Origin of the sequence: Luteibacter yeojuensis (assembly GCF_000964085.1) — a bacterium.
In the GTDB taxonomy this organism is placed as follows: Bacteria; Pseudomonadota; Gammaproteobacteria; order Xanthomonadales; family Rhodanobacteraceae; genus Luteibacter; species Luteibacter yeojuensis_A.
Map to the genome: position 1 here is coordinate 114,447 of NZ_JZRB01000025.1, position 57,671 is coordinate 172,117.

Genomic DNA, 57,671 nt, shown 5'->3' on the forward strand with positions numbered 1-57,671 from the left:
AGCACTACCAGTACAACCCGGATCGGGGGTATCTCGCGCGGATCTACCCCGTGCTGAAGGGCGCGTGCGAGTTCTGGGCGTCACGGCTGCTTACGGTGTCGGTGAAAGACCCTGCTTCGGGCGCCATGCGCGAAGTGCTGGTCGATGACGCGGACTGGTCGCCCGAGCATGGGCCGACCGATGCCAAGGGCAATACGTATTCGCAGGAGCTGGTGTGGGACCTGTTCGAGAATTACCGGCAGGCGTGTTCGCTGTTGGGCAAGGATGCGGCGTACGCGGCCGCCATCGGAAAGTTGCAGGCGAAACTCTACCTGCCCCAGGTGAGCCCCAAGACAGGCTGGCTCGAGGAATGGATGACGCCGGACGACCTGGGCGAACACGAGCACCGGCACCTTTCGCCGTTGATCGGGTTCTTCCCGGGCGACCGGATACGGGTGGACGGCAGCTCGCCCGCCCTGATCGAAGGCGTGAAACGGCTGCTTGAGGCGCGCGGGACGGGCGGGTACGGCTGGGCCTGCGCGTGGCGGGCGATTTGCTGGGCGCGGCTTGGAAATGCGGCGAAGGCGTATGAGCTTGTCATCACCAACCTGAAGCCGTCGGAACACCTCACCAACGGCACGGCGTTGAACCTGTTCGACATGTACCAGCTGGATGCCACGAGCGAGGCATTCCAGATTGATGCCAACTACGGAACGCCCACGGCGATGCTGGAGATGGTGATGTCGTCGCGGCCGGGGTTGATCGAGTTGTTGCCGGCGTTGCCGGACGCCTGGCGGGCGCGGGGGAGCGTTGTCGGCCTGGGCGCGCGGGGTGGGTTCCGCGTCGACCTGGCGTGGGTGGATGGGAAGGTGACGGTGGTGACGGTGCGCAGCGTGGGCGGGGGGAAGACGACGCTGAAAGCCGGGGCGTGGACGAAGGAGGTTTCGTTGGATCCCGGTGGCTCGGTGACGCTAAGCGTTTAGGCGCTGTGGTGACCAAGCCCACGGGACTCGCGTTGGGCGTGTGTTCCTCAGCGGGGTAATGCGGAGGGATGGGCGATGATGTTGATGTCTGCGTAGAAATCGGCGCGGAAACCCAGCTTGGCGTCCGGCGGATAAATAATCTCCAGATGGTGTTCGTCCCGCCATATCATGTCGATGCGCAGTGCATTGATATTGGCAGCGGACGGGTTTGCCACCGTTAGTACATCGACCGGCGTGCCTTCTCCATCGGCGAAGCCTATCTTGACCGCGGTACCGACGGATGCCGTGCCGGGGCCGCTATTCTGTATGGTCTCCGCGGTCGCCGCATATGTCCCCGACGGCGAAACAGCCTTCGATTGCCAAACGACCGCCCAGTCCTTGCCACATCCAGCGCATGCAAGCGCGATGCCCATGATGGCGAGGCGGGTAGTTGTTGGCAGCGGCCCACGTCGTAGTTCCATCATCGGCACGGTCCTTCGTTTCTTTGGGAGGCTACCGGGGTGTACATTGATACCGCGCCACACCAGATTGCAAACTACCCGCCACCGGGAAGCCGGTCTTTGGATCGCTCTGCGGCGCGCCGAAGCTTGACTCAAGCAGCAAGGCAGGACCATCACACGCTTCCCTCGCGCGCTCGTCGCAAGAAGCCATGTAATCGGTTCCGCCGCCGGTCATCATGCTGCAGCTGACGCGTACCGCGCCCGTGTCGTCCGGCTTTGGCGGTGTGAAGTCGAAGAGGCTGCATGCCGACGCCAGGCTCGTGATCGTCACGAGCGAACATACGCTTAAAAGCCTGCGGCATAGGTGCATACCATTCCTTAGTAGCCTGTGTTCGGCAAGCTTACAATGCGCGCCGGCCACGCCTAGCCGGCAAAAGAAGAAGGTCCCTTTCATGCATCCGTCCTGGTCGGGTTGAAGCGCCACCCAACGGGATGGCGGAGGGGGTGGGATTCGAACCCACGGTAGGCTTACACCTACGGCAGTTTTCAAGACTGCTGCCTTAAACCACTCGGCCATCCCTCCGTGTTTTACCGCGCCGTGAATGCGCCCCGGGATTGACCCGGCGCGGAGATTGTACCTGAATGGGTTGCTTGTGGCTTAGGAGACGCGACTGCGCACCTTGCTTCCTTAACCGCTCACCTTCGCCGCATCAAAACCTCGCTCTTCGATGTCTGACCGGATCAACGGCGACTGTTGCAGGAAATTGCCATGTTAAAAAGGAAATTTGCACGACCGGCGACGCAGGCCCTTTGAAGCACGTATCACTGATGTCAATCAATTTCGTGGACGATTACCGTACCGGTCGCCTTTCAGTTCGCTAAGATGCCCCCTGCCGCCGCCCAATGCGGTGTCCCCCAAGGAGCCACGGATGATGCCCCGATGATGCGTGCTGCCTTTGCCGTGACCGGTCTGGTGATGGCGTGCGCCGCGCCAGCTTCTGACATAAGCGTGCCCACCGCCGCTAGCGACGCCACCACGTCTCACCCTTCGACTACCCTGGAACGCCCAATGACCTCCTCCCTTGAAGGCCATGCGCTGCCCGGCGCGCGTGCGGCCGTGGATCACCTGCTTGCTTTCCTGTCGACCCTGCATAGCACTGCCACGCTCAAACCCGAACCTCTTGGGCAGGCCTTCGGAGTCCAACTTGGCCCCGATAGCACCAATGGGGCTGGCTGGACGGTCTATCACAGTCCGGACCTTGGCCGAGGCTGGACGTACTGGCTTCAGCAGTCTGATGCCCGGCCATCGATAAAGAACGGTTTCCGTTTTTGGTTCGACCATGCGGACCGGGCCGCCGATGCCACCCCAGTCTGTGCACTGCCCTTGGACCGGCTGCGCAGCACGCTGACCACGCATGGCTGGGTCGAGCGGCCAGTACCCTCGGAAATCGGCAGCATCCTGGCTGTCGAGTTCAGCAAGAACGACGTGGTGCTGACACTTACCCCGCGCGACGGAACCGACATTGGCGGCACCGCGTGCGTGCTGGCCATCCAGACCACCGACGGTCACTGAAGAACGAAGGACTGCCCATGGCGACGCCTCACCCGGCCCTCGACGCGGCCGTGCATCAGTTTGCCCAACAGCCGGGCGTAACCCCCGCGGACGTCGCAGCGTTGCAAGTGGCCCTCGCATCCGACCCCGATGTGACCCGACGTTTGGACGGCGCAGCTGCGTCCGGAGCCCTGCATGGGTTCTCTCCCACGGCCCCCGGCACTAAGGACGCGCCCATTGGCTTCTACGACCGCGCGGCCGGCACGCTGACACTTCCAGCGGCAGCCTTCCCCACGAGTGGCTCTGCTCCAATGGCTGACTTGCACGCCGTGCTACGCGTACAAGCGATGGTCGTGGAGTTCGGCGCCAAGAGCTACAGGGACGCCGCCGGTGCGACACACCCCGTCTCGCAGGACATGCTTAATAATCTTCAAGGCACGCTCAACGGCTCGCCGGTCCTTGCCGACGACATCAAGCGCGCAGCGACCATGGCGGACCCACTACAACCCTCGCACCGCATCCTGGAGTCGTTTGCGTTCACCGCACCAGGCGCTGGCGTGGGTGGCAGCTTCAACGCGCCAGGCCACGCCATGAATCTGGTGAGCGAGTCGCTCATCACGCGTGGATCGCAAGGCGCCGGCTCCTACAATCCCCACGACTTGACCTTCGTCATCGGCCACGAAGTCCAACACGGGTTCAACGCGCACGTCGCCGCGCAGGCGCGTACAGCGTTCGTGACCGATGTGCGCGCGCTGGCGGCCACCCGGGGGCCCGTGCACGATTACACTGCTTTAGTGGAGCGGTACATTCAGTCCGGTCGCGACGATGAAGCAGGTGCAGAAATAGCGGGATGGAATGCGCTGCGCAGCCGGGTCCAACACGATCAGGGACACGTCTCGCTGACGGACATGGCCAATGTGCTGCCCGCGCGCACTGCAGACTTTATTGAGCCGCATGGAGCAGGCTTCGTGGCTCACGCCAACCTCAAGCTCAACCCCGATTTGAGCTTGGCGCAGACGCCGGCCAATGTGGCGGCTATGGGACATAACTATTTTGACCGTCCCACAGCCACGCACCGTCAACCAGGGGACACGCGCAACACCATGGCCTTAGGCCACGGCGGGGTGCAGGATTATCCAAACTACTACGCCGGCTGGGCCGTGGCGACCATCGGTGCGGAAGAGCGTGTGGCTGCACACGGCCGGGGTCCGGCTCCGCAGATCCAGCTCAACATGACGCACGCGGGGCTATATGAGGACATGATGGAGAAGGCCGGCCTGAATCTGGCGCCCTCCAAGCGGTCCATCCCCTACCTTGACAGCAGCGCTCAGCCGGCGGTGCCACACACGTTCGACCATACCGCCGACGGACCGCACCAGTACCAGCATGTACCGGTGGCGCCGCAACGTCTGGACGATCCTGCGCACCCGGACCACGCTCTGTATCAACAAGTCCGCGGGCACGTCGTGGCGCTGGATAAGAGTCTCGGTCGCACTCCCGATGTGCACACTGACCAGTTGGCGTCGGCCACCGTTATTCAAGCCCGGGCTGATGGACTACAGCGCATCGATCAGATTGCGCTGTCCACCGATGGTCAGCGACTGTGGGCGGTACAAACACCGCCTGGGCGCACGGACCACCTGTTTGACTTACGGACCAGTGTTCCCACGGCTGAGGCCATGACACCGATGGACCAGAGTGGCGCCCAGTGGCCGCAGGCCATGCAGCAGTTTGAGCAGCATCAGGCGCAACAACAGCAACAAACGCAGAGCCAGCAACTCAACGCACAGCAGGCGCAAGGGCCGGTCATAACGCATGGCGGGCATGGCATGTAGCTGGAGACGGTGGCGGAGAGAGTGGGATTCGAACCCACGGTAGGCTTACACCTACGGCAGTTTTCAAGACTGCTGCCTTAAACCACTCGGCCATCTCTCCGTGTTCTTCTGCGCCCTAGAAGCGCCCCGGGGTTGCCCCGGCGCGGCGATTGTACCTGAATGCATTGCTGATCGCGCCCTCCAGTATCGCTCGCTCGGCCATATCAAATCTGATCGACCACTAGGGAAAAATACGGCACCTCACCATCGGGCCCTTCAAAACAAGTGACATATTGCCGACTTTCAGCGATTGATCTGCGGGCGAGTGAATCCATGCTCTCACCAGGCAGGGCCTCCGTATACCAGTTCGCCAACGCGAGCCGTAGTTTTCCGCTGGACATCAAGTAAACATCCCCGCCGAGGATCGTTGCTCCATCCTCCGCCAGAATATCAATCGCATGAAGCGTGGATCGTCTATCGAGCGCGATATCGGCAATGCAGAAGGCTTCCTGAAGGTCTAGCCCGTTGCTCGCGAGCAAATCCGCATATCGTTGAGGAAGGCTCATGATCTCAATTCCCGGGGCGCGGCACACCAATCTGCGAAAGCTTAGCTTGGCGAAGATGAGGGGATGCAGATCTCCGGTCCTCCGCTACGCCTAGACACACTAAGCGCGAACTGAACTTGACCCGGCATCCCGTGACGGAGTCAGGGACACTTCCAGGAACGAGTCATTTTCACCAAGCCGAGGGCATGACTGCGATAAAGAAGCCCCTCGCCCCCCTTTCTCTTGTGTGGACATCGAATGAGATTTGGCTTCACTTCATCCCAAAACTAAGCCAGTCCGGCTTCCCGATTGGACCAACGGCATGCTTGACCAATTCGAACTCCAGCAAGCGATTGTTCTTGTCTAAATAGATAGCCATATCCATGTCGGTACCATCTGAATCCTTGACGGTTCCTTCTAAAGGAAAGTGATCTTTGCCACGGAAGGCGTCTTGCCCACGGTACGGTGGACGCTGATAACCATCAATGTGGAAGACGACACGTGATCCATCGGGTGACGCCTCTTCGACGAAGCAATGCTCTAAGTCGGACATGAGCTGTTCGCGTTCATCATCCTTTCCAACCGCATTGGCCAAAGCAAAAAGCGCTTTCCTTTCCAGCTCTGTAAGTCGACGCATATCGATCATCACTTCACCTGGAATACCGTGCCAACGTTAACTTGACCGCCAGATAGAGGCAAAGCCCGGTATACGACGTGCATATCGTTAATCACGGGCCGCTCACAACGCGAGCACCCGGCCGGACCCAGCCATCCCGCCTTCCATCAGCCCGAGAGGCGTCCGCAACCCAATTCCGGGGACAACACTTCCGTGGGATACGAACACCACGTCGACTCCTCGTCTCTCACCCGGCTTGAGCTTTTCGGTGAGATTGGCGGTGAAGCGGTGTCGAAGCTGCCCGTCGAAGGAGATTTCTGCTTCAAACGGTCCCTCGGGTATCGGAGCCTCTCTTCCACCTGCCGATGTCGCCAAAAGCTCCAAAACAACCGTTGCGTCTCGCCTCATCTCATTCCCCGCGCGCGACGATCCCCGCCTCCCCTTGCAACGACTCAGTTGGCAAAAAGTGTTTCCTCGCCGTCGCTAAGGACGAAAGATGAAGGGCCCTCGGAATGAAGCGCATAGACGGCGCGCATACGGGGCGCACCCCATGAATTCATACCCGGTCACTTCTTCTTTCGCTTGGGAACAATAGCCTTGATTGCAGTACCCGGCGCCCCATGCAGGTCGATGCCTGTCTCCCCGCACACCATGAGACTGATACCGTAGGTAATGTTATCTGTTACGAAAGTTCCCGTGATTTCAACGAGTTTACCCGACAAGCCAGCTTCCTTGTCGATGTCACCGACGTTCACCAGGCTCAAGCAACCTGACGCCCTTTTCCAACCATCATCAGAATAAAAACGCCTGTCGACGATATACAGCTGCTCAGGGCCTATCCACAGGTAACCCTTGACCGTAACTTCCTGCCCTGAGAAAGATTCTCTATTCGCGTTGAGCGTGGACACATTTGGAACGGTTCGGGGTGGATCAGCGTCAGCCGAGGACAGAAGCGCAGACATGACCCAGACAATCATGGCGAATCTCCGTGCAGGACCGGGACGTCCGAGAAATAATTATTCTGACTTCGACCGAAGCGGTCATCGGTCGCGTTAAGATAACCTTCAATCTGCACTGCAAGCTGGTCGCAGCAGAAAAGGGGCACGGCCGTCTAGGACCATCCCTAGGTAACCACGCCGCTCGGTTGACCACCTCGTCGCCGCAACTCACCGATTCAATCTCAAAGAGCCGGCGATCCTAGCCCCGAGCATGCTTCACGGTGGCCCAACAGGCGTGTTTCTGGCGACACGCCAGAAGACGAACCCCGTGAACGCGCCGAGCAGTGAGTCAAGCACTCCGACAACGATAGAGGGCGCCCACGCCGACGCCCGTGGAGACGACATCGCTTGAGTCAGTGAGTTGGTCATGAAATAAAGCGTCGCAACCCAGCTGCACAGGACTCCAATGCACATGCAACCCCAGACGGTATCCCACCGTAGGGAGCGAAAGAGATAGAACGTTGGCACGCCTGGCACGATGGCGACGACGTAACACGCTGGAACCACAAGGAGGGTCGCCCACAACCCTTCAAGCGGGTTGCCGAAGAGGGACAACAACACAAGTATCGCCGCTGGCGTCAGGGGCGCCAACAGGAAGGCCAAGCCGATACGTCGTCCCGCTGTTCTCATCATGGGCATACATCGTCCGACACAAGGTCAGCCTACGTTTTTTCAAACCACGCGAAAGGAATCACAGTCAGATGCCTTGATGTGCTCTCCGTCGTGGCGCAGCGACTCGAGCTCAAAAAGCCGTTGCACCGAAAATGGCCTGATGCGGCAAAGCTACACGCGGAGGTCTCCGGCTTAGCTAACGAGCACCTCGAGAATCTCCGCCGTTCCAATAGTGTGACCGTAGATCAACTCGCAAGCTTCTTTTTCGATTAAGAACGGACGAGCATCGTCTGGTGCAAGAAAGGAAGGAGGTGTACCCGTAAACGCACGTCCGCATTCATCGTAAGTCCTAGTCCCATGGAAATTCCATGTGATAGCGCACCATCGGCTTGAACTGCTCCTGTTGCTGTTCGCGCAAGGCGGAGGCATCAATATTTCCGTCTACTGTAACGCTCTCAGCTGCCTTCAATACCGAAACTGGAATCGCCATACTTACCATGGTGTAAGGGCGCATCACCAATTCGCTGCATCGCCATGCGGGCATGGTAAGAGACATGGCTTGCGGACGACTAAACGCTTGCTCCCATCACCAGCACGCCGACTCAGACGCCGAGTGGGATTGTTCGCCGCTTCGCGACGATCCCTCCCGTTGGTCGGGACCGCCCTCCGGGCGTCCTGCGGCGGCTGCGCTTTAGCTAATCACTTCCAACCCAGCCATATACGGCCGAAGCACCTCAGGTACCTCGATGCTCCCGTCCTTCTGCTGGTAATTCTCCATCACGGCAACCAGCGTACGGCCAACCGCAAGGCCCGAGCCATTCAGCGTATGGGCCAGCTCCGGCTTACCGGTGGCCGGGTTCCGCCAACGCGCCTGCATGCGCCGCGCCTGGAAATCCGTGCAGTTCGAGCAGCTGCTGATTTCGCGGTAGGTCTGCTGGCTGGGCAGCCACACCTCGAGGTCGTACGTCTTGGCGGCGGCGAAGCCCATGTCTCCCGTGCACAGCATCAACTTGCGGTACGGCAGCTTCAGTGCCTTCAGCACCGCCTCGGCGTGGCCGACCATTTCCTCGAGGGCCTCGAAGCTGGTCTCTGGCGAGGTGACCTGCACCATTTCCACCTTCTCGAACTGGTGCTGGCGGATCATGCCGCGGGTATCGCGGCCGTAGCTGCCGGCCTCGGCGCGGAAGCACAGGGAGTGCGCGGTGAGGCGCATGGGCAGCTGGTCGGCCTCGACGATGGTGTCGGCGACGAGGTTGGTCAGCGCCACTTCCGAGGTGGGGATGAGGTAGCGCTTCTTGTCGTCGACCATGACGCCGAAGAGGTCTTCTTCGAACTTCGGCAGCTGGCTGGTGCCGTACATGGCATCCGCGTTCACGATGAGCGGGATGTTGTGTTCGAGATAGCCGTGCTGCGTGGTGTGCAGGTCGAGCATGAACTGGGCGAGCGCGCGATGCAGGTGGGCCAGCTGGCCGCGGAGCACCGTGAAGCGGGCGCCGCTGAGCTTCGCGCCGGCGTCGGCGTCGAGCCAGCCATGGCGGGCGCCCAGGTCGACGTGGTCGAGCACCGGGAAATCGAACGGGCGCGGGTGTTCCCAGCGCAGCACTTCGACGTTCTGGCTCTCGTCCTTGCCGATGGCCACCGAGGCGTCCGGCAGGTTCGGGATGCCCGAGGCGATGTCGGCCAGCTTGGCCTGCACATCCGCCAGGGCGTGCTCGTTGGCCTTCAGCTTGTCGCCGATGCCGGCCACTTCAGCCATGAGCGGGGCCACGTCTTCGCCCTTGGCCTTGGCCTGGCCGATGGCCTTGGAACGCGTGTTGCGCAGGTTCTGCAGCTCCTGGGTCTCGGTGGCGAGAGCCTTGCGCTCGGATTCCAGGCGCTCGATCGTGGCCACGTCGAGGTCGAAAGCGCGGGCGGCGCGCAGGCGCTCTGCCGTTTCGGCAAGGCGGCCGCGCAGGAGTGCGGGGTCCAGCATGGGTGCGTTCCTTCGGGGTCGAACGGGGATTATGGCAAAAAACCGCCCGCCACGGCCGGAACTCCGCCGGCCATGGCCACCACCGATCAGCCCGTGGCGCGCTTCCGGCTCAGCCACCAGCCCATGGCCGCCCCCGCGAGCAGCCAGCCGAACGCCTGTTCGATGAGGTACCCAAGGGTGAACGCCGTGGGGAACCGGTACCAGTTCCAGTACGGCACGCTGAGGGTGAGCCAGGTGAACACGCCGAAGCCGAGCCCGAACAGCAGGCCACGGCTGAACGAGGCCCCTGCCCTTATGAGCACCAGCGCGATGATGAGCGCCGCCAACGTATCGCCCACCCACTGGTGGAACAGGTTGTGCCCCATGGCCAGCGGGTTGCGGCCCTGGGGCTGGTAGACGATGAAGGCGTAGGGGTTGGCTTCGTTTTTCTGCGCGAAGGCCTGCTGGGCCTTGTCATCGCCGCGCATCGACGGGTCGAAGTGCGGAATGACGTAGACGCCCGGTTCCTGCGGCAAGGCGGTGCGCATCGTATCGAGCAGGCGGTTCTCGTCGATCGGCGCGCGCATCGACATCTCGCCCAGGGGCAGCACCATGTGCGCGAACGCACCCCACAGGAACATGACGAGGCCGCCGATCAGGGTGGCGATGGCGATGCGCATGGCGGCTCTCCCGGGTCCATTTGCCCGAGCGTACGACTGGGCGTGGGGCTGGGGAATCTGACTTATGGCACGGGTGCCGTCTACTCCTGTGGGAGCGCGCTCGCGCGCGATGCCTCCTGCCCCGAAACCATCCGCCCCAGCCCCAACGCCGCCGCCATCACCACCGGCATGCCAATGAACCACGGCAACACCGGCGACAACGCATACAACGCGGTACCCATCGCCGGCGCCAGTGAATCCTTCAGGTCCACCGCGACCGACGACGCCGCCATGTACGACGCGCGCCGGTGCGGCGGCGACAGCGCACTCACGGCCGTGGGCACGAGGGGCCCGACGAGCATGTGCGCGAGGCTGACGAGGCCCAGGGCGATGATCGCCGCCGGCAGGCTGGCCGAGGCCGAAAGCACGGCGAACGCGATGAGCGTGGCGACGCCTGCGACGAAGGTCAGCGACGAGGCCGGACGTTGCTCGGTGACGCGGGTGACAACGAGCTGCAGCACGGCCATCACCGCCGCGGAACCGGCGAACAACACGCCGACGCCCGACGCGCCCAAGGTGCCGGCATCGCGCATGTAGATCGGAAGCACGGCTTGCACCCAGTTGCCCACCACCTCGAAGGCGACGACCCACACCAGCAACATGGCGAGGCGGCGGTCGCGGAAGATCGGTGCGAGGGCCGACAGGCCTTCCTCCTCTTCGTCGTCATCGCCTTCGCCGTTGATGCCATGCGCAGTCTCGGCAAGGAACAACGCCACGACGAGGCCACCGACGAACAGCGGCGCACCTGCGACCAGGAACACCTGTTTCAACGAAGTCATGGCCACGAGGGCACCCAATAGCGGCCCCACCACATGGCCCACGCCCGACGCCACGACGGCCACGCTGAACCACCGGCGATGGCCCTCCTGCGGGATGACGTCGGCGATGACGGCCATGATGGTCGGGTGCAGCACGGACTCGAACAAGCCGGTCACCAGCAGGACGCCGGCGGCGGCGAGCCAGCCATGGACGAAGAACAAGGCGGCGATGCCGGCACCGACGCCCAGCGACGAGGCGATGAGGACGACACGCCGGCCCACGCGGTCGGCGATGCCGCCGACGAAGGGCGCGGCGAGCAGCTCGCCACCGGCATAGCAGCCGAACAACAGGCCCACCAGGGCGACCGGCACATGCGCCTCGCCGGTGGCCCACAAGGGCAGGAAGGGCACCAGCACGCCATCGGCGAGGCCGGCACAAAACATCAGCAGGCAGGCCAGCAAGGCCTGGGGAGGTATCTTGGTCATGTCAACCACTCGGCAAGCGACCTTCCACCCGGAAGGCCAGGACGCGCGTTGGTTGACGTGAACGCCTACGGCCGCCCGGACGGCACAGCGTGGAGCCCCGGGGAAGTTGTGGACCTATCTTGCCCGCGCTGCGGCCCGCTGGCTATTCGCGTTCCAAACCCCGCAAAACCCCAGCCACGCCCCTGTGGGAGCGCGCTTGCGCGCGATACCTATTCGCATTCCCCACCCCATGTAGGAGCGCACTCCGTGCGCGATGCCTTTTGCACAGCCGCCACAGGCCTTGCAGGCTTTCGCGAAAAGATGTCGCGCGCAAGCGCGCTCCTACACCTACAAGGGTATAGTCGGGCGGTCATGGTTTAGGGAGCGAGCTGTGAGCGGCATTGTCGATCTGCATGTATCGGAATACCGGCCCGGCGGCCGCATGGGGGAGCACCGCCACGACGAGGCCTGGTTCTGCCTCGTGGTCGATGGCACCTACGAGGAAAGCATCCTCGGCATGCGAAACGAGCACGGCCCAGGCGACCTGCTGTTCTGCCCGGCCGGCGCTACGCACGGCCAGCGCTTCGGCAGCGAGGGCGCGCGCAAGGTCATCTTCCATCCCGACGACACGCTGGCCGGCTTGCTGGCGGAACACCGCGCACGCCTCGACGGCCGGCCGCTGATGCACCGCTCGGCGAGCCTGCAGGCCATGGGCCGGCGCATCGTGCAGGCCCTCGCCATCGATGACGACCATGCCACGCTCAGCGCCGAGGCGCTTGCGCTCGACGTGCTCGCCGAAACCGGCCGTGGCCTTGCCGAACTCACGGTGATGGAACCCGGCTGGCTCCGCCGCGTTCGTGAATACCTGCACGAAGACCCGGCGCGCGATACGACGCTAGCCGACCTCGCCACCGTCGCCGGGCGCCACCCGGTGCACCTGGCCCGCAGCTTCCGCCTGTTCCACCACTGCACGCCGGGTGATTACCTGCGCCGCCTGCGCGTGGAGCGCGCCGCGCACTTGCTGCGCACCACGAAGAGGCCGCTGCTGGATATAGCCCTGGAATGCGGTTTTGCCGGCGCGGCGCAGTTCTCGCGCTCGTTCCGTGCCGTCCACGCCACCACGCCAACGGCGTGGCGCAAGGCATGCTAATCCGCGTAAAGCGTGGGGCCCGGGCCGCTGTTAGCGTGGCCCGATGAAGAAACGCTACCTCGCCTGCCTGATCGCCCTCGCCGCCTGCACGGCCCATGCCGCCGATAGCCATATCGACCCGTCGATCTGGTACCCCTCGGCGGACGCGGAAGCCGCCGATCGCACCGCGCTCACCGCCGACTGGAAGGCCGTGCCGGTGCTGCAGGACCCCGACCCGCAGGCCTTGCTCGACTACATGCACCGCGTCGAAGCGCTGCTCGCCCGGTCGCAGCGGCACGATGCGTGGTTGCACCTGCACACGGCGCTGGACGTCGACGACCATGCGTCCCGCGCGGCCCGTTCGGCGCTGGCGGAAGCGAAGCAGGCCGGCTACGACCGCATGCGAAAGACCCTGCGCAACGTGGGTGATGCAGGCTTCGCGAAGGCCACATCCGCCGTACCCGCCCTCGGCGAATACCACTGGCTGCTGGAACAGGCCACGCGCCATCAGCCCCATGAGCTACCCGAAGCCGAGCAGGCGATCATGGATGACATCGGCGACCAGGACAGCGAAGCGTTTTGGGCGATCTACCAGAAGACGCGCCGCGCCATGGACGGTGGCAAGGTACCCACGGCACACGGCGACCTCGATGCCATCAAGGACGCCGGCAAGCTCGCGAAAGACCCCGACCGCGCCGTACGCGAGCAGGCGTGGGAGCAGGAACAGAAGGCGCAGGCCGCGCAGGGTGAGACCTATGCCGCCACGCTCATGGGCATCGTGCGCCTCAACGACAAGGTGGCGAAGCTGCGCCACTTCGCGGACGCGCCGAACGACGTCTACTTCAGCCGCTTCCTGACGCGCGCGGATGTCGATGCCACGGCGAAAGCCGTGGAAGACAAGGCGCAGGTGCTCCAGGCCTATCAGGCCCTGCGCGCGAAGCACATTGCGAAGGTGCTTGGCATCGCCGACGTGCACAGCTGGGATCTGTCGGCGCCGCTTGACGACTTCACGCCACCGGCCTTCGACGAAGCCGCCATGCGCGACGTGATCCCGAAGGCCCTGGCGCCCATCGGTAGCGACTACAGCGCGCATTTCCGTGCCCTGCTCGACCCCGCGAACCACCGCACAGACTTGGCCACGACGCTGGGCACGCGTGAAAGCGACGCCTTCGCGATCGCCGCGCCCGGCGCACCGGCGACGCTCTTCATCTCCCAGTGGGTGCCGAAGATGGGCGCCGCCAGCGTGGTGGCGCACGAAGGTGGCCACGCCCTGAACCAGCAGCTGATGGACGAGCACGGCGTCTCGCCGTTCTACCGGGGCGGCCCGAACTGGATGATGGAAGGCATCGCGATCCTCAACGAGATGCTGTTTTACGAATACCTCTACCGCCACACCAACGACCCGGCGGCTAAGGCGTACTACTTGCAGTCTCAGCTCGACGAAATGACGTTCGAGATCTTCACCTCGGCTGAGGAAGCGCAGCTGGAAGCGGGCATCTACGACGGCGTGGTGGCGGGCAAGTTCAAGAACGCCGCCGATCTGGATGCCTTCACGCTGGACACCGCCAAGCGCTTCGAGATCTGGCCCGCGAAGGATCCGGAGCTCGCCCACGCGTGGATGGGCAAGCGCTTGATGTACCAAGACCCGCTTTACCTCGCGAACTATCTCTACGCCGGGCTGCTGGCCACGAAGATGTTCGCCATGGCCACGAAGGACCCGACGGATTTCCAGAAGCGTTATGCGGCGCTGATGGCCGAAGGGTTCGACGCACCGCCGAAGGAGCTGCTGAAGCACTTCTTCGGGAAGGATTTGAGTCCGGCAGAGCTGGTGGATGCGGATATGACGGTGATCCAGGCGAAGGTCGCCGCGCTGGGCAAGCTTTACAAATAACGCCGCTCCCCTGTAGGAGCGCGCTTGCGCGCGATTGCTTTTCGAACAGCCGCCACAGGGTGTGATTCGTGGTCGCGAGAAGATTTCGCGCGCAAGCGCGCTCCTACAAGGGAGCAGGCCAGGCGCTATTTCTTCCGCGCCGCCGCGCGCGCCTCACGCAACGCCCCAAGCTTCTCCCGTAGCTTTACTTCCAGCCCGCGGTCCACCGGCTCGTAGAACGTCGTCCCCACGAGCTCATCGGGCAGGCACACCTGGTCGAGCGCGATGCCGCCTTCAGCGTCGTGGTCGTACTGGTAGCCCTGGCCGTACCCAAGCCCCTTCATGAGCTTGGTGGGCGCGTTGCGCAGGTGCATGGGCACGTCGAGCGTGCCCATCTCGCGCACCACGGCCTTGGCCTTGTTGTAAGCCATGTATGCCGCGTTGCTCTTGGGCGCGATGGCGAGCCAGATGGCGAGCTGGGCCAGGCCGAGTTCGCCTTCGGGGCTGCCGAGGCGCTCGTAGGTATCCCAGGCGTCGAGCGCCATGCGCCACGCGCGCGGCTCGGCCAGGCCCACGTCTTCCACGGCCATGCGCGTCATGCGCCGGGCGAGGTAGAGCGGGTCGCAGCCGCCGTCGAGCATGCGGGTGAGCCAGTACACGGCCGCGTCGGGGTCGGAGGAACGCACCGACTTGTGCAGCGCCGAGATCTGGTCGTAGAACTGTTCGCCGCTTTTGTCGAAACGGCGCGTGCGGTCGGCCAGCACCTGCTCCAGGGTGGCGTCATCGATGCGCCCGCCTTCGGCGAGTTCCGCGGCGATTTCCAGCAGGGTGAGCGCGCGGCGCACGTCGCCATCCGCGGCGGAAGCGATGAGCTTCAGCGTGGCGTCGTCCACGGCGAGGCCCAGCTCGCCGATGCCGCGGTCGGCATCGCCCAGCGCGCGGCGCAGCGCGGCCACGATGTCATCGGCGCTGACGGCATCCAGCACGTGCACGCGGCAGCGCGACAGCAGCGCGGAGTTGAGTTCGAACGAGGGGTTTTCAGTGGTGGCGCCGACGAAGATGATGACGCCGCGCTCGATATACGGCAGGAACGCATCCTGCTGCGCCTTGTTGAAGCGGTGCACCTCGTCCACGAACAGCACGGTGCGGCGCCCCTGGGCGAAGTTGCCCTCGGCCTCGGCCAGCGCCTTGCGTACATCGGGCAGCCCGCTCATCACCGCGGAGATGGCGCGGAAATCGGCATCGGCGTAGCGGGCCACGAGCAGCGCCAGCGTGGTCTTGCCGCAGCCGGGCGGCCCCCACAGGATCATGGAATGCACACGGCCGGCCTCGAGCGCACGGCGCAGCGGCTTGCCCTCGCCCACCACGCGCTGCTGGCCAACGATCTCGTCGAGGCCGCGCGGGCGCATGCGCTCGGCGAGGGGTTTGAGGGCTTCGGGTTCGGCGAACAGGCCGGGGGCTTGGTAGGACGGCATACCCCCTATTATCGCGCGTCTTCGGGGTCCTCGCCCGTCGGCGGCGGCTTGCGCAGCAGCGTGGCCGCCATGCCGGCCACCAGGGCCGCGCCCAGCAGCAGCACGATCCACAGCAGCGGGCGGGTCCAGTCGATGCCCGTGGCACCGACAAGCGCCTTGCGCCCTGCCAGTTCATGGCCTTCGCCAAGGCTCGCCGCCTCGGGCCGCCAGGCGGCGCCGTTGCGGGTGCGCAGGGCGGCCATGGCATCGTCGATGGGCCACGCGGCGCGCCGGCCGCCGGCACTGCCCACCTGCAGGCGGTACGGCGGCTCGCCCTCGGGCAGGAACACGAAGCGGTCGGGGCGCCAGCCCACGGCCAGCCGGGGCGGGCTGCGCAGCGGGGTCGGCGAATGCAGCCGGATAAGGTCGCGGCGCGCCGGGTTGAAACCGAGCGGGCGGTTGTCGGCGCCGGGCGTCACGACGATGGTGCCCAGGCTGTCGCCGCTCACCGGCCCGGTGATGGCGGTGACGGACAACCGCGCCACGCTATCGCCCTGCCCCAGCGCCACGCGGACGGCGCTGACCGGCAGCGCGGCCGGCAACTTGTAATCGTAATCCGCACCGCCGCCGCTGGCCGTGGTCGCGGTGCTGGCCACGTCGGTCCACGCTCGCTTTGCTTCGTCGCGGGCCGCGGCGTCCACGACGCCACCGGAAAGGGTCACCCGGGCCCCGTCGCCCCATGGGGCATCGTCGCTGCCGGTACGCACGCGGTAGTACCGCGCCGCGGGGCCGGCGAGCGTCACCACGCGGGCATCGACGGCCCCGTCGCCGTGGCCCAACGTGACGATGGAGGCGCCCGCGATGCGCGGCTGCCAGTCCTGCAGGTTGGTGCTGGCGTCGATGTCGACGGTGAGCTTCACGTCGCGCTGCGTCGGCGGGAACTCGACGCGCTCGGCCGCGATGGGCGTACGCGCATCGAACAGCCACTCGTGCACGCTGCCGGTGGCCGCCGCCGCGCCGGGCTCGATCACGATGTCGCCGTTGGTGCTACGGCGGATGCTGGGGCCCGCGGCGCTGTCGGATCCGTTGGGCACGGGCAGCAACGCCGCGTCCATGGTCACGGGGTGCGTCGTGGCGGGGGCGGGCCAGTACGGGCCCATGGCCACCTCGCGCCCTTTCGCGTCGACCACCACCACGTCGGCCAGGTCGGCGTCGGGCAGCGCCCACGCGTAGGCCTGCTCCGGCAGCTCGACGAGATAGGCCGCGGCACCCTTGGGCGCCGTGATGGGCCAGGTATAGGCATAGGCCGTGTCGTCGCCCGCATGGGCGGGTGTCAGCACCGCGCCCAGCGCGGCCACGTAGATCACGAACAGGCCGACGCGGCCATCACGACGCATGGTGGGAATCCGGTGCATTGACGGTGGCCTGCCTTGGCGGTGCGGGTGCGAGGTAACCGATGACCGTGCACAGCAGGCCATAGGCGATGAACGAAGCGATGCCGAACAGATTGCCCAGGTGGCCGCGGTCGACGAGGAGAAGCTTGGCCAGCACCAGCGCCATGCAACCTGCGCCGGCCATCCACAGCAGGCGCTGGCCGCGTTTCGAGCCAAGCACCCAGGCCACGACGCCGATGGCGCTCCACACGACGGTAAGCCACAACTGGGCCAGGCTGGAGGCACCCATGTGGCTATCCCAGGGCACGCCGCCCAGGTGGTGCACCGCGCGCAGCGTCATGCTGGTGGCGACCGCAAAGAACGCCACCGCGAGGACGGCGGGCCGCGGGCCGCGCACGGCGGCGGGTACCTCGTTGTCCCACAGTGTGCGGGCGACAAGGCCGAACACCGATACAAGCGCGAGCTCCACCGGGTTGAGCACGGGGATGAAAGGCAACGGGGCCGGGTTGCCCGCGGTACCCAGCGCGACGACGCCGATGCACAGGCTGAGGAAGAGCCCCCCAACGCCGACAACGCGACGAATCGCATGCGCGTGTTCCGGCAGCGGTGGCGTGATCGCACGCGGCCACCACAAGGCGAGCTTGGTGAGCAGCAGCGTGGGCGCCACGTAGGCCAGGAACACCCAGCCATCCCCCACCGCCGGCTGGAAGCCAAAGGCCGCGTGCGTGCCGACGGCGATGAGCACCAGCCAGCGCGCCCACCACACCGCCTGGCCGGTGACGGCGGCGCCTGCATGCTTCACCACCGCGCGCAGCGAGAACCAGCCCGTGGCAGCCGCGACCGCCAAGGCGGCCAGCGGCCAGCCAGCGAAGACCTGGATACCGTCCGCATCCGCAAAGCCAGCCACGGCCAGCGTCACCAGCAAGGCGAGCGGCACCGACCAGGCAAGCACCAGGCCAAGGTCGAGCTTGCGCACGTGGCGGTCGGCGAGCGCCAGCAACGCGCCGGTGGCGGAAAGCACTGCCATGAAGGCGGCCCAGCGAGCGGCCTCGTCATGTACGAAGGTGTCGATCTCCACGCTGAAGCCACCCAGCCACCACGCCACCGCCCACGCGAGCAGGCCCATGCGTGCCAGGCCGCCGATGCCCTTGGACGTGCTGTGGCGGTCGTACTGCCACAGGCACACGACGGCGCCGAGCGTGATGAGCATCGAACCCACGAACGCCGCGTTGAGGAAGGGCGTGGCGCCGTAGTGGTTCGCGAAGATTTCCGAGAGCGCCCACGCACCACCGGACAGCAGCTGCAAACCCATGCCACCCCAGCGCGGCAGGCGGCGCTGCTGGCGGAACCCCAGCCACACCAGCCCGGCGCCTTCCAGCGCAAAGACGCACGCGGTGATGCTTGCGCTCAACGCCAGCGGCACGGCCAGCGTGGCAAAGGCCACGGCGAGCACGGCCCACGTTTCGCGCAGCAGTGCCATGTCCTCGCGGTGGCGCACCGCGAACGCGATGGCCACGTACAACGCCGCCGCCACCAGCGCGGACATCGCCAGCGGCATCGGCGCCCAGTCGAGCAACGCACCCTGCAGCAGCAGGCTGACAATGGGGGTACCGAACATCAGGCCGCCATCGAGGATGGCGCGGTCGCGGCGCGGCGAGCGCAGCACGTGCAGCCACGGCACCGCCACGTAAAGCAGGAAGAACAGGATGAGGAAGGGCTCGGTGCTGTTGAACAGCGCGGGCTTGTACGCCAGCACGCCCCACGCGGTGCCGACGCCGAACGTGCCGACGAAGCCGAGCACGTTGAGGATGCGCCACGCCTTCTTCCACGCGATGCCAAGGATGCCCAGGTTAAGCACCGCGTAGTACGAGAACAGCGCCACGTGGTTGCCCTGCCCCGACGACGCGATGATCGGCGCGGCAAACCCCGCGACGAGGCCAAGCACGGCCAGCGCCAGCGCATCCTGCAACACGGCGAGGATGCCCAGCGAGCCGACGAAGACCACCAGCAGCACGAAGGCCGGCAGCGAATCGATGAGCCCGTAGAGCCGGTACGCGGCGAACACCGTCATCACCAGTACGCCCAGCGCACCGCCCTGCAGCGAGAGCGCAAACGAGCGCCGCTTATCGCGCTGCAGCCAGCCAAACGCGACGCCGGCGACAGCAGCGAGCGCGACGATCGCAAGACGGACGGAAATGGGAACGTGTAGCAGCCCCTGGTCGGTGGCGTACTTCAGGAAGGCGGCGATGCCGGCGAACAGCACCAGCATGCCCACTTTCACCGGCACGTTGCCTTCGGTGAACCAGCGCTTCGCCGTGTCGAAGAAACGCTCGACGGGCGACGGGCCCGTGGGTTCCGCGGGTGCGGCGGGCGCCGGGGCCTGCCAGGCGGGCGGGATCGGTGGGGCTGGCGGCGTATAGGTACGCGCGGCAGCGGGAACCGGCGGCGCGGAAGCCGCTGTCGGCATCGGGGGTGGTTCCGCTTCGGTTGATCGCGGCCAAGGCCGCTCCCACCCCTCTGCCGAATCCGCGGGTACCGTCGGCAGCGTGTGGGAGCCCGCTTCGCGGGCGATAGGCGCCGGGGGCGCCGCAGGTGACCGGCTAGCCAGCACCTCGGCCCGCAACTGCGCCAGCTCCTGCCGCGTCTGCGACAGCCGCGCCCAGAGCAGCCCAATGGCAAAGCCGGCAACGGCGCCCTCGACGCCCTGCCCGACAAAGCCACCCACGATGGCACCGACGATCGCCCACACCACGTACATGCCCTTGCCTACCTCACCACATCCCTTGTCGTGCTGCGGAGTCTTGCACGAAATCCGGGCGCCATGTGGGAGCGCGCTTGCGCGCGATGGGGGTTACTGCGAGTACCCATCGCGCGCGAGCGCGCTCCCACAAGGGGGGGGTTAGTGCACTGGCTGGGTTTGCAGCACCGGGGCGTCGCCGATCACGTCGGTGCCCTTGGGCGGCACGAAGTTGAACGTGTCGGCGGGGATGGCCGTGTTTTTCTGCCAGCCCGCGAACAGGATGCGGGTGGTGTTGCCGAGCTGGTCCTTGAACTCCATGCGGGCCAGGCCCGTGGCGTCGAAGCCAAGGTCGGCGTAGTCGAAGGCCGGGTCCTTCGCGGTGCTGGCCAGGCGCAACCACTGCAGGCCGTCGTGCTCGCCCTGCTCGGTGACCTTGAAGTAACCCTTGTCGAGCTGCGAAAGGTCGGTAAGCACGGTGAGCGGGCTCTGCGCTTCCTCGGTGCTCTGCTTGCGCACGGTGACCTGTTCCAGGTCGGGGTCGTACAACCACACGCGGCTGCCGTCGGCGACGATGGTCTGCTTGGTCGGCGCGGCAACCTCCCAGCGGAACTGGCGCGGCGCCTCGAGCGAGACGACACCCGTGGTGGTCTTGCCCGGGCCGCCATTCACGTCGTACAGCGTCTGGCTGAAGCGGCCGGTGAGCGAGTGCAGGCCCTTCGAGAAGGCATCCAGCCGCTCGCGCGCCGGGCCGGCGGCAGCGAAGGCAGGCAGGCTGAGCACGAGCAGCGAGGCGGCGAGCAGGAAGCGTTTCATGGCGAAGGTCCAGGCAGTGACGGCGCGATTGTCAGCGATCGGTTTCGAACAGCGACTTAAGCATGTCGATGGCTTCAGCCGGCGAGATCTCGCCGGCCTCCATCTTCTCGCTGATATCCGCGATGGCCTTGCCGTCGCGGTGCCAGTACGGCGCCGCGCGGGTGGCCGTGTGCGCGGGCCGGGCTTCCTGGCCGAGCACGACGATTTCGGCCAGTTCGCCCTGCTCCGCGAAGATCACTTCGAGCGCGTCGTCCACCTCGGCCGTGTGGCCGGCGGGGTAGTCGCGCACCACGGTGCAGGTGCGGCCATCCTCGGCGCGCAGTTCCAGGCCCGGAATGGACGGGTTGAGCTCGAACACGTTCTCGACCTCGTCCAGCACTTCGCGGTTGGGCGTGAGGTCGCCGGCGACGAGCAGGCTCCAGGGGCGCTGGCGCAGCGCACCCGGCTTGATGGCGTTCATGGGGTTAATCCTTCGGGGGCGGCGGCGCCAGCACTTCGCGGTTGCCGTTGTGCTGCGGCGCGCTGACGATGCCGTCCTGCTCCATCTGCTCGACGAGGCGGGCGGCACGGTTGTAGCCGATGCGCAGGTGGCGCTGCACGCCGGAGATGGAGGCGCGGCGCGTCTCGGTTACCACGCGCACGGCGCGATCGTACAGCGCGTTGTCGCTGTCGGCGTCGCCGTCGGCTTCCTGCGGCAGGCCGCTGTCGTTGATGATCTTGCCATCGGCCGTGCTCTGCACTTCCTCGAGCACGCCTTCGATGTAGTTGGGCGCACCCTGCGCGCGCAGCCACTCGACCACGTTGTGCACCTCGTGGTCGTCGACGAAGGCGCCGTGGACGCGCTCGGGCTGCGCCGTGCCGGGGGGCAGGTAGAGCATGTCGCCGTGGCCCAGCAGGGCCTCGGCACCGCTCTGGTCGAGGATGGTGCGCGAGTCGATCTTGGACGAGACCTGGAACGCGATGCGCGTGGGGATGTTGGCCTTGATGAGGCCGGTGATGACGTCGACCGACGGGCGCTGCGTGGCCAGGATGAGGTGCACGCCGGCGGCGCGCGCCTTCTGCGCCAGGCGGGCGATGAGTTCCTCGACCTTCTTGCCGACGATCATCATCATGTCGGCGAATTCGTCGATGATGATGACGATGTGCGGCAGCGGCTCGAGCGGCTCGGCCACCATGCCGGGCATATCCGGGTTGGCGCGGAACAGCGGGTCGAGCAGCGGCTGGCCGCTGTTCTCGGCGTCCTTCACCTTCTTGTTGAAACCGCCGAGGTTGCGCACGCCCACCGCGGCCATGAGCTTGTAGCGGCGCTCCATCTCGGCCACGCACCAGCGCAGGGCGTTGGCGGCTTCCTTCATGTCGGTGACGACCGGCGCCAGCAGGTGCGGGATGCCCTCGTACACCGAGAGCTCGAGCATCTTCGGGTCGATCATGATCATGCGCACGTCCTTGGCGCTGCTCTTGTAGAGCAGGCTGAGGACCATGGCGTTGACCGCCACCGACTTGCCCGAACCGGTGGTGCCGGCCACGAGCAGGTGGGGCATCTTGGCGAGATCGGCCACGACGGCCTTGCCGCCAATGTCCTTGCCCAGTGCCAGCGCCAGCGGCGACTTCACCTGGTCGTAGCGCTCGGATTTGAGGATCTCCGAGAGGTAGACGATCTGCTTCTTGGTGTTCGGGATTTCCAGGCCGATGACGTTCTTGCCCGGGATGACGTCCACCACGCGGACGCTGACCACGGACAGGCCGCGGGCGATGTCCTTGTCGAGGCTGCTCACCTGGCTGCCACGGACGCCGGCCGCGGGCTCCAGTTCGAAACGGGTGATGACGGGGCCGGGGTACACGCCGGCCACGCGGGCCTCGACGCGGAAATCGCGCAGCTTCAGCTCGACCTGGCGCGACAGCACCTCGAGTGTTTCTTCCGAGTAGCCCGGGCCCTGCGGCGGGGCTTCGTCGAGCAGCGACAGCGGCGGCACCTCGCCATCCATCGATGCGCCGGTGAACAGGGGGATCTGGTTCTCGCGCACGGCGCGGTCGCTCTTGACGACCATGGGCGCGGGGGTCTCGATGCGGACCGGCTCGCGCTTCGCCTGCTTCACGGCCTCGGCCTTCTTGACCACCTCGCGCTCGGCGCGGGCGGAACGGGCGGCCATGACCTCGGGCGCCTGGCGCACCTTGCCGCCGAACCAGCCGCCGATCTTCATGACCAGCTCGCCGGTGGCGTCCATGAGCCGGAACCACGACAGGCCGGTGGCCAGCGTGATGGCGATGAGGCACACCGCGAGCAACAGCAGCGGTGCGCCCTTGTCGCCGAAGGCATTGTGCAGGCCGTGGCCCACCCACTTGCCGACGATGCCGCCGGGGCCTTCGGGCAGCACGGGGGCATCGACGTTGAGGTAGACCAGCGCCGGTGCCGTGATGAAGAAGAAGACGAAGCCGATGAGCCGCAGGGAGGGCTCCCAGGGCTGCACGTTGCGCTCGCCGCGGTGGCGGATGACCTGGATGCCCAGGGCCAGCAGCAGCAGCGGGAAGAAGTAAGAGACCAGCCCGAAGATGTACCGCAGCAGGTTGGCGATGTTCGCGCCCACCGCGCCACCGAAGTTGGTGGCGTGCTCGGCCACGCCCATGTGGCCCCAGCTGGGATCCTGGTCGTTGTAGCTGAGCAGGCATACCAGCAGGTAAAGGGCGAGCGGGAGCAGCAGCAGCGCCCCCGCCTCACGGAGCCGGCGCTTGAGCTCGTCGCTCAAGCCCGGCCGTTCGGCCCTGGGCTGGGCCCGGGCCGATTTCTTGACTACCTTCGCGCTGCGCGCCACTTAGCGAACTACTCCGGCTTCGGCCAGGGGCATCATGCCATGCCCTGAAGCGCCGGGTGCACCAGCTTGCCGCCTTCGACATTGATGCCCGCCGCCAGCGGCGCGAAGTCGCGCCACTCGTTGCCGGCGGCCAGGCGCTGCACGTACGGCAGGATGGCGGCCGAGATGGCGGTGGACGAGGTCTGCGGCACGGCGCCGGGCATGTTGGTGACGCAGAAGTGGGTGACGCCGTGGACGTCGTAGGTGGGTTCCTTCCACGTGGTGGGGCGCGAGGTCTCGAAGCAGCCGCCCTGGTCGATCGAGATATCGACGAGCACGGAGCCCTTCTCCATCGTCTTGACCATGGCCTCGGTGACCACGCGCGGCGCCTTGGCGCTGGGGATGAGGACGGCGCCGACGACGATGTCGGCCGTGCGCACTTCCTCGGCCACCGACGACTCGTAGGCATACAGGGCGGTGACGTTCGGGCCCATGGCCATCATCTCGGCCATGCGATCCGGGCGCTTGTCGAACACGACCACGTTGGCACCGGCCTGGGCCGCCAGGGCCGCGGCGTTGCCACCGGCCACGCCGGCGCCGAGCACGACGACCTTGCCGCGCGGGGTGCTGGCCATGCCGCCGAGCAGCTTGCCCTTGCCGCCGTTGGGCTGGTGCAGGAGCGTGGTGCCGACCTGGGTGGCGATGCGGCCGGCGATGACCGACATGGGCAGGAGCAGCGGCAGGCCGCCGTTTTCTTCCACCGACTCGAAGGCCACGCCCGTGAGGCCGATGTCCAGCAGGCTCTTGGTGAGCGCCGGCTCGGCGGCCAGGTGCAGGTAGCAGAACAGCAGGTGGTGCTTCTTGAGCAGCTTGAGATCGCCCTCGATCGGTTCCTTGACCTTGACGATGAGCTCGCCCTTTTCATAGACGGCGGCGGCGTCGGGCACCACGGTGACGCCCAGTGCCGAATAGTCGCTGTCGGCGTAGCCGCTCTTGGTGCCGGCGCCCGACTGGATGAATACCTCGTGGCCACGGCGGACCAGGTCGGCGGCGGCGGCCGGGATGAGGGCCACGCGGCCCTCGAGGGTCTTGGTTTCGGAGGGGATACCAATGCGCATCTTAGGGAAGATCCTGAAAGTACAGAAATAAGCCCCCATGTGGGGACATGGGCGGCCACCGGCATGTAGCGGACGTCTTGAATCGCACCCCCGTCTTCCCCATTCTTGCGGGTCGACGCAATCTCGCCAAACCTCGACACGGCTTCAGCTTCCTGCCGCAAGAGGCGAGCGGTACGACTGAAACAGCCGCAGCAAACCTCAAGGATTATACATGAGCACCCCCAAGCACAGCCGCCTGCTGATCCTCGGCTCCGGCCCCGCCGGTTACACGGCCGCCGTCTACGCGGCCCGCGCCAACCTGAAGCCGATGATGGTCACGGGGCTCCAGCTGGGTGGCCAGCTGATGACCACCACCGAGGTCGACAACTGGCCGGGCGACGAGAAGGGTGTGCAGGGCCCCGAGCTCATGCGCCGCATGGCCGAGCACGCCGAGCGGTTCGAGACCGAGATGGTCTTCGACCACATCCACAGCGTGGACCTGGCCAACCGCCCGTTCCGCCTCAAGGGCGACGGCGGCGAGTACACCTGCGACGCCCTCATCGTCACCACGGGCGCCACCGCCAAGTACCTGGGCATCGCCTCGGAGGAGAAGTTCAAGGGCCGCGGCGTCTCCGCCTGCGCCACCTGCGACGGCTTCTTCTTCCGCGACCAGGACGTGGTGGTGGTCGGCGGTGGCAACACGGCGGTGGAAGAGGCGCTTTACCTCTCGAACATCGCCCGCAAGGTGTACCTGGTGCACCGCCGCGACAAGCTGCGCGCCGAGAAGATCCAGCAGGACAAGGTGTTCGAGAAGGCCGCGGCCGGCAAGATCGAGCTCATCTGGAACAGCCAGGTGGACGAGGTGCTGGGCGACGACTCCGGCGTCACCGGCGTGCGCGTCAAGGACGTGAACACCGGCACCCGGCGCGACCTCGATGCCCAGGGCTTCTTCGTGGCCATCGGCCACACGCCCAACACCGGCATCTTCGACGGCCAGCTCGACATGAAGGATGGCTACATCCAGATCCAGTCGGGCCTGGTCGGCATGGCCACGGCCACCTCGGTGCCGGGCGTGTTCGCCGCCGGCGATGTCGCTGACCATGTCTACCGCCAGGCCATCACCTCGGCCGGCTTCGGCTGCATGGCCGCGCTGGACGCCGAGCGCTGGCTCGACACGAACCACAAGCTCTGATGGCCTAAGGGCCCCATGCTCGACATCCGCTTCCTGCAGGGCCTGCGCGATGTCCCCGCCGCCGACTGGGACGCGCTCATTCCCGATGGCAACCCCTTCGTCTCCCATGCGTTCCTGCACGGGATGGAGGCGAAGGGCTGCCTGCGCGAAGACTACGGCTGGGCGCCCTACCATCTTGCCATCCATGAGAACGGCCGCCTCGTCGCGGCGGCACCCACCTACCTGAAGGGCAACTCGCACGGCGAGTTCGTCTTCGACTGGAGCTGGGCGGCGGCCTGGGAACGGGCCGGCGGGGCCTACTACCCCAAGATGCTGGTCGCGTCGCCCTACTCGCCCGTGCCAGGCCCGCGCCTGCTGGTGCGCGAAGGGCCGCTGGCCGAGGTGTACCGCAACCAGCTCACCGCGGCGCTCGTGGACGAGGCCGACCGGCTCGGGCTGTCGTCCATCCATGCCAACTTCCTCGCCGAGGCCGACCTGCACGCCTTCGACGACCGCTGGCTGGTGCGCGCGGACTACCAGTTCCACTGGCACAACGCCGGCTACGCCACCTTCGACGACTTCCTCGGCGCCCTTACTGCCAAGAAGCGGAAGAACATTCGCCAGGAGCGGGCCAGGGCGCACCAGGCCGGGCTGACGCTTCAGATGCGCGGCGGCGACGAGCTCAGTGACGACGAATGGCGGCAGGTGCACGCCCTGTATGAACTCACCTTCGACATGAAGGGCAACCACGCGGCACTCACCGCCCGGTTCTTCCAGTACCTGGGCCGCACCCTGGGGGCGAACGTGCAGGTGGCGATGGCCCGCGACGCCCACGATATCGTGGCCATGGCGCTGTTCCTGCGCAGTGCCGACGCACTGTACGGGCGTTACTGGGGCGCGAGCGTCGAGGTCTCGGGGCTGCACTTCGAACTCTGCTATTACCGCGGCATCGATTACGCGATCCGCGAGGGCATCGCCCGCTTCGAGCCGGGCGCCCAGGGCGAGCACAAGCTGGCCCGCGGCTTCCTGCCCACCCTCACCCACTCGCGCCACTACATCGCCCACGATGGCTTCCGCCGCGCCGTGGCCGAGGCCCTTGAACACGAAGCCGAACACCGCGAGGCTTACCGCGCCGAGCTGCTCACCCATTCGCCGTACGCGGACCGATGATTCGCCTGCCCCAGCTCCACCCTGCCCGCCCGCAGCTGTTCCCCGACCCGGAACAGGCACTGGACGAACCGAATGGCCTGCTCGCCTGGGGCGGCGACCTGTCAGCCGAGCGTTTGCTCGCCGCCTACTCGCAAGGCGTGTTCCCCTGGTTCAACGAGGACGAGCCGCTGCTGTGGTGGTCGCCTGACCCGCGCTGCCTGTTCCGCACGGATTCGGTGCATATAAGCCGCAGCCTGAAGAAACAGCTGGCGAAGACGAACTGGCGCCTCACGGCCGATACCTCGTTCGCGCGCGTCATGCGCGCCTGCGCCGAGCCCCGCCATGGGGAGACCGGCACGTGGATCACCGAGGAGATGATGGCGGCGTACCAGGAGCTGCACCGCATGGGCCACGCGCACAGCGTGGAGGCGTGGGATCGCGGCACGCTGGTCGGCGGCATCTACGGCGTCTGCATCGGCCGCCTGTTCTGCGGCGAATCGATGTTCAGCGCGCGCAGCGGCGGTTCGAAAGTGGCGCTGGCCGGGCTATGCCAGCTACTGCACGGCTGGGGCTTCCCGCTACTCGATGCACAGGTGACCAACCCGCACCTTTTAAGCATGGGCGCGATCGAAGTGCCGCGGAAACAGTTCGTGGCGCAGGCCAGGCGCCTGGCCGCGATGCCCGGCATGCCGGGCTCCTGGATCAAAGCCCAGGTCGCGATGCCCCTGTAGGAGCCCACCCTGTGGGCGACATCTCCTCGCGAAAAATCCACAGACCCTGTGGCGGCTGTACGAAAGGCGTCGCGCGCAAAGCGCGCTCCTACAAAGGGCGCCTCAGCGCGCCCTGTGCCCACTCATTTCTGCCCCCGCATTCCTCGGCAACAGCGCACACACCGGCGCGGCGATGAGCGAGATGAACGTGACCACCAGGAACGCCACCGAGAAATCGGGCATGGCGGCACTGTCGCGCCCATGCCACACGACGCTGACGTGCAGCGCGGCGGCGGCGACGCAGATGCCCAGCGACAGCATCAGCTGCTGGAACGTGGTGTAGAAGCTGGTGGCACTGGAGAACCGCTCGCTCGGCACGTCGGCATAGGCCACCGTGTTGTACGCGCTGAACTGCAGCGACTGGAAAAAGCCCGAGAGCAGCAGCACCGCGTAGATGATCCACAGCGGCCAATCGGGGCGGAACAGCGCGCACAGCGCCACGCACACCATGGAGAAAACGCCGTTCCATACCAGCGTGGCGCGGAACCCGAACCGGCGCAGCACGGGCGCGGCCGTGGCCTTCATCAACATGGCGCCAAGCGCCGAGACAAACGTGATGACGCCGCTGTGCGCCGCCGACAGGCCAAAGCCCAGCTGCATCATCAGCGGCAGCAGGAACGGCACGGCGCCCGCGGTGATGCGCGTGAGCGACCCGGCCACCACCGAGAGCCGGAACGTGGGGAAACGCATCAGCGACATGTCGAGGATGGGGTGCGCCACCTTGCGCGAATACAGCAGGTAGCCCGCGCCGCACACCATGCCCGCGATGATCAGCCCGGTGGACCCACCCAGCGACGCCGAGCCGCGGCTGGCCATCTCCAGGCCGAACACCAGGCACGACAGCGACGCGCCCGACAGCACGAAGCCCACGCGATCGAACGGCACGCGCTCGGTGAGGCGCACATCGGGGACATATTTAGTGGCCAGCCAGATGCCGGCCAGGCCGATCGGCACGTTGATGTAGAAGATCCAGCGCCACGACACCCACGTGACGATGAAGCCACCCAGCGGCGGCCCCACCACGGGGCCGATGAGCGCGGGCACCAGCAGCCACGACATGGCGCTGACGAGCTCGGATTTCGGCACCGAGCGCAGCAGCACGAGCCGGCCCACGGGCACCATCATGGCGCCACCGATGCCCTGCAGCAGGCGCGACACGACAAGCAGCGGCAGGTTGCCGGCGAGGCCGCAGAGGATGGAGCCGATGGTGAACAGCGCGATGGCCGCGCGGAACACGTTGCGCGAACCGTAACGATCGGCGATGGCGCCACTGGCCGGAATGAACACGGCCAGGCTCAGCATGTAGGACGTGAGCGCCACGCTCATGTGCAGCGGGGAGACGTCGAACGAGGCGGCCATGGCGGGCAGCGCGGTGGCCAGGATGGTGCCGTCCAATTGCTCCATGAACATCGCCGAGGCGATGATCAGGGCAACGGTACGAAAGCCTGGTGCGGTGCTCATCCGGGAATGCGCGGCGGGGAGAACGCGAGTTTAACAGAGCACGTGGAGCTCGCGGCCGCTTCTAAAGATCCGTTCATGCCCGGTGAGGGGGTCGACGAACCGCAGCTCGCGGGCCAGCAGGCAAAGCGGCTCGACGAAGCCCGGTGCCTCGTCGCGCAGCGCCGGGTAGAAAGTGTCGCCGGCGATCGGCGCGCCCAGCGCCGCCATGTGCACGCGAAGCTGGTGCTTGCGGCCGGTCACCGGCTCCAGCCGGTAGCGCCAGTGCGTCTCGCCGCGGGCGATCACGTCGATGCGCGTGAGCGCATTGGGTTCGCCCGGCGCCTCGGCCATGCGGAAGAAAGGCTCGCCGCGCACGAGGCGGCTCTCGCGGACGAGCGGGAACGACACCCCCGGCAAGGGGGGCGCCAGCGCCTCGTACACCTTGCCGATGCGGCGCTCGCGGAACAGCCGGCTGTACGCATCCCGGCTGGCCGGGCGTGCCGAGAACACCACCAGCCCCGCCGTGGCCCGGTCGAGCCGGTGCAACGCTACGAGGCCGGGCTGGCCAAGACGGCGGACAAGGCGCACCGACAGGGTCTCCTCGACATACGCGCCCGCGGGCATCACCGGCAGGAAGTGGGGCTTGTCGACCACGACCAGGTCGTCGTCCACGTGCACCAGGGTTTCCTCGAACGGCACGCGCGGCTCGGCCGCCACCTCGCGCCGATAGACCACGGTGGCGCCGGCCCGGTAGGGCGCATCGGGCGGCAGCGGGCCGTGGCCGTCTTCCACGAGGCCGCGCGCCATGCGCCCAGCCCACGCCTCGCGGCCCACGGCGGGGAAACGTTCGCAGAGGAAATCGAGGACGGTACACCACGCCCCCACGGGGAGGGCGACGCGGCTTGGCGGGAGGTCGGGCATCCAATCATTGTAGGCGCCCCCTGTGCGCATATACTGCAAACCCCCACCCCCATCGTCTGGTATCGAGGTTGTCGCGCGTGATCGGCCGGTTTTTCAGGAAGCTTTTCGGCGCCGGCACCCCTGCGACCCCGGTGGAGACCGAACGCGAGCATGCCTACGTGGCGGTCGCCGTCCAGCCGCCCGCGCATGGCAACGCCACCGCGGCGGAGGAAGTGGAAGACCGCTTCTACCGCATGCTGCTCGGCGTGGGCCCGTCGACCGAACCCGCCATGACCGCCACCGAGCAGGCGGCCCTGCGCCGCGTGCGCGATGCCTTTGGCGGCGAACGCTTCGACGTCGGCACCCTGCCCCGGCTGCCCTCGGTTGTGCCGCAGCTGATGCGCTCGCTGCGCAACACCGACAGCGACAGCCGCGCGCTCGCCGAGCAGATCGCCCGCGACACGGTGCTGGTCGGCGAGATCATCCGCGTCGCCAACAGCGCCTATTTCCGCACCGCCCGCCCGGTCACCGGCCTGCCCCAGGCCATCACGCTGCTGGGCCAGAACGGGCTGCGCCGCGTCGTGATGCAACTGGTGATGCGCCCCATCCTGCGCACCGACGCCGACGCCACCAGCCGCGCCGCGGGCGAGCGCCTGTGGGAGCACGCCGAACGCTGCGCCCGCACCTGCGTCTTCCTCAGCCGCCCGGCCGCCGATGCGTTCGAGGCGTTCCTTGCGGGCCTCGTCAGCCAGACAGGCGCGCAGACCATCCTCCTCGAACTCGATGCCGCGGGCCTGCCGCAGGACGGGCTCAGCCGGCCCTTCGTCGCGGCCATCGGCCAGCAAGTGGAGCGGCTCTCGCTCCACGCCGCCCGCTACTGGGAGTTCCCGTCGCGCGTGGTGCAGGCCCTGGCCGAGCGCGCCGACCCGGCCGATGCCGGCGCCCGCACGCCACTGGGCCGTGCGCTTCTCGCCGCCAGCCGGGTCGCGATGCTCGATGTACTGGTGGAACAGGGCCTCGCCGAGCCCGATAGCGTGCTGCTCGCCACCGCGGCGCAGGGCTTCAGCCAGGACCGCCTGCAGGCGGCCCACGACGACCTCAAGGCGCCGGACGCGGCCGAGGCCTGACGCCTCGCGTCACGTACCAGCGGGAAAACCGGTAGCTGGCAAAGCCCACGCCCACGATCGCCAACGTGGCCTGCCGCGCCGTCAGCATGTCGCGCCACAGCGCGAGGTCCACCGCGACGAACACGGCGAAGGCGGCCGCCCATGCCAGCGACGTGATCCGGTAGGCGCGTTGCCGCCCCGGCACCAGCGCGGCCGCCGGCGGGGCGAAATCACGCGTGAACGGCCGCCCCAACGCGACGGTGGCAACGATGACAAGGCTCAGGCCAGCGTCGACGATGGCCCTTGTCAGGCTGATGGCCAGCGCCTGGCCACGCAGCGCCACGACACACGCCACCCCCGCGAACAGCACGACAGTGCCCACGTCGAGGATGCGTACCCGACGCACGGGCCGCGTGGCGGCGTGCGCAAGCGAGCACGCGGCGACCCCCGCGGCCAGGCACAGGCCCGTCAACGGGTACCCAAGTGAACTGGCGGCCGCGAACGCGATGAACGGCAGGAAGGCCAGGAGAAGTGGCATGGAGAATCCCCGTCAATGCGACATCTTTACAGTGGAAAGATATGCTGGGGCGCACGCAAGTCGATGTCAAGGTGGATTTTTACAGTGGTAAGATCAAGTTCATGAAATCCACCCCGTACCACCATGGCGCCCTTCGCGACGCGCTGCTCGCCGCCGCCGAGACCGTGCTGAGACGGGACGGCCTGCCCGGCATGACCCTGCGGGCGGCGGCGCGCGAAGCCGGCGTCTCGCACGCGGCGCCCACCCACCATTTCGGCGACCTGACGGGCCTGCTCACCGCCCTGGCGGCCGACGGCTTCCGCCGCTTCGGCGAGGCCCTCCGCGCCGCTGTCACCGCGCCTGACGCGCGCCGGTGGGACGGCGCGCGTGCCTACATCGCCTTTGCGGTGGCAAACCCTGCTCTCTTCCAGCTGATGTTCCGCACCGATCGCCTCGACGACGCCAACGAGAGCCTGCGCGCGGCCCGGCTCCATGCGCTGCAGCACATCGCCGCCGCGCGCCACATGCCAGCCACCGACCTGAGCGTGGCGCAGCTGGGTGAAGTGCTCGGCGGGTGGGCGCTAGTGCACGGCTATACCCTTCTGCTCCTCGATGGGCGGCTCGCAGGCCTGCCACGCCTGGCGCCGGAAGGGACCACGGCCGACGCGCTACTCGACGCGATGTTCGCGGCCGCGGACGCGGGGCGGGCCGGGCCCCGCCGGCACGACTGAGAAACGCTGCCGGAATTGTCTCTACGGCGCCCCCGCGCTGCGCCGATAGTCCATCCATGTACACATGGATTTCCCTCATGGCTGGCGGCCCCCAGGACGGCCAGCGGTTCCGGCGCGATTTCTACGCGCCGCGCGCCACCCCACCCGCCATGCGGGCCAGCGACGGCAAGGTCTGCTGCCCCGTGGCCGTTCGCAACCTCGACGAGGCGTCCCTGTGCGTGGTGGTGCACCCGCAGGCCCGGGACGAGGAAATCGAGCGTGCCATCGACGGCATGGTGGCGGCCGCCGCCGCCCAAGGTCGGCGGAATTCCGGCAATTAATTCAAGAGTGTATAATCTGTCACTGATTCCTTTGGCAGGGTTTCCACCCCCTTGGCTTTTTCGGCACGCCTTCCCGAGGCCGGCGACGCGCTTGCGCGGCTCGCCTGGCAGGATTTCGAGCATCTGCTCGCGGAGCATTACCGCGGGCAGGGCTATCGCGTGGAGCTCGTTTCCGCCCACGACCTGAAGGCCCTCGGCAACGCGGGCCTCGACATGCGCATCCGCCGCGGCGGCGACACCGGCATCGTCCAGTGCGGCCACTGGGATGCCCTGTTCGTGGACGTGGCCGAAGTGCAGCAGCTGATGAGCGCCATGATCAACGAGGCCGCCGGCCGCGGCGTGCTCGTCACCCGCGGGTCGTTTACCCAGGCCGCCCGCAAGGCCGTCGCCCGCCAGCCGCGCATCCAGCTCGTCGATGGCGAGGTGCTGCGCGCCATGCTGAAGCTGCCCGACCACCTCGATACCTCCCTGCCCGGCACGCGCCCGGCCGAGAAGGTGGCCCGCACCGCCGCGGCGGCCAAGCGCCGCGCGCGCCGTGACGGCCGCCCCAGGCTGGTGCCGGCCCTCATGGGTGGCATGATCGCGCTGCTGCTGGGTTTCTTCGTGTGGCGTGCGTTCGTGGACCATGACGACGAGGCCCCGGCGGCGACGGCCTCGGCGCCTTTCGCCCAGGCCCCGGCCACCGGTACCACCGCGGCCATGCCGCCCCAGGCGGCCAGCGTCGCCGTGCTGCCGCCGCCTGCAGAAGGCCCCACCGCGCCCGCCACCACGCCGGTGGCGCCGGAGGTCACCGCGGTGCCGCCCGCCGCGCACGCGGACGAGGTGTCCCCGTCGCTGGCCCGCGAGCTGGCCGCGCGCGCCCAGGCCCGGCGCGACGACGAGGCCGCCACCAGCCGCAAGAAGGCCGACGACGCCTTGAAGGTCATGGAGCGCAACACGCGCGAAGTGGGTTCGTACTAGGCGGCCGCGCCAGCCCGCGCGTGTTCACGCGTTTGCCATCACCCCGGGCCTAGGCTGGGCGGAGCATATCCCCGTCCCCAGGCCCACCCATGACGAACACGCTCGATCCCGACCTGCTGCGCCGCATGCATGCGTACTGGCGTGCCGCGAACTACCTCACCGTTGGCCAGATCTACCTGCGCGACAACCCGATGCTCGAGGAGCCGCTGACACGCGAGCACATCAAGCACCGCTTGCTCGGCCACTGGGGCACCACGACCGGCCTCAACTTCGTCTACACCCACCTCAACCGCGCCATCGTCGAGCGCGACCTCAACATGATCTACGTGATGGGCCCCGGCCACGGCGGCCCGGGGCCGGTGGCACACACCTACCTCGAGGGCTCGTACACCGAGATCTACCCGCGCATCGACCGCAGCAAGGCCGGCATGCGCGAATTGTTCCGCCAGTTCTCGTGGCCGTATGGCATCCCCAGCCATGTCGCGCCGGAGACACCGGGCTCGATCCATGAAGGCGGCGAGCTCGGTTATTCGCTCTCGCACGCCTACGGCGCGGCATTCGACAACCCCGAGCTCATCGTCGCGTGCGTGGTGGGCGACGGCGAGGCCGAGACCGGCGCGCTCGCCACCAGCTGGCATTCGAACAAGTTCCTGAACCCCGTGCGCGACGGCGCCGTATTGCCCATCCTGCACCTCAACGGCTTCAAGATCGCAAACCCCACGGTGCTCGCGCGCATCGAGCCCGACGAGCTGCGCGACCTGATGCGCGGCTATGGCTACGAGCCGCACTTCGTCGAAGGCCACGAGCCCGAGGCGATGCACCAGGCCTTCGCTGCGGCGCTGGACACCTGCCTCGACGAGATCCGCCGCATCCAGAAAGACGCACGCGAAGAAAGCGCCGAGAACGCCAGGCGGCCACGCTGGCCGATGATCGTATTCCGCAGCCCAAAGGGCTGGACCGGCCCGAAGGAAGTGGACGGCAAGCCCGTCGAAGGCACGTGGCGCGCGCACCAGGTTCCCTTGTCGAACTTCGACTCCGACGAGCACGTGCGGCAGCTTGAAGAATGGATGAAGAGCTACGACGCGCACGAGCTGTTCGACGAGGAGGGCCGTTTCCGCGAGGAATACGCCTCGCTGGCCCCCAAGGGCCAGCGGCGCATGGGCATGAACCCGCACGCCAACGGCGGCTTGCTGCTGAAGCCGCTGCACATGCCGCACTTCGCGCCCTTCGCCGAAGACGTGAAGGCACCCGGTGACCACAAGGCCGAGGCCACGCGCGTGCTTGGCCGTTTCCTGCGCGAGGTGATGCGGCAGAACATGCGCACCTTCCGCGTGTTCGGCCCTGACGAAACCGCGTCGAACCGGCTTGAGGCCATCTACGAGGCGAGCCCCAAGACCTGGCTGGCCGAATACCAGGGTGTCGACGTCGACCTGGCACCTGACGGCCGCGTCATGGAGATGCTGAGCGAGCACCAGTGCCAGGGCTGGCTCGAGGGTTACCTCCTCACGGGCCGGCACGGCTTTTTCTCGTGCTACGAGGCGTTCATCCACATCATCGACTCCATGTTCAACCAGCATGCGAAGTGGCTGAAGACCACGCGCAAGATGGATTGGCGGCCGCCCGTGGCGTCGCTGAACTACCTGCTCAGTTCGCACGTATGGCACCAGGACCACAACGGGTTCTCGCACCAGGATCCTGGCTTCATCGACCACGTGGCAAACAAGAAGAGCGAGATCGTCCGCATCTACCTGCCACCGGATGCGAATTGCCTGCTCTCGGTCGCGGACCATTGCCTGCGCAGCCGCCACTACGTCAACGTCATCATCGCGGGCAAGCAACCCGACTGGCAGTGGCTCGACATGGAGGCCGCGATCCGCCATTGCACCGCTGGCGCCGGCATCTGGGAATGGGCCGGCCGCGGCGGCGACGACCCGGAGGTGGTGATGGCCTGCGCGGGCGATGCGCCCACGGTGGAAGTGCTGGCGGCGGTGATGCTGCTGCGCGAGTACGTGCCCGACCTGCGCATCCGCGTGGTGAACGTCGTGGACCTGATGTCGCTGGAAACGCCCGACGAGCACCCGCATGGCATGGACGACGACCAGTTCGACGACCTGTTCACCCGGGACAAGCCCGTGGTGTTCGCATTCCACGGCTATCCCGGCATCGTGCACAAGCTCACCTACCGGCGGCATAACCACGATAACTTCCATGTGCGCGGTTACAAGGAAGAAGGCACCACGACCACGGCGCTGGACATGATGGTCCTCAACAACATGGACCGTTTCCAGCTCGCCCTCGATGTCATCAACCGCGTGCCCCGCCTCGCCGGCGAGCGCGAAAAAGCCGAGCAGCGCTACTGGGCCGACATCCAGCGCCACAAGCTCTACGTCAGCGAGCACGGCCAGGACCTGCCCGAGGTACGCGACTGGCAATGGCAGCCCGAAGCCTGACCCGCACCACCCCTGTGGGAGCGCGCTTGCGCGCGATCGCGCGCAAGCGCGCTCCCACAGGGGTAGCTATCCGCATGGAGACCGCATGCACATCCTTGCTCTGAACGCTGGCTCGTCGTCGTTGAAATACGGGCTTTACCGCGTTGACGGCGACACGGTGGAGGCGCTCTTCGCGGACCAGGCCGATGCCCCCGGGGCCGGCGGCGACCCCGTCAAGGCCATCACGGACACACTGCGCGCCAACCACCTGCCGCCGCCCGAGGCCATCGGCCACCGCATCGTCCACGGGGGCCCGAACATCCGCCACCATGCGGTGATCGACAACGCGCTGATGGCGCACCTCGAGGAAGCGAAAGCGTTTGCACCGCTCCACGTGCCACCGGCGCTCGAGATGGTGAAGCGAGCCCGCGAGGCGTTCCCGAAGGCACCGCAGGTCGCCTGCTTCGACACCGCGTTCCATGCGACGATGTCCGCGGTGGCGAGAACCTTGCCGCTACCCGAGAACCTCCGCCAGGGTGGCATCGAGCGCTACGGTTTCCACGGCCTGTCGTACGAATCCATCGTGCGGCAGCTTGGCGAAAGCATCCCCGCGCGCGTTGTCATCGCGCACCTCGGCAACGGGGCGAGCCTGTGCGCGGTGCGCGATGGAAAATCCATCGACACAACCATGGGCCTCACGCCTACGGGCGGCATCGTCATGGGCACGCGGCCAGGCGACCTCGACCCGGGCGTGCTGCTGTACCTGATGCGCGAGAAAGGCTACGACGCGGAACGGCTCGAACAGCTCGTCGACCGCGAGTCGGGCCTGAAGGGGTTATCCGGCGGTACCAGCGACATGCGCAAGCTCCACGCGGCGAAGGACGATGCCTCGCGCCTTGCCCGGGATGTGTTCGTGCACGTGGCACGCAAGCACGTCGCCGCGATGGTGGCCTCTCTAGGCGGCATCGACCTGCTCGTCTTCACCGGCGGCATCGGCGAAAACGACGCGGTGACGCGCGATGCGATCCTCGCGGGGCTGCAGTGGATAGGGAACTTCGAGGCGCGCGTGGTCGTTACCGAGGAAGACGCGCAGATCGCGCGGCACACGGCAAAACTAACCGCATGAACCACGTCACAGCCAAACGCGCTTTGTAGGAGCCCACCCCGTGGGCGACCCACCTCGCCCAAACGCGCCATGCAAAAGCATCGCCCACGGGGTGGGCTCCTACATGGCCGTTATTCGACCACGACCGGGATCTTGCCGATCTTCGAGCGCCATTCCTTCGGGCCGGTGGTATGCACCGAGGTGCCGGCGCTGTCGACGGCCACCGTGACGGGCATGTCCTGCACCTCGAACTCGTAGATGGCTTCCATGCCCAAATCCTCGAACGCGAGCACGCGCGAGGCCTTGATGGCCTTGGAAACAAGGTAGGCGGCACCGCCGACGGCCATGAGGTACACGGCCTTGTTGTCGCGGATGGCGTCGATGGCCGTCGGGCCGCGCTCGCTCTTGCCCACCATGCCGAGCAGGCCCGTGGTCTCGAGCATCTGCCGGGTGAACTTGTCCATGCGCGTGGCGGTGGTGGGGCCGGCGGGACCGACCACTTCATCGCGGACCGGGTCGACCGGGCCCACGTAATAGATGAATCGGTTGGTGAAATCGACCGGCAGCGTTTCGCCGCGGTTGAGCATGTCGATCATGCGCTTGTGCGCGGCGTCGCGGCCCGTGAGCAGTTTGCCGTTGAGCAGGATCACCTCGCCCGGCTTCCAGCTGTTCACTTCTTCGCGGGTGATGGTGTCGAGGTTCACGCGACGGCCCTTCGAGCTGTCGTACGTGAGCTTCGGCCAGTCCTCCAGCGACGGCGGCTCGAGCATGACCGGGCCGGAGCCGTCGAGCACGAAGTGCGCGTGGCGCGTGGCGGCGCAGTTCGGGATGATGGCCACGGGCAGGTTGGCCGCGTGCGTGGGGTAATCGCTGACCTTGACGTCGAGCACGGTGGTGAGGCCACCCAGGCCCTGCGCACCGATGCCGAGCGCGTTCACCTTCTCGTACAGCTCAAGGCGCAGCTCCTCGGCGCGGTTGGACGCGCCCCGGGCCTGCAGCTCGGTGATGTCGATCGGCTCCATGAGCGACTCCTTCGCCAGCAGCATGGCCTTCTCGGCCGTGCCGCCGATGCCGATGCCGAGCATGCCCGGCGGGCACCAGCCGGCGCCCATGGTCGGCACCGTCTTCAGCACCCAGTCGACGATGGAGTCGGAGGGGTTGAGCATGGCGAACTTCGACTTCGCCTCGGAACCACCGCCCTTGGCGGCGACGGTGACGTCGAGTTTGTCGCCCGGGACGATGGAAACGTTGATGACTGCCGGCGTGTTGTCGCGCGTGTTCATGCGCTTGCCGGCCGGGTCGGCCAGCACCGAGGCGCGCAGCTTGTTGTCCGGGTGGTTGTAGGCGCGGCGTACACCTTCGTTCACCATGTCTTCCACGCCCATGGTGGCATCGTCCCAACGCACGCCCATGCCCACCTTGAGGAACACGGTGACGATGCCGGTGTCCTGGCAGATCGGGCGGTGGCCTTCGGCGCACATGCGCGAGTTGATGAGGATCTGTGCGATCGCATCCCTGGCCGCGGGGCTCTCCTCGCGCTCGTAGGCGGCGGCGAGGTTCTTGATGTAATCCACCGGGTGGTAGTACGAGATGTACTGGAGGGCGTCTGCGACGCTCTGGATGAGGTCGTCCTGCTTGATCGAGGTCATGGTGCTACCGCTGGCTCGTGGGGCTGGCAAAGCACCGATTTTAGCCCACCTTGGCCGGTGTAAGGTGGATGGGCCCGGGCCGGTCTGTATGCCGGTACACCCTGCACAACGGAGTTCCCATGCGTTTCCGCTTCCGCAACGCCCTCTTCGCCCTGGCCCTGGTGGCCACCGCCGTGGGCTTCGCCCGCCCGGCCACCGCCGCCCAGACCGCCCCGGAATTCACCGGTATCGCCGCCTGGCAGAACTCCAAGCCCCTGAAAATGAGCCAGCTGCGCGGCAAGGTGGTGCTCATCGATTTCTGGGCCTACTCCTGCATCAACTGCCTGCGCACCCTGCCCCACGTCACCCGCTGGTACGACCAGTACAAGGACAAGGGCCTGGTGGTGGTCGGCGTCCACTCGCCGGAGTTCCCGTTCGAGAAGCAGGAAGGCAACGTCCGCGACGCCATCAAGAAGTTCAACATCCACTACCCGGTGGCCCAGGACAACGACCTGGCCACGTGGGATGCCTGGGATAACCAGTACTGGCCCGCCGAATACCTGGTGGACCAGCGCGGCAATGTCGTCGCCCACCACTTCGGCGAAGGCAATTACATGGAAATGGAAAACGCCATCCGCACCCTGCTCGGCCTGCCCCGCCTCGCCGACGCCAAGGCGGAAACCGACAAGGACGCACCCGATTTCAACCAGCTGGGCTCGCCGGAGATGTACTTCGGCAGCGACCGCAGCAAGAACAACGCAAGCCCCGAGGGCGACCGCACCGGCACCCGCGATTTCACCGCGCCCAGCCGCCTCGAACTGAACCAGTTCGCGCTGGTGGGCAAGTGGGAGATCGGCCGCGAGAACGCGAGCCTGGTGGGCTCCAGCGGTGAGATCCGCCTGCATTTCAAGGCGAAGAAGGTGCACATGGTGGCAAGCGCCAACGATGCGGTAACGCTGGAGATCGCGGTGGACGGCAAGCCGCAGGCCCCGGTCACGGTGCAGGCATCGCAGCTCTACACGCTGTTCGACGGCGATGGCTACAAGGACCACGTCCTCACCATCAAGGTGCCGAAGGCCAACTTCCATGCGTTTACCTTCACCTTCGGCTAAACCGGCCTTGGCAACCCAGGTGTAGGAGCCAGCTCGCTGGCGACATCTTTCGCGAGAGAGCCGCAGGGCCTGATGCGCCTGGCCGAAAGATGTCGCGTGCAAGCACGCTGCTACAGGGGGTGGACGCCGCGGGGTTGTAAGAGTGTTTCTTAAGATATATCGTACGATCACTACGTACGATATATCGGAGAAACCCATGCACTTCTGGCACCACGCCAAGCGCCACCTCCATGACCACTTCCACGACCGCATGCACGCCATGGGCCGTGGCGGCCGCTTCGGCGGTGGCCACCCGTTCGGATTCGACGACCGCGAAGGCGGCATGCGCGGCGGGCGCGGGGGTGGCCGGTTCGGCGGCGGCCGCATGTTCGGCACCGGCGACCTGCGCCTGCTCCTCCTCGCCCTCATCGAAGAACAGCCCCGCCACGGTTACGAGCTCATCCGCACCATCGAAGAAATGTTCGATGGCCAGTACAGCCCAAGCCCCGGCGCCATCTACCCCACCCTCACCATGCTCGAAGAGCTCGGCTACGCGCGCGTCGAGGCCGAGACGGGTGGCAAGAAGCTCTATGCCATCACCGACGAGGGCAAGGGGTTCCTCACCGAAAACCGCGACACGCTCGATGCACTGACCGAACGCCTGCAGGTGATGTCCCGGCACATGCGCCGCATGACGGTGCCCGGTGCCGTGCGCGACGCCATGCACGTGCTGAAGCACCAGCTGGTGAACCACCACAAGGCGTGGGACGAGGCCGAGGCCCGGCGCGTGGCCGCCATCGTCGAAGCCGCGGCAAAGCAGATCGCGGAGCGCAACGGATGAGCGGCAAGCACGAGATCCAGCGCGTCCGCCACGAGGTGAGGATGCGCATGCTCACCGTCGTGAAGGTCATCGAACTCACCCCGCACATGGTGCGTGTCACCGTGCAGGGCCCCGAGCTGGAAGGTTTCCCGTCGGCTTCGCCGGATGACCACGTGAAGCTGTTCTTCCCGGTCGACGATGGCCAGTTCAACATGCCGGTAATGACGCCGGATGGCCCCGTGTACCCGGAGGGCAAGACCCCGTCGCCTGCCCGCGATTACACGCCACGCGCGTTCCGGCCCGATGCGCTCGAGCTCGACATCGACTTCGTCATCCATGGTGATGGCCCTGCCTCGACCTGGGCAGAAAGCGCCAGGGTGGGCGACAAGCTCGGCGTCGGTGGCCCCCGTGGCTCCATGATCGTGCCCGGCGACTACGACCACTACGTGCTCGTCGGTGACGAAACCGCCCTGCCTGCCATCGGCCGGTGGCTGGAAGAGATGCCTAAGGGCACGGCCGTGACCGTCCTCGCCGAGATCGCGTCCGCCGCTGAAAAGCAGCCTTTGGCCCGCGACGTCCAGTGGTTCATCCGCGGCGAGTCGCCGTCGCTGGACGAGGCAGTGGCCAGCCTGGCCATACCCACGGGCGACACGTTCTGGTGGGTCGCCACGGAATCGAAGCGGGCCCGTGGCCTGCGTTCGCTCCTGGTGGAACACCGCGGCATCGACAAGGACTGGGTGAAGGCCACGGGCTATTGGGTGGCCGCGCCGGCGTTGTGACGTTGGCGTGGGGGCATCGCGCGCAAGCGCGCTCCCACAAGGTGCGGAGGTGGGGGATGGGAAGTGGGGGCGCACCTACGAGGTTTCGCCCCCACTTCCCACCTCCCACCCCCGCTCCTCGTCAGAACGTCCAGCGCACGCCAAGATTCACCGCATCGCTCTTCGTGTGCGAACCCCGATCCGCGCTGTAGTACACGTACGTGCTGGCCTTGGGCGTGATGTCGAAGCTGACGCCCAGCGCGCCCTGCCAGTGGTTGCGCATCGGCCGCGAGCCTTCCACCTGGAACGAATCCGTGGGCAGGCCGGCGAAGCTGTTGTTGACCGAGACGTTGTCGTCCTTGGTGTTGTGCATGTAGCGGACCATGGCGATGGGGTGCAACTTGGTGCCGTCCACGCCGAGATCCATGTCGCCGGAGAGGCGCACGCCCGCGCCGTACTGCATGCTGCTTGCGCTGGCCTTGCCCACCTTCAGGTCGGCGTCGCCGCCGTCCTTCTCCGTGAAGCTGTCGTACTTCACCTTGCTGTAATACGCGCCGACGAACGGCTCCAGGTGCAGGCCCTCGCCCACGTTGAAGCGGTAGCCGCCTTCCAGTGCCGCGTTGGTGGCCTTGCCGTCGTAGTCGCCGTTTACCTCGGGGTTGAGCGTGCCCACGGCGACGCGGCGGCGGCTCTCGGCGTCGTGCCAGCCGTACGAGGCCAGGCCTTCCACCCAGAACTGCTTGTCGTTGAAGTACAGGGCATGCACGCCGATGGCGGCTTCGTCGGTGTCGGTGTAGTCGCCGCGGCTGTGCACCTCGTTGCGCGCGTTCGCCAGGTTGATGTGCGCACCCAGGCGAAGGTCGGGCGTGACGTCGGTATCCACGCCCACGATGATGCCGTGGATGCGGTAATCGGCGCGGGCCACGTTGGCGCTGCTGGCCAGGTTGCTGCTGGAGGTGTACGGCACGGCCCACGCGGCCGTGCCGCGCTCGCCGGTGTCGCGCGCCAGGCGCAGGCGGTCGAACAGCGAATCCTGGTACTGGGCCTGGCCCGTGAGCTCGGCCTGTGCGGTGGAGGCGTACGTTTCGCCCGTGAGCGAGTCGAACGCACGCAGCGCTTCACCGCTGTGCAGCCCACGGATGGCGCCGAGCAGTTCGGGCAGCGGGTCGCCACCCGCGGCGGCCGCGTTCTGCAGCGCATTCGTCATGCCTTGCTGGTTCGGCGTCTGCCCCGGGAACTGGTTGATCGGCGTGCCTTCGCCGCCCGGGGTCACCGGGCCGCCGGTGCCCGCCTGGCTCACCCACAGGTACACATTGGCATTGTCCTGGGTGATGCCGACATCGAGGAACGGCAGGTCGCCCTTGTCTACCGTCGCGTAGGACCCGGTGATGCCGCCCGTCGAGCGGAGCACCACGAAGCGCGTGACGGGCTTGAACGTGCCCTTCGACGACGTGGTCACCAGCTTGCCACCCACCGTGGACGCGCCCGTGGACACGATGCTGTCGCTGGTGCCTTCGGGGGTGGTGCGGATCACCGTCGTCGAGCCCGAGCCCAGCGTGATGCCACCCGTGGTGAGCACCGTGCCGGCCGTGCCGGTGCCAGCCGCCGCGCCGCTCGCGCCCGGGACGCCACTGGGTGCGATGGTGCCGCCGCCCACGTTCACCGGCCCGGTGATGGTGCCGCCACCGACCACGCTGCCGCCGTTGCCGACGGTGACGGGGCCGCCGCCCAGCGTGCCGTTTACCACGAGGTTGCCCGGTACGGTGGTGCCACCGCTGAAGGTCACCGAGGTGCCCTGCCCGACCGACAGCGTGCCGCTGCCGGTGTCGAGGTTACCGATGTTGTTGAACACGCCGTTGGGCAGCGTGCCCTCGCCGTCGCCGGTGATGTTCAACGTGGTGCCCGGCGTGCCGTTCACCGTGCCGGTCACCCCCGGCAGGTTGCCGTAGGACACATTCACATCGCCGCCGGCCGTATTGAGGGTGCCGGCCACGGGGCCTGCGACGGTCACGTTGTTGTCGTTGCCATTGAGGTTGGTGGTGCCACCCGCGCCGATGGCCACGCCGCCGGTGTAGTTGTCGGTGGCGTTCAGGATGCGACCGTTCACGGTGAGGCCACCCGTGTAGTCACCGAGCGAACCGCCCAGGGTCAGCGTGCCCGTGCCTTCCTTGTCGATGCCGCCGCTGCCCGACACCGGGCCATCCAGGGTCAGGACGTTGTCGCCATCGACGGTGACGCCGTTGCTGCCGATGCCCACGGCGTTTGGCAGGGTCACGGTCGGCGCGCCGGCCGTCAGCGTGGCGCCATCGATGGCGAGGTCACCCGTGCCCAGCGCGTTGTCGTTGCCGACCACCACGCCGCCACCCGTTACCGTCGTGCCACCGGTATAGGTGTTGTTGCCGTTGATGGTGACGCGCGCCAGGTTGATCTTGAACAGGCGCCCGTTGCCGCCGATGGTGCCGCCCAGCGTCATGTCGTGGTTGCCCAGGGTGAGGCCCGCGTTGAGCGCGATGTTATTGGCGAGGCTGAGCGGCGCGGTGCCATCCAGCGTGGCGTCACCACCCACCGTCAGCGTGCCCGTGCCCAGCGCCGCATCGTTGCCGAGCAGCAGGCCGCCGCCGTTCACCGTGATGCCACCGCCGAAGGTATTGGGGCCACCGAGCGAGAGCACGCCGGCGCCATTCTTGACGATGCCACCCGCGCCGGTGATGGTGCTGTCGATGGTCGCGGCCGCATCGCTACCCAGCGTGAGCACATGGCCACCCAGCGAGACGGTGCTGCCCGCCACGCCGTTGAGCGTGCCGATGGCCTGGTCGGTGCCTGCGCCGATATCGAAGGTGCCGGTGCCGGCCAGGGTGACGTTGGCGTCCGGTGCAAGGCTGCCGCCCGCGCCGAGCGACAGCGTGCCCGCGTTGATCGTCGTGCCGCCCGTATACGTGTTCGCGCCGGTAAGGGTCAGCGTGGCGTTACCGTTCTTGGTGAGGCCACCCGCACCGGAAACCACGCCGGCAAGGCCAAGATCGCTGGTGCCCGCCACGGTTAGGCCCGCGCCCAGCGTGACGTTATTGGCGAGGGTCGTGGGTGTATCCGCATCGAGCGTGGCGGCACCGCCCACGGTGAGGTCGCCCGTACCCAGTGCCGCGTTGTTGCCGACCACGAGCGTGCCCTGGTTGAGCTGCACCCCGCCCGTGAACGTGTTCGCGCCGCGCAGCGCGAGTAGCGCCGCGCCATTCTTGATGAGCCGGCCACCCGCGCCGCTGATCGTGCTGTCGAGGCTGCTGTTGCCCGTGCCGTTGATGGTGAGGGCATTGCCGCCCAGCGCCACGCTGCTGCCCGCGACACCATTGAGCGACCCCACCTGCTGGTCGCCGCCACCCGCGATATCGAACGTGGTGCCCGCATTCACCAGTGTCACCGCGCCGGTCGGCGAAAGGCTGCCGCCCAGGCCGAGCGCGAGCGTGCCCTCGTCGATATAGGTGCCACCGGTGTAGGTATTGGTCCCGGTGAGCGTCTCGACGCCGGTGCCCACCTTGGTAAGGCTGCCGGTGCCGGCGATCGAGCCGCCGAACGTACCATCGGTGGGGCCGCCGACAACGAGCGCGTTGGCGCCGATGTTCACCGTGCCATCGCCGACCAGCGTGCCGAACTGCTGCGTGCCGTTACCGGCCGAGAGATCGAACGTGGCGCCCGATGCGAGGTTCACGATCCCGGTGGATGCCAGGCTCGCCCCGGCGCCAAGGGCCAGCGTGCCGGCATTGATGTACGTGCCGCCGGTGTACGTGTTGGTGCCGTTCAACGTCAGGATGGCCGCGCCATCCTTGCTGAGGCTGCCCGTGCCGCTGATATCGCCATTGAGGGTCAGGTCGTTGCTGCCCGCCACGGTAAGGCCGGCGTTGAGGACGACCGCGTTGGCGAGCGTCACCGCCGTGTTCGCGTCGAGCGTCGATGCGCCGCCCACGGTGAGCGTACCCGTGCCCAGTGCCGCGTCGTTGCCGACGACGAGCCCACCGTCGTTCAACGCCACGCCCCCGGTGAAGGTGTTAGCACCGTTGAGCGTCTGCGTGCCGGCACCGTTCTTGATGAGGCCGCCACTGCCCGTGATCACGCCATCGTAGGCGTTGTTGGTTGACCCGCCGAGCGCCAGCGAATTGCCACCCAGGGTGACGTTGGTGCCCGCCGAGCCCGCCAGCGAACCGACCGCCTGCGTGCCGCCCGCCGCCGAGATATCGAACGTGCCCGTACCGGCGAGGCTGAGCGGCCCCGTGGCCGACAGGCTGCCACCCGCGCCGATCGCCAGCGTGCCGGCATTGACCGTCGTGCCGCCCGTGTAGGTGTTTGCCCCGGTGAGCGTGACGGTGGACGCACCATCCTTCACCAGGCCACCCGCGCCGGAGAACGCGCCGCCAAAGGTGACGGCGTTGCTGCCCAGCAGGTCGAGGGTGGCGCCTGCGGCGAGGTCCACGTCGTTGCCGATGTTGAGCGCCGTGCTGGTATCGAGGGTGCCGCTTCCGCCGACACTCAACGCGCCGGTGCCCAGCGCGCCAGCGTCGCCGAGCACCAGGCCGCCGGCATTGAGGGTCACGCCGCCACTGAACGTGTTCGCGCCACCCAGCGCCTGGACGCCCGCGCCATTCTTCACGAGCGCACCGGTGCCCGAGATCAGGCCATCGAACGTGCCGTTGGCCACGCCACCCAGCGTGAGGGTGTTGGCACCCAGCGTCACGTCGCTGCCCGCCACGCCATTGAGGACGCCGATGGACTGGTCGCCGCCGGCGCTGATGTCGAATCCGGTGCCGGCGGATACCAGCGAGACGGCGCCGTTCGCGGCAAGGCTGCCACCCGCGCCGATCGCGAGGATGCCGGCATCGATGTACGTGCCGCCGGTATACGTGTTGGTGCCGGTGAGCGTCTCCGTGCCGGTGCCCACCTTCGTCAGGCTGCCCGTGCCACCGATGGAACCGCTGAACGTGCCGTCCGCGGGGCCGCCCACGACGATGTTGTTGCCGCCGATGTTGACGAGGCCGCTGCCTTCGAGCGTGCCGAACTGCTGCGTACCGTTGCCGGCCGACAGGTCGAACACGGCGCCGGAGGCGAGGTAGACGATGCCGTTCGCATACAGGCTGGCGTTGGCACCAAGCGCCAACGTGCCCGCGTTGATATACGTGCCGCCCGTGTAGCTGTTGGCACCGTTGAGCGTGAGCAGGCGGGCGCCGCCTTTCGTGAGTGAACCGGTGCCCGAGATGTTGCCATTGAGCGTCAGGTCGTTCGTGCCGGGCACGGAGAGGCCCGCATTCAGCACCACGTTGTTGCCGAGCGCCACGGGGCCGGTGCTGTCCAGCGTCGATGCCCCGGCGACGGTCAGCGTGCCGGTGCCGAGCGCGGCGTCGTTGCCAGCCACGAGGCCACCGGCGACGAGAGTCACGCCGCCGCTGAACGTGTTGGCGCCGCCGAGTGTTTCGATGCCGGCGCCGACCTTGACCAGGCCACCCGTGCCGCTCACGACACTGTCGAGCACCTCGTCGGCCGCGTTGCCAAACGTGAGCGTGTTCGCACCGAGATTGACGTTGGTGCCGCCCACGCCCGCAAGGGAACCGACCGTCTGGTTGGCACCGCTGGCCGAGATGTCGAACGTCGCGCCCGGGCTGGCGAGGTTGACGTCACCCGACGCCGCAAGGCTGCCACCGGCGCCCAGAGCCAGCGTGCCGCCCGCGATCGTCGTGCCACCGGTGTAGGTGTTCGCACCGGCCAGCACTTGCACGCCCGCGCCATTCTTCACGAGGCCACCGGTGCCGCCGATGGTGCCGCCATACGTGGCGTCGCCCACGCCACCGAGCGTGAGCGTGTTGCCGCCCAGCGAGACGGCGCTGCCAGCCACGCCACCCAGCGACCCGATGGCCTGCTGGCCGCCGCCGCTGATGTCGAACAGGGTGCCGGGCGCGGCCAGCGTGACGGCGCCCGTGGCGGCGAGGCTACCGCCCGCGCGCAGCGCGAGGGTGCCCGCGTTGATGGTCGTGCCGCCGGTAAACGTGCTGGTGCCCGTCAGCGTCTGCGTGCCGGTGCCCTCCTTGACCAGGCCACCGGTGCCATTGATCGTGCCGCCAAACGTGCCGTCGGCCACGCCGCCCATCGCGATGGTATTGCCACCGAGGGCCACCGTGCCGGTGCCGAGCAAGGTGCCTACGGCCTGCGTGCCGTTGCCGCCGGCGAGGTCGAGCGTGGCGCCCGACGCGAGGTTCACCGTGCCCGCCGTCGAAAGGCTGCCACCGCCGGCCAGGGCGAGCGTGCCCGCGTTGATGTTGGTGCCGCCGGTGTAAGTGTTCGTGCCCGTCAGCGTGAGCGTCGCCGCGCCGTCCTTGGTCAGGCTGCCCGCACCGGTCAACGCGCCGCCGAGCGTGAGGGCATTCGTGCCCAGCACGGTGAGGCCCGCGTTGAGCGCAACGTTATTGGCCAGCGTGACCGGGCCGTTGCTATCCAGCGTGGCGGCACCGCCGACCGTGAGGGTGCCCGTACCGAGGGCACTGTTGTTCCCGACCACGAGGCCGCCCGCGGTGAGCGTCGTGCCACCGCTGTACGAGCTGGCGCCGTCGAGCGTCTGTACGCCGGCACCCGCCTTGATGAGGCCACCCGTGCCCGTGATGGCACCGCTGAACGTATGCGCGGCGCCGTTGCCGAACACCAGCGTCTGGTTGCCCAGCGCGACGGTGCTGCCCGCCACGCCGCTGAGCGAGCCGATGACCTGGCCCGCGCCGCTTGCGCCGATATCGAAGGTCGCACCCGCGCCTGCGAGGTTGACATCGCCTGCGGCTGCGAGCCTGCCGCCCGCGCCGAGTGCCAGCGTGCCGGCGTTGATCGTCGTGCCGCCGGTGTAGGTGTTCGCACCCGTGAGCGTCAGCGTGGCCGCCCCGTCCTTCACCAGCGCGCCGCCGCCACTCAGCACGCCAGCGAGCGCCAGGCTGTTGCTTCCCACCACATCGAGTGTCGTGCCCGCGCCGAGCGTGACGGCATTGCCCAGCGTCACGGCCGAATTCGCATCCAGCGTGCCGCTGCCGGCGACGGTGAGCGCGCCCGTGCCGAGCGCGCTGTTGTTGCCCACGAGCAAACCGCCCGCGTTGAGCGTGACGCCACCGCTGAACGTGTTGGCCCCGCCGAGTGCCTGCACGGCCGCACCGTTCTTCACCAGGCCGCCCGTGCCGGTGATGATGCCGTCGTACGCGCCGTTGGCCACGCCCCCGAGGGTGAGCGTGTTAGCGCCGAGCGTCACCGTGCTGCCCGCCACGCCATTGAGCACGCCGATCGCCTGGTTGCCGCCGGCGCTGATGTCGAAGCCGGTGCCAGGTGCCGCGAGGGTCACGGCGCCCGTCGGCGCAAGGCTGCCGCCTGCGCCGATGGCGAGCGTGCCCGCGTTGATCAGCGTGCCGCCGGTATACGTGTTCGTGCCTGTCAGCGTCTCGGTGCCGCTGCCCTGCTTGACGAGGCCGCCGGTACCACCGATCGAGCCACTGAACACACCATTGGTGGGGCCGCCCAGCGTGATCGTGTTCTGGCCCAGGTTGATGGTGCCATTGCCGAGCAGCGTGCCGATCTGCTGCGTACCGTTGCCAGCGGAGAGATCCAGCGTCGCGCCCGTGGAGAGGTTCACGATACCCGTGGATGCGAGGCTGGCGCCCGCGCCGAGCGCGAGCGTGCCGGCGTTGATGTTCGTACCGCCCGTGTAGCTATTGGCGCCGTTGAGCGTAAGGACGGCGGCGCCATTCTTCGTGAGGCCGCCGGTGCCGGTCAGTTGGCCATTGAGCGTCAGCGCGTGGGTGCCGAGCACCGTCACGCCTGCGTTGAGCGCGATGTTGTTGGCCAGCGCGATCGGCCCGCTGCTGTCGAGCGTGGTCGCGCCATTGACGGTGAGCGTGCCCGTGCCCAGCGCGTTGTTGTTGCCCACCAGGAGGCCACCGGCACCAACCGTCAGCCCACCGGCGAACGTGCTTGCGCCGCCAAGGGTCAACACACCCGCCCCGTTCTTCTGTAGGCCACCGGCACCGGTGATGGTGCTGTTCAACGTGGCATCGGCGCCATTGCCGAAGGCAAGGTTGTTCGCGCCGAGGTTGATCGTGCTGCCCGCGACGCCGGTGAGGCCCGCGACCGTCTGCGCGGCGCCCGCGTTGCTGATGTCGAAGATGCCGCCAGCGCCGGCAAGCGCCACGTTGCCCGTGGCGGCGAGCTTCGCGCCGGCGCCCAGCGCCAACGTGCCCGCGTTGATCGTCGTCCCGCCGGTATAGCCGTTCACGCCGCCGAGCGTCAGCGTGCTGGCACCGTCCTTGGTGAGGCTGCCTGCGCCATTCACCGCGCCACCCAGCGTGAGCGCGTTGCTGCCCAGGACGTCGAGGTTCGCGCCGGCTGCGACGCTCACCGTGTTGCCCACGGTAACGGGGGCGCTCGAATCCAGCGTGGCGTTGCCGCCGACGTTGAGGGCACCCGTGCCCAATGCACCGCCGCTGCCGAGGACAAGGCCACCCGCGTTGAGGTTCACGCCGCCGGTGAATACGTTCGCGCCGCCCAGCGTGAGCACGGCGGCACCGTTCTTCGTGAGGGTACCCGTACCGGTGAGGACGCCGTTGAGCGCGAGGCTGTTGCTGCCGGCAACCGTCAGCGCGGCACCCGCGCCCAGGTTCACGTTGTTGGCCGCGATGACGGCCGCGGAGGTGTCGAGCGACACCGCGCCGCCGATATTCAACGCACCCGTGCCGAGCGCGCTGCCATTGCCCAGCACCAGTGTCCCGCCCGTAGCGTTGACACCGCCGGTAAAGGTGTTCGCGCCATTCAAGGTCAGTACCGACGTGCCGCCCTTCGTCAGCGCACCCGTACCGGCGATGACGCCACCAAGGGTGACGTTCTGCGCACCGGGCAAGGCCAGGATCGCGCCCGCGCCGAGGTTCACGGCGTTGGCAAGGTTCAGTGCAGCGCTCGCGCCCAGCGTCGCCGCGCCGCCGACGTTCAGCGCACCCGTGCCAAGGGCATTGTTGTTGCCGAGCTGCAGCGTGCCGGCATTGAGGTTCACGCCACCGGAGAAGCTGTTCGCACCCGCCAGCGTGAGTGTGCTGGCGCCGTTCTTGGTGAGGCTACCCGTGCCAGCGACTACGCCGCCCAGGGTCAGGTTGTTCGAGCCCGGCAGGGTGAGCGCCGCGCCGAGGTTTACGTTGTTCAGCAGGGTATAGGCCGCGTTGGCATCCAGCGTCCCCGCACCGCTCACGGTCAACGTGCCGGTGCCGAGCGCCGCCGGATTGCCCACGACGATGCCGCCCGCGGCGAGATTGAGGCCGCCACTGAAGGTGTTGGCGCCGCCAAGCGTCTGCACGCCCGACCCCACCTTCACCAGGCCGCCCGTACCGGTGATGATGCCATCGAACGTCTGGTTGCTCGCATCACCGAAGGTCAGCGTATTCGCGCCGAGGCTGACGCCCGTGCCGAGCACGCCGCTGAGGGCGCCAATCGTCTGGTTGCCCGCACCCGAGATATCGAAGATGGACGTGCCCAACAGGTTCACCGCGCCCGTGGCGGCGAGGCTCGCGCCCGCACCGAGCTTCACCGTGCCCGCGTTCGCCGTGAGGCCGCCGGTGAACGTGTTGGCGCCGTTGAGGGTGAGCGTGGTCGTGCCGTTCTTGACGACACCGCCCGCACCCGAAACCGGCCCATTGAGAGTCATGGCCTGCGTACCAGGCAGGTTGAGCGTGCTACCCGAGCCGAGGGCGACCGCATTGCCGACCGTGCGTGCCCCCGTGCCATCGAGCGACACGCTGGCATTGGTACCGACCGCCAGCGTGCCGGTGCCGAGGGCGTTATCGCTGCCCAGCAGCAGGCCGCCGCCGGTGATCGTCGTTCCCCCTGCGTAGCTGTTGTTGCCGCCCAGCGTCAGTACCGAGGGGCCGTTCTTCGCGAGGGCGCCGGCCCCCGAGATCGTGCCGGCCAGCCCGAGCGCCTGGGCGCCGGGCAGCGTAAGCGTCGAGCCCGCGCCCAGGGTCACGGCATTGGCAAGCGAAAGGCCTGGCGCGGTCGCATCGAGCGACGTGGACGCGCCCACCGACAGCGTGCCGGTGCCCAGCGCCGCGTTGTTACCGACGAGCAGGCCGCCGCCATTCAGCGCGACACCGCCCGAGAAGGTGTTCGCCCCCGACAGCGTCTGCGTGCCCGCGCCTACCTTCACCAGGCCGCCCGTGCCATTGATGGTGCCGGCATACGCCGTGCTGGTGCCCAGCCCACCCAGCGTGAGCGTGGTGCTGCCGAGTGAAAGCACGCCGCCCGTGCCGGCGAGCGAGCCGATGGTCTGGTTCGGCGCCGCCGAGAGATCGATGGTGGTGCCCGCCGCCAGCGAAAGCGCGGTCGTGGGCGAGAACGACCCCGACGCACCCAGCGCGATCCCGCCGCCCGCCACGCTGACATTGCCGGTGAGCGAATTGGCGCCGTTGATGACGAGGTTACCCGCACCGCTCTTGGTGAGGTTGCCCGCGCCGCTCAAGGTGCCGTTGAGCGTCACCGCCTGGCTCCCGAGCAGGTTCAGCGTACCGCCCGCGTTGATGACCAGGTTGTTCGCCAGCGCGTAGTTCGCCGCGGAGGTATCGAGCGTGGCGGTGCCGCCGACGGTGAGCGTGCCGGTGCCCAGGCCCTTCGCGTTGCTGAGCAGGATGCCGCCAGCGTTGAGGTTGACCCCACCCGTGAAGAGGTTCGTGCCACCCAGCGTGACCACCCCGCTGCTCGACACATTGAGCCCGCCCGCGCCGGACAGCACGCCACCGAGCGTGAGCGCCGAGGTGCCGCCGATGCCCAGGCGACCATTCAGCGTGATGGCGTTGCCGAGCGAGAGGCCGCCCACCGTCGGTGCGATGGTGCCACCGTTCACGGTCAACGCGCCCGCGCCGAAGGCGGCGCCATTGTCGAAATTCACCAGGCCATCGACGAGCGTGGTATCGAGGCCGGCCACGGGGCCGCTCAACGTCCATGTGCCGCTGTTGACGCGCAGGTGCTCGAACGCCTGGTACTGGCTGCTGGCGATGGTGCCAGACGCGCCACTGGTGCCCGAGCCCGGACCCGTCGGCGTGTTCTGCAGTATCAGCGTGTCGTTCCCGGAGGTGCCACCGTAAACGACGCCGGGGCCAGAAAGATTCACGCCGATGCTGGCGAGCCCGAGGTTGGCTTGCACGCCGTTGGAGGCCACGCTGGAACCCGAGACGGCCGTGAACGTGTTGCCAGCGACGCTGTTGCCAAGGTTCACGCTACCCTGAACGGTGCCACTGTTGAGGAACGTGTTGCCGCCAGTGGTGGCCGCTGCGAAACCTACCCGGCCCGTGATGCTGCCGTGGTTCACGAAGTTGGTTTGCGCGCCGCCATACGACACGATGCCGACCGCGTCCGCGGCCGTGACAGCCCCGCTGCCCAGCAGCGACATCTCGATGTTTCCGTCGTTCGTGATGTTCGTCGTGCTGCCAGCGACATTCTGCACGCCGATCGACTGGCCGCCCAACAGCAACAGCGAGCCGACGTTGAACACGCCGCGGATGGTGCCGCCCACCTGGTTGTTGAGGGTTACGGCGTTGGTGCCCGAATTCACGGCCGAAACGGCGCCAGTGATCAAGGTGATGCCACCGCCGATCGACGGGTCGATGACGCCCGCATTGTTGAGCGTCAAGCCATTGCCGGTGAAGTTCAACGACGACGTGGTGGCAATGACCGGCGATGTCAGGACACCGCTGCCCGTGACATTCACGGTCACGTTGTTGCCCGTGATCGTGGGCTGGCCGTAGATGGTGGTGCCGCAGGTATAGGTCGTGCCGACGACGGAGCACGCCTGCGCGGATGCCAGCGAAGGCAACAAGGGCGCGGTGAACAACGCAGCCATGGCGAGGTAGATGCCCTTCCGGCGCGGAAGGCGGGTGGTGCTGACGGCGCGCGCATTCATCGTTGTTCCCCTGCCATGTCCATGGTGGTTTGGGGGGCAGAGTAGGCAGCGGCGCCACGGTGCGACTGCACGAATGAGGCAATGGCATAAGCGGAAAAGGCACGTTTTGTTTCCGCGTTCGTCACGCGGCACATACGTTGCTAAACCGCCGGCTTCCGCGAACACATAATCTTGGCGCCTGCCGCGATACCCCTAGGCGCTAATAGATAAGGAGGGCGGGCGATGCGGCGAGGCCGGAAAATACTGGCGTGGGTGGTAGGCATCATCGTCGTGCTGATCGTCGCGGTGATCCTCTTCGTAGCCTTTTTCGACTGGAACCGGTTGAAGCCCACCATCAACGAGAAGGTATCCGAAGCGATCGGCCGCCCCTTTGCCATCCAGGGCGACATCACGGCGCACTGGGCGCGCGAACCCGGCCAGGGTGGGCTGGTGGCCTTGATCCCCTGGCCGCACTTCACCGCCCGCGATATCAACGTCACCAACCCGAGCTGGGCAAAGAACAACCGTTTTGCCCACCTTGATACGGTCGACTTCCGCATCGCGCCCTTCCCCCTGATAGCCCACCGCATCGTCATCCCCGAGATCCGCCTCGGCCAGCCCACCATCGCGCTGGAGCGGCAGAAGAACGGGACCAACACGTGGACCTTTAAACTGCCCGAGAGCAGCGGGCCGTCGGAATGGCAGCTCGAGCTCAACGCCATCGCGTTCGACAAGGGCCACGTGGACTTCGACGACGCCCAGATGCAGATCAAGATGGGCATCGACGTGACGCCACTCGGTAAGGGCATCCCGTTCGACGAAATCATGGCGCAGCAGGAAAAGGATTCGCGCGCGCAGGCCAACAAGACCACTGGCGCCAGCAGCAAGCAGATGGCGAAGAGCGACGCCGACGAGAAGGACCGCCAGGACGACACCAAGCGCAAGCAGGTTTACCTGTTCGCGTGGGACGCCAAGGGCACGTACAAGAAATCGACCGTGGCCGCCAAGGCCAAGACCGGTGGCGTGCTCGCGCTACGCGACGCCAACCGCCCCTTCCCTGTCCAGGCCGATGCACGCTTTGGTGACACGCACATCGCGTTCGTGGGCACGCTTACCGACCCGATCAACCTGGGTGCGCTCGATATCCGCCTGTGGTTTTCGGGCACCAGCATGTCGCACCTCTACGACCTCACCGGCGTGACGCTGCCCGATACCCCGCCGTTCGCGACGGAAGGCCACCTCAAGGCCAACCTCAAGAAGAACGCCAGCACGTTCACGTACGAGAACTTCAGCGGCAAGGTGGGCAGCAGCGACCTGGGTGGCACGCTTACCTTCGATACCGGCGGCAAGCGGCCCAGCCTTACCGGCAACCTCAAGTCGAACCAGCTGCTCTTCAGCGACCTCGCACCACTGATCGGTGGCGGCTCCGATGCCGAGAAAGCCGAACGCGGCGACGTGAAAAAACAGCCCGGCGACAAGGTGCTGCCGGTGGAGCCGTTCAAGACCGATCGCTGGAACGCCATGGACGCCGACGTGCGCTTCGTGGGCGCGAAGATCGTCCATGGCGAGCGGCTGCCCATCAGCAACGTCGAGACGCACCTCATCATGAAGGATGCCGTGCTGACGCTTGATCCGCTGAAGTTCGGCGTGGCCGGCGGCACGGTGGGCAGCAACATCCGCCTGGATGGCGCCAGCGAACCGCTCAAGGGCCGCCTGAACCTCGGTGCGCGCCACCTGAAGCTCAAGGAACTGTTCCCCACCTTCGCGCCGATGCAGACCAGCTTCGGCGAAATGAACGGCGATGCGTCGTTCACGGCCACCGGCAATTCGCCCGCCGCCCTGCTTGGCTCATCCAACGGCGAACTGAAACTGCTGATCAACGACGGCGCGGTGAGTTCGTCGCTGCTCGAGCTGGCCGGCCTCAACGTGGGCAGCTACGTGGTCAACCGGTTCTTCGGCGATGACGTGGTGCACATCAACTGCATGGCGGCCGACATGGTGGCCACCAATGGCGTCATGGAGTCACGCATCTTCGCCCTCGATACCGAGAAGGCCCTCATCAACGTCAATGGCGACATCAACTTCAAGGACGAGAAGCTCAATCTTGATATCGTGCCGCACACCAAGGGCTTCCGCGTGTTCTCGCTGCGCTCGCCCCTCTACGTGCACGGTACGTTCGCCAACCCGTCGCCGGGCGTGCATGCCGGCCCGCTTATCCTGCGTGGCGGCGGCGCCGTGGCGCTGTTCTTCGCCGCACCCGTGGCCGCGCTGGCTCCCCTGATGGTGCCCGAGAGCGGCAAGGCCAACGCCGTGACCTGCCAGCCGCTGCTGGACGACATCAAGAGCAACCCGCCCAAGGCCCCACCCCCGGGCAAGACCAACACCAAGTGAGGCTTGTGTAGGAGCGCGCTCGCGCGCGATGCCCTGTACGCTACGTGCAGGCCCATCGCGCGCGAGCGCGCTCCCACTCAAGACTCATGACGCCCACCCGCAAAGCCCTCTTCCAGATCCACTTCTGCGTCCTGCTCTGGGGCTTTACCGCCATCCTCGGGAAGCTGATCACGCTGGCCGCCTTGCCGCTGGTGTGGTGGCGCATGCTGCTGGTGTCGGCGGCGCTGCTGTGCGTGCCGCGCGTGTGGCGCGGGCTCAGGGCCACGCCGCCGCGCCTGCTTGCCATCTTCGCCGGCATCGGCGTGGTGGTGGCCCTGCATTGGCTCACGTTCTATGGCGCCATCAAGCTCGCCAACGCATCCGTGGCCGCCACCTGCATCGCCATGTGCCCGGCGTTCCTCGCCGTGGTGGAGCCCTGGATCGCGAAGCGGCCGTTCGAGCCGCGCGAGCTACTGCTCGGCGCCGCGGTGGTACCGGGCGTGGCGCTGGTGGCGGGCGGAGTGCCCGGCGACATGCGGCTGGGGCTGGCCGTGGGCGTGCTCTCGGCGCTGTTCGTCGCGTTCTTCGGGGCACTCAACAAGCGCTACATCGCGCACGCGGATTCGCTGACGGTCACCTGCGTGGAGCTGGGCGCGGGCACAGTGTTCCTCACCCTGGCCGCGCCGCTGCTGCCCGGCCCGGCGTTTACCCTGCCCGATGGCCACGATGCGGCCCTCGTCATCGTGCTGGCCTTTGGCTGCACGCTGCTGCCGTTCGCCCTGGCGCTATCGGCCCTGCGCCACCTCACCGCGTTCGCGACGCAGATGGTGACGAACCTGGAACCGGTCTACGCCATCGTGCTCGCCATCCCCTTGCTGGGGGAGCAGCGCGAGCTGGGCTGGGCATTCTATGCCGGGGTGGCCGTCATCCTGGCGGCGGTGTTCGCGCATCCGTGGTTGCATCGGGGGGAGCGGGCGGAGGCTTCCGACATCGTGGCGCCTTGACGCCCAGGTAGGAGCCCACACCCGTGGGCGACAGTTCTTCGCGAACAGCTGTCGCCCACGGGTGTGGGCTCCTACGTGGCGCGGGGCTTTCAGGCCCTGCCGCGGGCCTTGACCGTGCGGGCGCGGCGCGCGCGGACGGCGGCCGAACGGCCGGAACCTTTTTTACGGGGTGACGAACGCTTGGCCTGCGGGCGCGGGCGGGAAGTCATGGCGGGTTGCTCCGGGGACGAGTGTGCCGGGGAGGCCCACTGTGGGGCCTCCCCGGTGAAAAACCCGCTAAGGGGTCGTCAGATCAGTTTGATCTCGCGCAGGCGTTCCTGCAGGTACTCGTGCGCGGTGATCGGCGTGTCGTAACGCTTCGGATTATCCGGGGTGATACATGACGGGAGTACGTCCAGGACCACGTCGGGGTTCGGGTGCAGGAAGAACGGCACCGAGTAGCGCGGCTGGCGGGCCGCGTCGCCTTGCGGGTTGGTCACCCGGTGGGTGGTCGACGGGTACACGTGGTTGGTGAGGCGCTGGAGCATGTCGCCGATATTCACCACGATGGCATCGCCCTCGCTGGTGATCGGCAGCCACCCGCCGTCGCTGTACACCTCGAGCCCGGCCGTGCTGGCGCCCACCAGCAGGGTGATGAAGTTGATGTCCTCGTGGGCGCCCGCGCGGACATTGGGCACGTCGACCTGGGTGATCGGCGGGTAATGGATGGGGCGCAGGATGGAGTTGCCCACGTCCACCTTGTCGTCGAAGAAGGTCTCCGGCAG

The 57,671-nt window shown here is 67.2% G+C and carries 40 protein-coding genes and 2 tRNA genes (2 of these 42 cut by a window edge); 19 read left to right on the plus strand and 23 right to left on the minus strand.

Annotated elements, in window-relative coordinates:
* A protein-coding gene (locus tag VI08_RS12380; RefSeq protein ID WP_045829888.1) for a glycosyl hydrolase family 95 catalytic domain-containing protein crosses the window boundary here: on the plus strand, window positions 1-962 show its 3' portion. It extends 1,402 nt beyond the left edge of the window; only the last 962 of its 2,364 coding nucleotides appear in the window; its start codon lies beyond the left edge, outside the window; its stop codon occupies window positions 960-962.
* A 47-nt stretch (window positions 963-1,009) separates the two neighbouring features.
* Here the strand turns inward: VI08_RS12380 and VI08_RS12385 are convergent, their stop codons facing one another.
* Together VI08_RS12385 and VI08_RS12390 are read right to left on the minus strand one after the other, a co-directional pair.
* Window positions 1,010-1,426, minus strand: coding sequence for a hypothetical protein (locus VI08_RS12385; protein WP_045829889.1), 417 nt, complete (start codon window positions 1,424-1,426; stop codon window positions 1,010-1,012).
* Window positions 1,427-1,895: 469 nt separating this feature from the next.
* Window positions 1,896-1,985: transfer RNA gene (locus VI08_RS12390), tRNA-Ser, on the minus strand.
* Between the two features lie 486 nt (window positions 1,986-2,471).
* Here VI08_RS12390 and VI08_RS12395 point away from each other — a divergent pair.
* Together VI08_RS12395 and VI08_RS22065 are read left to right on the plus strand one after the other, a co-directional pair.
* A complete protein-coding gene (locus VI08_RS12395) occupies window positions 2,472-2,975 on the plus strand; it encodes a hypothetical protein (RefSeq protein ID WP_157006712.1) in 504 nt (167 codons plus the stop codon).
* Between the two features lie 308 nt (window positions 2,976-3,283).
* The gene (locus VI08_RS22065; protein ID WP_332308642.1) at window positions 3,284-4,789 is read left to right on the plus strand and encodes an XVIPCD domain-containing protein; all 1,506 of its coding nucleotides are present in this window, start codon (window positions 3,284-3,286) and stop codon (window positions 4,787-4,789) included.
* A 10-nt stretch (window positions 4,790-4,799) separates the two neighbouring features.
* Here the strand turns inward: VI08_RS22065 and VI08_RS12405 are convergent.
* The 8 genes from VI08_RS12405 to VI08_RS12435 form a co-directional block, all read right to left on the minus strand.
* Window positions 4,800-4,889: transfer RNA gene (locus VI08_RS12405), tRNA-Ser, on the minus strand.
* Between the two features lie 103 nt (window positions 4,890-4,992).
* The gene (locus VI08_RS12410) at window positions 4,993-5,334 is read right to left on the minus strand and encodes an Imm40 family immunity protein (protein ID WP_045829892.1); all 342 of its coding nucleotides are present in this window, start codon (window positions 5,332-5,334) and stop codon (window positions 4,993-4,995) included.
* A gap of 250 nt (window positions 5,335-5,584) precedes the next feature.
* Window positions 5,585-5,959, minus strand: coding sequence for a DUF6984 family protein (locus VI08_RS21810; RefSeq protein WP_157006715.1), 375 nt, complete (start codon window positions 5,957-5,959; stop codon window positions 5,585-5,587).
* Window positions 5,960-6,495: 536 nt separating this feature from the next.
* The gene (locus VI08_RS12415; RefSeq protein ID WP_045829893.1) at window positions 6,496-6,906 is read right to left on the minus strand and encodes a hypothetical protein; all 411 of its coding nucleotides are present in this window, start codon (window positions 6,904-6,906) and stop codon (window positions 6,496-6,498) included.
* 982 nt (window positions 6,907-7,888) lie between these two features.
* On the minus strand, window positions 7,889-8,053 hold the full coding sequence (locus VI08_RS21815) for a hypothetical protein (RefSeq protein WP_157006718.1): 165 nt from the start codon (window positions 8,051-8,053) through the stop codon (window positions 7,889-7,891).
* A gap of 177 nt (window positions 8,054-8,230) precedes the next feature.
* Complete coding sequence (serS, locus tag VI08_RS12425) at window positions 8,231-9,511, minus strand: serine--tRNA ligase (protein ID WP_045829895.1); 1,281 nt, start codon at window positions 9,509-9,511, stop codon at window positions 8,231-8,233.
* An 86-nt stretch (window positions 9,512-9,597) separates the two neighbouring features.
* A complete protein-coding gene (locus tag VI08_RS12430; protein WP_045829896.1) occupies window positions 9,598-10,170 on the minus strand; it encodes a hypothetical protein in 573 nt (190 codons plus the stop codon).
* An 80-nt stretch (window positions 10,171-10,250) separates the two neighbouring features.
* Complete coding sequence (locus VI08_RS12435) at window positions 10,251-11,453, minus strand: MFS transporter (RefSeq protein ID WP_045829897.1); 1,203 nt, start codon at window positions 11,451-11,453, stop codon at window positions 10,251-10,253.
* A 370-nt stretch (window positions 11,454-11,823) separates the two neighbouring features.
* Between VI08_RS12435 and VI08_RS20910 the strand changes: the two genes are divergently transcribed.
* Complete coding sequence (locus VI08_RS20910) at window positions 11,824-12,582, plus strand: AraC family transcriptional regulator (RefSeq protein ID WP_052697879.1); 759 nt, start codon at window positions 11,824-11,826, stop codon at window positions 12,580-12,582.
* 43 nt (window positions 12,583-12,625) lie between these two features.
* Window positions 12,626-14,452, plus strand: a complete 1,827-nt coding sequence (locus tag VI08_RS12445; protein WP_045829898.1) for a M3 family metallopeptidase — start codon at window positions 12,626-12,628, stop codon at window positions 14,450-14,452.
* 125 nt (window positions 14,453-14,577) lie between these two features.
* Here the strand turns inward: VI08_RS12445 and VI08_RS12450 are convergent, their stop codons facing one another.
* The 7 genes from VI08_RS12450 to VI08_RS12480 form a co-directional block, all read right to left on the minus strand.
* A complete protein-coding gene (locus tag VI08_RS12450) occupies window positions 14,578-15,906 on the minus strand; it encodes a replication-associated recombination protein A (protein ID WP_045829899.1) in 1,329 nt (442 codons plus the stop codon).
* Window positions 15,907-15,914: 8 nt separating this feature from the next.
* Window positions 15,915-17,282 (minus strand): DUF3999 family protein, encoded by a 1,368-nt coding sequence (locus VI08_RS12455; protein ID WP_045829900.1) that lies wholly within the window; start codon window positions 17,280-17,282, stop codon window positions 15,915-15,917.
* On the minus strand, window positions 17,272-20,037 hold the full coding sequence (locus VI08_RS12460; RefSeq protein ID WP_045829901.1) for a DUF2339 domain-containing protein: 2,766 nt from the start codon (window positions 20,035-20,037) through the stop codon (window positions 17,272-17,274). Before VI08_RS12460 ends, VI08_RS12455 begins: the two co-directional genes overlap by 11 nt.
* A gap of 141 nt (window positions 20,038-20,178) precedes the next feature.
* The gene (lolA, locus tag VI08_RS12465; RefSeq protein WP_045829902.1) at window positions 20,179-20,832 is read right to left on the minus strand and encodes an outer membrane lipoprotein chaperone LolA; all 654 of its coding nucleotides are present in this window, start codon (window positions 20,830-20,832) and stop codon (window positions 20,179-20,181) included.
* A 31-nt stretch (window positions 20,833-20,863) separates the two neighbouring features.
* Window positions 20,864-21,292, minus strand: a complete 429-nt coding sequence (locus tag VI08_RS12470) for a hypothetical protein (protein WP_045829903.1) — start codon at window positions 21,290-21,292, stop codon at window positions 20,864-20,866.
* A gap of 4 nt (window positions 21,293-21,296) precedes the next feature.
* Window positions 21,297-23,642 (minus strand): DNA translocase FtsK, encoded by a 2,346-nt coding sequence (locus VI08_RS12475; protein ID WP_045829904.1) that lies wholly within the window; start codon window positions 23,640-23,642, stop codon window positions 21,297-21,299.
* Between the two features lie 32 nt (window positions 23,643-23,674).
* A complete protein-coding gene (locus VI08_RS12480) occupies window positions 23,675-24,739 on the minus strand; it encodes an alanine dehydrogenase (protein ID WP_045829905.1) in 1,065 nt (354 codons plus the stop codon).
* A 211-nt stretch (window positions 24,740-24,950) separates the two neighbouring features.
* On the opposite strand from VI08_RS12480, the gene trxB reads away from it, so the two are divergent.
* Genes trxB through aat form a run of 3 tightly spaced genes read left to right on the plus strand, consistent with a single transcriptional unit; the run spans window position 24,951 to window position 27,769 of the window.
* Window positions 24,951-25,910 carry a thioredoxin-disulfide reductase gene (trxB, locus tag VI08_RS12485; protein WP_045829906.1) on the plus strand — a complete coding sequence of 320 codons (960 nt, stop codon included), beginning with the start codon at window positions 24,951-24,953 and terminating at the stop codon, window positions 25,908-25,910.
* Window positions 25,911-25,925: 15 nt separating this feature from the next.
* Window positions 25,926-27,059 (plus strand): GNAT family N-acetyltransferase, encoded by a 1,134-nt coding sequence (locus VI08_RS12490; RefSeq protein ID WP_045829907.1) that lies wholly within the window; start codon window positions 25,926-25,928, stop codon window positions 27,057-27,059.
* Window positions 27,056-27,769, plus strand: coding sequence for a leucyl/phenylalanyl-tRNA--protein transferase (gene aat, locus VI08_RS12495; RefSeq protein ID WP_045829908.1), 714 nt, complete (start codon window positions 27,056-27,058; stop codon window positions 27,767-27,769). The genes VI08_RS12490 and aat overlap by 4 nt, the downstream gene beginning before the upstream one ends.
* A gap of 102 nt (window positions 27,770-27,871) precedes the next feature.
* Here the strand turns inward: aat and VI08_RS12500 are convergent, their stop codons facing one another.
* Window positions 27,872-29,269 (minus strand): MFS transporter, encoded by a 1,398-nt coding sequence (locus tag VI08_RS12500; RefSeq protein WP_045829909.1) that lies wholly within the window; start codon window positions 29,267-29,269, stop codon window positions 27,872-27,874.
* Window positions 29,270-29,299: 30 nt separating this feature from the next.
* A complete protein-coding gene (locus tag VI08_RS12505) occupies window positions 29,300-30,169 on the minus strand; it encodes a pseudouridine synthase (protein ID WP_045829910.1) in 870 nt (289 codons plus the stop codon).
* A gap of 77 nt (window positions 30,170-30,246) precedes the next feature.
* Between VI08_RS12505 and VI08_RS12510 the strand changes: the two genes are divergently transcribed.
* Window positions 30,247-31,275 (plus strand): HDOD domain-containing protein, encoded by a 1,029-nt coding sequence (locus VI08_RS12510; RefSeq protein ID WP_052697881.1) that lies wholly within the window; start codon window positions 30,247-30,249, stop codon window positions 31,273-31,275.
* Here VI08_RS12510 and VI08_RS12515 read toward each other — a convergent pair.
* Window positions 31,247-31,792, minus strand: a complete 546-nt coding sequence (locus tag VI08_RS12515) for a hypothetical protein (protein WP_045829911.1) — start codon at window positions 31,790-31,792, stop codon at window positions 31,247-31,249. The two genes, VI08_RS12510 and VI08_RS12515, sit on opposite strands and share 29 nt — an antisense overlap.
* A 101-nt stretch (window positions 31,793-31,893) precedes the next feature.
* Between VI08_RS12515 and VI08_RS12520 the strand changes: the two genes are divergently transcribed.
* The 5 genes from VI08_RS12520 (at window position 31,894) to VI08_RS12540 (ending at window position 37,337) form a co-directional block, all read left to right on the plus strand.
* Window positions 31,894-32,502: a TetR/AcrR family transcriptional regulator gene (locus VI08_RS12520; protein WP_198148940.1), complete on the plus strand. Its 609-nt coding sequence runs from the start codon at window positions 31,894-31,896 to the stop codon at window positions 32,500-32,502.
* A 77-nt stretch (window positions 32,503-32,579) separates the two neighbouring features.
* Window positions 32,580-32,822 carry a hypothetical protein gene (locus tag VI08_RS12525; RefSeq protein ID WP_045829912.1) on the plus strand — a complete coding sequence of 81 codons (243 nt, stop codon included), beginning with the start codon at window positions 32,580-32,582 and terminating at the stop codon, window positions 32,820-32,822.
* Window positions 32,823-32,873: 51 nt separating this feature from the next.
* Window positions 32,874-33,782, plus strand: a complete 909-nt coding sequence (locus VI08_RS20915; RefSeq protein ID WP_052697886.1) for a restriction endonuclease — start codon at window positions 32,874-32,876, stop codon at window positions 33,780-33,782.
* Window positions 33,783-33,871: 89 nt separating this feature from the next.
* The gene (locus VI08_RS12535) at window positions 33,872-36,232 is read left to right on the plus strand and encodes a phosphoketolase family protein (RefSeq protein ID WP_045829913.1); all 2,361 of its coding nucleotides are present in this window, start codon (window positions 33,872-33,874) and stop codon (window positions 36,230-36,232) included.
* Window positions 36,233-36,317: 85 nt separating this feature from the next.
* A complete protein-coding gene (locus VI08_RS12540) occupies window positions 36,318-37,337 on the plus strand; it encodes an acetate/propionate family kinase (protein WP_045829914.1) in 1,020 nt (339 codons plus the stop codon).
* Between the two features lie 110 nt (window positions 37,338-37,447).
* On the opposite strand, the gene VI08_RS12545 is transcribed toward VI08_RS12540, so the two are convergent.
* On the minus strand, window positions 37,448-38,965 hold the full coding sequence (locus VI08_RS12545; protein ID WP_045829915.1) for a fumarate hydratase: 1,518 nt from the start codon (window positions 38,963-38,965) through the stop codon (window positions 37,448-37,450).
* Window positions 38,966-39,084: 119 nt separating this feature from the next.
* Between VI08_RS12545 and VI08_RS12550 the strand changes: the two genes are divergently transcribed.
* From VI08_RS12550 to VI08_RS12560, 3 genes are all read left to right on the plus strand, one after another.
* Window positions 39,085-40,056, plus strand: a complete 972-nt coding sequence (locus tag VI08_RS12550; RefSeq protein WP_052697889.1) for a thioredoxin family protein — start codon at window positions 39,085-39,087, stop codon at window positions 40,054-40,056.
* A 196-nt stretch (window positions 40,057-40,252) separates the two neighbouring features.
* Window positions 40,253-40,876, plus strand: coding sequence for a PadR family transcriptional regulator (locus VI08_RS12555; RefSeq protein ID WP_045829916.1), 624 nt, complete (start codon window positions 40,253-40,255; stop codon window positions 40,874-40,876).
* Window positions 40,873-41,634: a siderophore-interacting protein gene (locus VI08_RS12560; protein WP_045829917.1), complete on the plus strand. Its 762-nt coding sequence runs from the start codon at window positions 40,873-40,875 to the stop codon at window positions 41,632-41,634. Before VI08_RS12555 ends, VI08_RS12560 begins: the two co-directional genes overlap by 4 nt.
* Window positions 41,635-41,755: 121 nt before the next feature.
* On the opposite strand, the gene VI08_RS12565 is transcribed toward VI08_RS12560, so the two are convergent.
* Entirely contained in the window at window positions 41,756-53,554 is an 11,799-nt protein-coding gene (locus VI08_RS12565) for an autotransporter-associated beta strand repeat-containing protein (RefSeq protein WP_052697891.1), read from the minus strand.
* A gap of 222 nt (window positions 53,555-53,776) precedes the next feature.
* On the opposite strand from VI08_RS12565, the gene VI08_RS12570 reads away from it, so the two are divergent.
* Window positions 53,777-55,924 (plus strand): AsmA family protein, encoded by a 2,148-nt coding sequence (locus tag VI08_RS12570; protein ID WP_045829918.1) that lies wholly within the window; start codon window positions 53,777-53,779, stop codon window positions 55,922-55,924.
* Between the two features lie 86 nt (window positions 55,925-56,010).
* Window positions 56,011-56,907 (plus strand): DMT family transporter, encoded by an 897-nt coding sequence (locus tag VI08_RS12575; protein ID WP_045829919.1) that lies wholly within the window; start codon window positions 56,011-56,013, stop codon window positions 56,905-56,907.
* Window positions 56,908-57,194: 287 nt separating this feature from the next.
* Here VI08_RS12575 and VI08_RS12580 read toward each other — a convergent pair whose 3' ends face one another.
* A protein-coding gene (locus tag VI08_RS12580; protein ID WP_045829920.1) for an isopenicillin N synthase family dioxygenase crosses the window boundary here: on the minus strand, window positions 57,195-57,671 show its 3' portion. The gene runs 456 nt beyond the window's last position; 477 of the gene's 933 nt are visible here — the last part of the coding sequence; its start codon lies off the right edge, out of view; it ends in the stop codon at window positions 57,195-57,197.

Bases quoted from the DNA above. Each gene is read 5' to 3' on its own strand.
- VI08_RS12435 (WP_045829897.1), bottom strand. From the start codon at position 11,453: ATGACCAAGATACCTCCCCAGGCCTTGCTGGCCTGCCTGCTGATGTTT.
- VI08_RS12445 (WP_045829898.1), top strand. From the start codon at position 12,626: ATGAAGAAACGCTACCTCGCCTGCCTGATCGCCCTCGCCGCCTGCACG.
- VI08_RS12560 (WP_045829917.1), top strand. From the start codon at position 40,873: ATGAGCGGCAAGCACGAGATCCAGCGCGTCCGCCACGAGGTGAGGATG.
- VI08_RS12575 (WP_045829919.1), top strand. From the start codon at position 56,011: ATGACGCCCACCCGCAAAGCCCTCTTCCAGATCCACTTCTGCGTCCTG.
- VI08_RS12555 (WP_045829916.1), top strand. From the start codon at position 40,253: ATGCACTTCTGGCACCACGCCAAGCGCCACCTCCATGACCACTTCCAC.
- VI08_RS12550 (WP_052697889.1), top strand. From the start codon at position 39,085: ATGCGTTTCCGCTTCCGCAACGCCCTCTTCGCCCTGGCCCTGGTGGCC.
- VI08_RS12545 (WP_045829915.1), bottom strand. From the start codon at position 38,965: ATGACCTCGATCAAGCAGGACGACCTCATCCAGAGCGTCGCAGACGCC.
- VI08_RS12430 (WP_045829896.1), bottom strand. From the start codon at position 10,170: ATGCGCATCGCCATCGCCACCCTGATCGGCGGCCTCGTCATGTTCCTG.
- VI08_RS12525 (WP_045829912.1), top strand. From the start codon at position 32,580: ATGGCTGGCGGCCCCCAGGACGGCCAGCGGTTCCGGCGCGATTTCTAC.
- VI08_RS12505 (WP_045829910.1), bottom strand. From the start codon at position 30,169: ATGCCCGACCTCCCGCCAAGCCGCGTCGCCCTCCCCGTGGGGGCGTGG.
- VI08_RS12455 (WP_045829900.1), bottom strand. From the start codon at position 17,282: ATGCGTCGTGATGGCCGCGTCGGCCTGTTCGTGATCTACGTGGCCGCG.
- VI08_RS21810 (WP_157006715.1), bottom strand. From the start codon at position 5,959: ATGATCGATATGCGTCGACTTACAGAGCTGGAAAGGAAAGCGCTTTTT.
- serS (WP_045829895.1), bottom strand. From the start codon at position 9,511: ATGCTGGACCCCGCACTCCTGCGCGGCCGCCTTGCCGAAACGGCAGAG.
- VI08_RS21815 (WP_157006718.1), bottom strand. From the start codon at position 8,053: ATGCGCCCTTACACCATGGTAAGTATGGCGATTCCAGTTTCGGTATTG.
- VI08_RS12520 (WP_198148940.1), top strand. From the start codon at position 31,894: ATGAAATCCACCCCGTACCACCATGGCGCCCTTCGCGACGCGCTGCTC.
- VI08_RS12385 (WP_045829889.1), bottom strand. From the start codon at position 1,426: ATGATGGAACTACGACGTGGGCCGCTGCCAACAACTACCCGCCTCGCC.
- VI08_RS12395 (WP_157006712.1), top strand. From the start codon at position 2,472: ATGACCTCCTCCCTTGAAGGCCATGCGCTGCCCGGCGCGCGTGCGGCC.
- VI08_RS12450 (WP_045829899.1), bottom strand. From the start codon at position 15,906: ATGCCGTCCTACCAAGCCCCCGGCCTGTTCGCCGAACCCGAAGCCCTC.
- VI08_RS12415 (WP_045829893.1), bottom strand. From the start codon at position 6,906: ATGATTGTCTGGGTCATGTCTGCGCTTCTGTCCTCGGCTGACGCTGAT.
- aat (WP_045829908.1), top strand. From the start codon at position 27,056: ATGATTCGCCTGCCCCAGCTCCACCCTGCCCGCCCGCAGCTGTTCCCC.
- VI08_RS12515 (WP_045829911.1), bottom strand. From the start codon at position 31,792: ATGCCACTTCTCCTGGCCTTCCTGCCGTTCATCGCGTTCGCGGCCGCC.
- VI08_RS12410 (WP_045829892.1), bottom strand. From the start codon at position 5,334: ATGAGCCTTCCTCAACGATATGCGGATTTGCTCGCGAGCAACGGGCTA.
- VI08_RS12490 (WP_045829907.1), top strand. From the start codon at position 25,926: ATGCTCGACATCCGCTTCCTGCAGGGCCTGCGCGATGTCCCCGCCGCC.
- VI08_RS12460 (WP_045829901.1), bottom strand. From the start codon at position 20,037: ATGTACGTGGTGTGGGCGATCGTCGGTGCCATCGTGGGTGGCTTTGTC.
- VI08_RS12480 (WP_045829905.1), bottom strand. From the start codon at position 24,739: ATGCGCATTGGTATCCCCTCCGAAACCAAGACCCTCGAGGGCCGCGTG.
- VI08_RS12500 (WP_045829909.1), bottom strand. From the start codon at position 29,269: ATGAGCACCGCACCAGGCTTTCGTACCGTTGCCCTGATCATCGCCTCG.
- VI08_RS12565 (WP_052697891.1), bottom strand. From the start codon at position 53,554: ATGAATGCGCGCGCCGTCAGCACCACCCGCCTTCCGCGCCGGAAGGGC.
- lolA (WP_045829902.1), bottom strand. From the start codon at position 20,832: ATGAAACGCTTCCTGCTCGCCGCCTCGCTGCTCGTGCTCAGCCTGCCT.
- VI08_RS12540 (WP_045829914.1), top strand. From the start codon at position 36,318: ATGCACATCCTTGCTCTGAACGCTGGCTCGTCGTCGTTGAAATACGGG.
- VI08_RS12535 (WP_045829913.1), top strand. From the start codon at position 33,872: ATGACGAACACGCTCGATCCCGACCTGCTGCGCCGCATGCATGCGTAC.
- trxB (WP_045829906.1), top strand. From the start codon at position 24,951: ATGAGCACCCCCAAGCACAGCCGCCTGCTGATCCTCGGCTCCGGCCCC.
- VI08_RS12570 (WP_045829918.1), top strand. From the start codon at position 53,777: ATGCGGCGAGGCCGGAAAATACTGGCGTGGGTGGTAGGCATCATCGTC.
- VI08_RS12470 (WP_045829903.1), bottom strand. From the start codon at position 21,292: ATGAACGCCATCAAGCCGGGTGCGCTGCGCCAGCGCCCCTGGAGCCTG.